The 42,415-nt window shown below is 63.8% G+C and carries 34 protein-coding genes and 2 tRNA genes; 16 read left to right on the forward strand and 20 right to left on the reverse strand.

The annotated features are described in order from the left end of the window. The 7 genes from P9M14_06675 to P9M14_06705 all read right to left on the reverse strand — a co-directional run. The coding region (locus tag P9M14_06675; protein MDP8255414.1) for a methylated-DNA--[protein]-cysteine S-methyltransferase at window positions 1–502 on the reverse strand (502 nt) is incomplete at its 3' end. Further along, window positions 435–719: an FYDLN acid domain-containing protein gene (locus P9M14_06680; GenBank protein MDP8255415.1), complete on the reverse strand. Its 285-nt coding sequence runs from the start codon at window positions 717–719 to the stop codon at window positions 435–437. The genes P9M14_06675 and P9M14_06680, both read right to left, overlap by 68 nt. Window positions 720–802: 83 nt before the next feature. Beyond that, complete coding sequence (locus tag P9M14_06685) at window positions 803–1,687, reverse strand: DUF6268 family outer membrane beta-barrel protein (protein MDP8255416.1); 885 nt, start codon at window positions 1,685–1,687, stop codon at window positions 803–805. 75 nt (window positions 1,688–1,762) lie between these two features. Then, entirely contained in the window at window positions 1,763–2,860 is a 1,098-nt protein-coding gene (locus P9M14_06690) for an SGNH/GDSL hydrolase family protein (protein ID MDP8255417.1), read from the reverse strand. 68 nt (window positions 2,861–2,928) lie between these two features. Then, entirely contained in the window at window positions 2,929–4,077 is a 1,149-nt protein-coding gene (locus tag P9M14_06695; GenBank protein ID MDP8255418.1) for an SPFH domain-containing protein, read from the reverse strand. A 59-nt stretch (window positions 4,078–4,136) separates the two neighbouring features. Then, a complete protein-coding gene (locus tag P9M14_06700; protein MDP8255419.1) occupies window positions 4,137–4,661 on the reverse strand; it encodes a hypothetical protein in 525 nt (174 codons plus the stop codon). A gap of 292 nt (window positions 4,662–4,953) precedes the next feature. Then, complete coding sequence (locus tag P9M14_06705) at window positions 4,954–6,483, reverse strand: hypothetical protein (protein ID MDP8255420.1); 1,530 nt, start codon at window positions 6,481–6,483, stop codon at window positions 4,954–4,956. Between the two features lie 174 nt (window positions 6,484–6,657). On the opposite strand from P9M14_06705, the gene P9M14_06710 reads away from it, so the two are divergent. Next, window positions 6,658–8,172 (forward strand): cellulase family glycosylhydrolase, encoded by a 1,515-nt coding sequence (locus P9M14_06710; protein MDP8255421.1) that lies wholly within the window; start codon window positions 6,658–6,660, stop codon window positions 8,170–8,172. A gap of 49 nt (window positions 8,173–8,221) precedes the next feature. Next, window positions 8,222–10,018 carry a hypothetical protein gene (locus P9M14_06715; GenBank protein ID MDP8255422.1) on the forward strand — a complete coding sequence of 599 codons (1,797 nt, stop codon included), beginning with the start codon at window positions 8,222–8,224 and terminating at the stop codon, window positions 10,016–10,018. Between the two features lie 24 nt (window positions 10,019–10,042). Here the strand turns inward: P9M14_06715 and P9M14_06720 are convergent, their stop codons facing one another. After that, on the reverse strand, window positions 10,043–10,834 hold the full coding sequence (locus P9M14_06720) for a ZIP family metal transporter (protein MDP8255423.1): 792 nt from the start codon (window positions 10,832–10,834) through the stop codon (window positions 10,043–10,045). A 93-nt stretch (window positions 10,835–10,927) separates the two neighbouring features. Beyond that, complete coding sequence (locus P9M14_06725) at window positions 10,928–11,632, reverse strand: CPBP family glutamic-type intramembrane protease (protein ID MDP8255424.1); 705 nt, start codon at window positions 11,630–11,632, stop codon at window positions 10,928–10,930. A gap of 94 nt (window positions 11,633–11,726) precedes the next feature. Here P9M14_06725 and P9M14_06730 point away from each other — a divergent pair, with 94 nt between their 5' ends. The 8 genes from P9M14_06730 to P9M14_06765 all read left to right on the forward strand — a co-directional run bounded on the left by P9M14_06730 (window position 11,727) and on the right by P9M14_06765 (window position 19,868). Next, window positions 11,727–12,902, forward strand: a complete 1,176-nt coding sequence (locus P9M14_06730) for a tetratricopeptide repeat protein (GenBank protein MDP8255425.1) — start codon at window positions 11,727–11,729, stop codon at window positions 12,900–12,902. A 2-nt stretch (window positions 12,903–12,904) separates the two neighbouring features. Next, window positions 12,905–13,138 (forward strand): hypothetical protein, encoded by a 234-nt coding sequence (locus P9M14_06735; GenBank protein MDP8255426.1) that lies wholly within the window; start codon window positions 12,905–12,907, stop codon window positions 13,136–13,138. After that, complete coding sequence (locus P9M14_06740) at window positions 13,128–14,309, forward strand: radical SAM protein (GenBank protein MDP8255427.1); 1,182 nt, start codon at window positions 13,128–13,130, stop codon at window positions 14,307–14,309. Before P9M14_06735 ends, P9M14_06740 begins: the two co-directional genes overlap by 11 nt. 192 nt (window positions 14,310–14,501) lie before the next feature. Further along, window positions 14,502–14,861, forward strand: coding sequence for a zinc ribbon domain-containing protein (locus tag P9M14_06745; protein ID MDP8255428.1), 360 nt, complete (start codon window positions 14,502–14,504; stop codon window positions 14,859–14,861). A gap of 106 nt (window positions 14,862–14,967) precedes the next feature. Then, entirely contained in the window at window positions 14,968–15,357 is a 390-nt protein-coding gene (gcvH, locus tag P9M14_06750) for a glycine cleavage system protein GcvH (GenBank protein ID MDP8255429.1), read from the forward strand. Window positions 15,358–15,389: 32 nt separating this feature from the next. Beyond that, window positions 15,390–16,733 (forward strand): aminomethyl-transferring glycine dehydrogenase subunit GcvPA, encoded by a 1,344-nt coding sequence (gene gcvPA, locus P9M14_06755; GenBank protein ID MDP8255430.1) that lies wholly within the window; start codon window positions 15,390–15,392, stop codon window positions 16,731–16,733. Next, a complete protein-coding gene (gcvPB, locus tag P9M14_06760; protein ID MDP8255431.1) occupies window positions 16,708–18,231 on the forward strand; it encodes an aminomethyl-transferring glycine dehydrogenase subunit GcvPB in 1,524 nt (507 codons plus the stop codon). The genes gcvPA and gcvPB overlap by 26 nt, the downstream gene beginning before the upstream one ends. After that, window positions 18,216–19,868: a hypothetical protein gene (locus P9M14_06765; protein MDP8255432.1), complete on the forward strand. Its 1,653-nt coding sequence runs from the start codon at window positions 18,216–18,218 to the stop codon at window positions 19,866–19,868. Before gcvPB ends, P9M14_06765 begins: the two co-directional genes overlap by 16 nt. 73 nt (window positions 19,869–19,941) lie before the next feature. Here P9M14_06765 and P9M14_06770 read toward each other — a convergent pair whose 3' ends face one another. Continuing rightward, entirely contained in the window at window positions 19,942–23,910 is a 3,969-nt protein-coding gene (locus P9M14_06770; protein ID MDP8255433.1) for a S8 family serine peptidase, read from the reverse strand. 142 nt (window positions 23,911–24,052) lie between these two features. Here P9M14_06770 and P9M14_06775 point away from each other — a divergent pair, with 142 nt between their 5' ends. Next, window positions 24,053–25,714, forward strand: coding sequence for a ChaN family lipoprotein (locus tag P9M14_06775; protein ID MDP8255434.1), 1,662 nt, complete (start codon window positions 24,053–24,055; stop codon window positions 25,712–25,714). 37 nt (window positions 25,715–25,751) lie between these two features. On the opposite strand, the gene lipA is transcribed toward P9M14_06775, so the two are convergent. From lipA to pyrR, 7 genes are read right to left on the reverse strand one after another with little or no spacing between them, the layout of a single operon-like run. Further along, the gene (gene lipA, locus P9M14_06780) at window positions 25,752–26,606 is read right to left on the reverse strand and encodes a lipoyl synthase (GenBank protein ID MDP8255435.1); all 855 of its coding nucleotides are present in this window, start codon (window positions 26,604–26,606) and stop codon (window positions 25,752–25,754) included. Continuing rightward, window positions 26,603–29,044, reverse strand: a complete 2,442-nt coding sequence (recG, locus tag P9M14_06785; protein MDP8255436.1) for an ATP-dependent DNA helicase RecG — start codon at window positions 29,042–29,044, stop codon at window positions 26,603–26,605. Before recG ends, lipA begins: the two co-directional genes overlap by 4 nt. Then, entirely contained in the window at window positions 29,031–29,942 is a 912-nt protein-coding gene (locus P9M14_06790; GenBank protein ID MDP8255437.1) for a radical SAM protein, read from the reverse strand. Before P9M14_06790 ends, recG begins: the two co-directional genes overlap by 14 nt. A gap of 4 nt (window positions 29,943–29,946) precedes the next feature. Beyond that, window positions 29,947–30,564 carry a hypothetical protein gene (locus P9M14_06795; protein MDP8255438.1) on the reverse strand — a complete coding sequence of 206 codons (618 nt, stop codon included), beginning with the start codon at window positions 30,562–30,564 and terminating at the stop codon, window positions 29,947–29,949. A gap of 10 nt (window positions 30,565–30,574) precedes the next feature. Beyond that, on the reverse strand, window positions 30,575–31,861 hold the full coding sequence (locus P9M14_06800) for a dihydroorotase (GenBank protein ID MDP8255439.1): 1,287 nt from the start codon (window positions 31,859–31,861) through the stop codon (window positions 30,575–30,577). After that, window positions 31,845–32,783 (reverse strand): aspartate carbamoyltransferase catalytic subunit, encoded by a 939-nt coding sequence (locus tag P9M14_06805; protein ID MDP8255440.1) that lies wholly within the window; start codon window positions 32,781–32,783, stop codon window positions 31,845–31,847. Before P9M14_06805 ends, P9M14_06800 begins: the two co-directional genes overlap by 17 nt. Continuing rightward, window positions 32,774–33,346 carry a bifunctional pyr operon transcriptional regulator/uracil phosphoribosyltransferase PyrR gene (gene pyrR, locus P9M14_06810; GenBank protein MDP8255441.1) on the reverse strand — a complete coding sequence of 191 codons (573 nt, stop codon included), beginning with the start codon at window positions 33,344–33,346 and terminating at the stop codon, window positions 32,774–32,776. The genes P9M14_06805 and pyrR overlap by 10 nt, the downstream gene beginning before the upstream one ends. Before the next feature lie 148 nt (window positions 33,347–33,494). Between pyrR and P9M14_06815 the strand changes: the two genes are divergently transcribed. Further along, window positions 33,495–35,399, forward strand: a complete 1,905-nt coding sequence (locus P9M14_06815; GenBank protein ID MDP8255442.1) for a transglutaminase domain-containing protein — start codon at window positions 33,495–33,497, stop codon at window positions 35,397–35,399. A 66-nt stretch (window positions 35,400–35,465) separates the two neighbouring features. Beyond that, window positions 35,466–38,345: a hypothetical protein gene (locus tag P9M14_06820; GenBank protein ID MDP8255443.1), complete on the forward strand. Its 2,880-nt coding sequence runs from the start codon at window positions 35,466–35,468 to the stop codon at window positions 38,343–38,345. 44 nt (window positions 38,346–38,389) lie between these two features. Here the strand turns inward: P9M14_06820 and P9M14_06825 are convergent. Both P9M14_06825 and P9M14_06830 read right to left on the reverse strand, forming a co-directional pair. After that, window positions 38,390–38,464 (reverse strand) — tRNA-Arg (locus P9M14_06825). Window positions 38,465–38,468: 4 nt separating this feature from the next. Next, window positions 38,469–38,544: transfer RNA gene (locus tag P9M14_06830), tRNA-Ala, on the reverse strand. Between the two features lie 137 nt (window positions 38,545–38,681). Here P9M14_06830 and P9M14_06835 point away from each other — a divergent pair. Then, window positions 38,682–39,467 carry a hypothetical protein gene (locus P9M14_06835; GenBank protein MDP8255444.1) on the forward strand — a complete coding sequence of 262 codons (786 nt, stop codon included), beginning with the start codon at window positions 38,682–38,684 and terminating at the stop codon, window positions 39,465–39,467. A gap of 44 nt (window positions 39,468–39,511) precedes the next feature. Then, window positions 39,512–40,540, forward strand: coding sequence for an MBL fold metallo-hydrolase (locus P9M14_06840; GenBank protein ID MDP8255445.1), 1,029 nt, complete (start codon window positions 39,512–39,514; stop codon window positions 40,538–40,540). Here the strand turns inward: P9M14_06840 and P9M14_06845 are convergent. Next, window positions 40,534–41,502, reverse strand: a complete 969-nt coding sequence (locus P9M14_06845; GenBank protein MDP8255446.1) for an NAD-dependent epimerase/dehydratase family protein — start codon at window positions 41,500–41,502, stop codon at window positions 40,534–40,536. The two genes, P9M14_06840 and P9M14_06845, sit on opposite strands and share 7 nt — an antisense overlap. Window positions 41,503–41,584: 82 nt before the next feature. Here P9M14_06845 and P9M14_06850 point away from each other — a divergent pair, with 82 nt between their 5' ends. Continuing rightward, window positions 41,585–42,214, forward strand: coding sequence for a hypothetical protein (locus P9M14_06850; protein ID MDP8255447.1), 630 nt, complete (start codon window positions 41,585–41,587; stop codon window positions 42,212–42,214). The last annotated feature ends 201 nt before the right edge of the window (window positions 42,215–42,415 follow it).

Genomic DNA, 42,415 nt, shown 5'->3' on the forward strand with positions numbered 1-42,415 from the left:
ATCCGTCGGCGGCCAGCACGCGATGGCAAGGCACGAGCACCGGCAGCGGGTTGCGCCCCAGTGCGCCGCCCACCGCCCTGGCCGCTTGGGGCCTGCCCAGGTCGCGGGCGATGTCGCCGTAGGTAGTTGTTGCGCCGTAGGGGATCCGCCGCGTGCGTTGCAACACGGCCGCACTGAACTCTCCGAGGCGATTAAGGTCGACCCGATAGTGCGACAGCTCGGGATTGCTCCCGCAAAAATAGGCGACCAAGTCCTCCACGAGCGGATGCCCGTGCTGGTCAAGTTCTACTTTTGGCAGGGCCACCTCCAGCGCGATACGCGCCGCGCGCCTGGTGCGGCAGGGCAGGACGATCCGGATTATCAGTTCGCCGCGCCACGCTGCTGCGGCGAAGCCCAGGGCCGTGGGAAAAACAACGGCCCGGGCGGGTGCGCGATCAATCGGCGTCGTCGTCGTCGAAATCGGCGTCGCTGGCCGAATCCGCAGCGTCGCTATCGTCGTCATCGGAATCGTCGCTCTCGACTTCCGGCAGCGGCTCCTCGGTGAACCTGACTTCCCTGATGCGCGAGGCGAACAATCTCTCTTCGGGGCTCGGCGCTTCGACCTGGTCCGCGACGCACTTCGGGCAGACCTTGTCTGGTCGGCCCAGGTCGTAGAACTTGCAGCCACACTTGTAGCATTCGTGGCGCTCGCCGTACTCGGGATGGACCGGGTGAATCATGCTTTCCTCCAAGATTCCTCTCCTCATAGAGGAGCGGGAAACTACCAAAAAGCGGATCGGCTGTCTATAAGTTACTCAGCCGGTCAGTTCTTTTCCAGGTTGGCCAGATCAAAACGGTAGTAAAGCCCGGCCTGGGCAAACCAGTTGGCCGCACGATCTCCCTTATGAATCCGGCGGTTGTGCTTATCATAGATGTCGAACTCGTTAAAGACGATCGCCCCGGCCTCGATGCCGAAAAACAGGTCGGCAACAATCCGCACGTCGAGAATCGGTCCCAGGCGCAGCTCGCGGCGATGGATGCGCGAGCCATCGAACGGCTGATCCTCGCTGAGCCGAAACGAGTAGCCGCGCAAGCAGCCGCGAATGCCGGGCCAGAAACGGTCGTTGATCGCAAAGCGGAAGTGGAAGCGATCGGGGATCATCAGGCTGAGCTGGACGTCCTTTGTCGGACGCCAATCGAAGCCCAGGATCGGCACCGGGCTGGGCGCCTCGTACTGGTCGGTGTACCCGCCGCCGAACATCAGGCTCAGTTCCTTGCTGTAGCTAAACAGGGCCACGCCGTAGCCGCGGAAGTAGAAGTCCTCGATCGAGATGTCGCGAAAGTCGCTGGCGATCCCCGGGTCGAAGCGCACCAGCAGCTTCCAGCGCTGGTTCAGATCAAGCAGCGTGCCCACCGAGAACATGGTCATCTGCAGCTGGTCCGGAAGCTGATTTCGAGAGATACGCTGGGACTGGTTGTGCCAATCGTAGTCGCGCAGCTCGTAGACCGCGCCCAGTGTGATGAACTTGATCGGCAGGAACAGGAACGCGTCGAGCCCCTGGCTGTGGGCCTCGAGGTCGGTGTCGTAAAACGTGTCGCGGCCCAGCGTGAAGTAGTCGACGTAGACGATGTCCAGCGCCACGGCCGGCATTGCGATCGAAATTAAAAGCGCGGCCGCGATTGCCGCGAACAGCATCTTGTGGTGCACTGCGCCCCTCCCGAATGCTTTTCTACGATGCTGGGGGCGTATTCTACACGGGGCGGCTATCAGCGCCAACCACCGTCAATTTTCAGCGACAGCGGCGTTGATCCGCGGCGAAACAGCGGCCGCCAACTGCTGGGCGACCAGGATATTTCCCATGCGCGAAAGATGGCCGTTTTTCGGGAACAGGTAGGTCTGGTCCATCTCAAAACGGCTAAACTCATCAAAGGTATCGACTAGCTCCACGCCCTGCTCCGCGCACAGTCGCGCGAAATATTCGCGTACCCCGGGCATGTTGGTCTTGCCCGGCAGTAGCACCAGCAACGCAATCTGCTGCTCGCGGCACAGCGCCACCGTGGCCGCGAAGATCTCGGCGTAGCGCTGCTCGTGCTGCTCGCGCTGGGCCAGCTCAAAGTTGAAGTAGCGCGTCATGTGATCATCGCCGCGCTGTTGCTGCGCCTGGCGCGCCTGGCGTACGCGCAGCTCGCGCACCCGGACCCGCACCAGGTCGAGCAGCTCGCGCACGCCGCGATAGAGCGCGGAGCGCGCCAGCAACGCACGGTGCACGCAGCGCGGGCCCAGCGAGCGACCGTCGGGCAAGGGCTTGGCGCAGTACTGGCCGCCGCGGCAAAACCCCTGACGCATGAAGTCGTACATCCCGTATAGATCGTTGGCCAACACCTGGAGCACGACCAGGTCGGGCTTTGACGCGCTGCCGCGCTGGGCGATCAACGAGAACTCGTCGCAGATCGTGTAGCCGGACACCCCGGCGTTGAGCGCCTCGACGATAAGGCGGCCCTCGAGCTGTTTATTGAGCCGGGTCTCGAGCTGTCCGGGAAAGGTGTCGTCGTTGCCCACGTACGGTCCGTAGGTGAACGAGTCGCCCACGCACAGCACGCGGTACACGCCCGTGGGCTTGGGCAGCTCCACATCGGTTGCGCGCCGCAATCCCTGGGAGTTGGTCTGCTCGCGAAACGGGAAGTTGCGGTCCATCAGCGAGATCTCGTCCACGTTGAGCCGCAGGTCGCCCAGCAACGTCACATCGGCCGCGGATCGCTCGGGGCACGGCTCGTAGGGCGAGCTGTAGAGCAACGTGCGGCAGACGATCTCACCCGCGAACACAAACAGCAGCAGCGCGACCAGGGCAAAGGCCAAGCGCCTGGTCAGTGAGATCTTCAATGTTCGTTCGTTATCTTCGGGCGACACCCTCGCTCCGCAACGCTAGCCTGGATCATGAATGATCCAGGCTAAAACTTATGGCCGCAGTTGAAGCAGAACTTGGACCCCTTGTCCAACGGCGCGTTGCAGCTCGGGCAGTTCTCCGGCGGCGCGGTCTCGGCCGGGTCCTGCCCGCTCAAGGGCTTGCCGCAGTTGGGGCAGAACTTGGATCCGCCGGGCACCGGCTGCGAGCACGATGGGCAATTTTCAGTAAGCGGCTTGCCGCAACTGGGGCAGAACTTGGAGTTGGCCGGGGCCTGGCCCTTGCAGTGCGGGCAGATCACCAGCGGTGCGGCCTGACCCTGCGCGCCCTGCTGCATCGCGCCCATCACCATTCCGGGAATCATCATTCCCATTCCAGCTCCCACGCCCAGGCCCATGCCCGCGCCCGCGGTTCCGCCTTCGCCACCCGCGCCGCCGCCCGTACCCTCGGCAGCCTTCTCCATGGCCTTGGCGGCCTTGAACTGCATGAAGCGGCCCATGTCGCCCACCGCGCCCATGCCCGCTCGCTCGTCGATCATCTTTTGCACTTCGGCCGGCGGAGTGATCGCGTTGATGAAGAAGTCGAGCAGCTCCAGTCCGTACTTGCTGAAGTCGTCGCGCAGGCGCGATTTGGAGGCCACGCCCAGCTCGTCGTAGAGCGCGGCGAGGTTGAAGATCGTGTCCACGTTCTCGCCCAAAATATCGTTGAGGCGCGAGACGATCACGTCCTTAAGGTAGTTGTCCACATCCAGGCTCGAGTACGCGCCGCGGGTGCCCACCAGATCGTTGATCAGCAGCAGCGGATCAGCGACGCGCATGGTGTAGGCGCCGAAAGCGCGCAAGCGCACCATGCCCAACTCCGAGTCGCGGAACGGCACCGGCTCCTTGGTGCCCCACTTGAGGTTGGTGTAGACCTTCATGTTGATGAAGTAGATTTCGATGCGGAACGGCGACTTGTTGTCGAACGGCACGCCGATCAGCTTGGCCAGCAGCGGCACGTTGAGCGTGCTCAGGGTGTGGCGTCCCGCTCCCAAGATGTCGAGGGCCTTGCCGTCGCGGAAGAACACAGCGGCCTGATTCTCGCGCACCACCAACTGGCTGCCCACGCGGGTCTCGGCGCTGCCCGACTCGGGAATGCGGTGGACAATTTCCTCTCCGCTCTCGTCGAAGTACTCGATAACGTCAAGCATCTTCATCAGTCAACGTCTCCTTGGAAGAGTGTGCATCGCAGTAGAACCCTCATGAATCATCCAGGCTAGATCTGGTTGAACGAGTCTTTGCGCAAACCCGCGAACTGTTCGAGCCTGTCGATCGATCCGTCGAACTCATGGATCCGATTCTTGATCTCCGGGTCGGGCAGATCGGCCTTGGCCCAGGCGTCGGCCTCGAGCACGAGCTGCTCGACCAAGTCGAGGATCTTGCGGTCGTAATCGTAGAGCGCGGCAAGCTGGGGCTCCTTGATCTTCTGCGGATCAAAGTAGCCCGAATAGCCGTAGGCCGCGAAACGGTGCGTGTCGCGTACGCGATCGAGCTTGCGCGTCAGCTTGTCCAGCAGGTCGAGCATGCTCAGCTTGCCCGACTCGACACGCTCGGATTTGATGCGCTCCAGCGCGTTCTTGACCGCGTTGATGCGGCCCACAGTGTGCTCGCGCAGCAGCTTGTCCGCGTCGCGGAACTTCTCCTTGGCGCGATATCCGCGCAGCACGGGGATCGAGTCGGCCAACTCCTCGAATTTCTCGGCCCAACCCGTGGCCTGCACCGGACCGCTCGCATCGCTCATCGCCGCCTCCAGACTAGCCCGCATTATTCATGAGGCTTCTACTGCGGCGCACAATCTGCTCTCAACAACAGCGTCATCCTCGCCGATCCGTGCTCGACGTACTGCAGGGAGTACGCCTGCGCAGTATCGGCTCGTCTTCCTTGTTCTTGCGGCATCTTGCACGCCTCGCTACGAACCCTCATGAATAATGCGGGCTGATTGTGTATATTCGCCAAGCTACCTGCCCCGCCCCACGTTGGTCAAGGTTCGCGGCGCATAGCCCCTTATCGACAATATGTCCGTGGAGATTAGTTTATTCAACCAATGACAATAATTCTTCACGTGCTTGCGATTGATCGATACGCCACAGCTCGATTGCCAGGCCCGCGTCCTGAAAAACCAGCCGCTGTTCAAAGCGCAGATCGCCCACTGGCAGTCGCTGCTGATACGCGCGAAAGGCCGCGTGGTCCGTGGTGTCAAAGGCCGAGCCGGGCCGCACCTCAATACGGATCACGCTCTTGGCCTCAATGCGGGACGCTGCCGCGGCCAGGGTCGTGTCGCCCTGGAAAAACGCGTCGTCAACAACAATCAATCCTGGATCCAGATCTTGACGCAGGGCGTAAATCCGCAACAGGTCGGGCGACAGCTCGCTGAACGTGCCCGCCGCCAGCACGGGCTGTGGCCCGTCGATCCAGCCCACGGCCTGCTGAGCCGCCACGCGCACGACCTGCCGCGGGCTGTCAAGCTGATGCTCGGCCATCGCCTGGATATAGGTTGTGAAATGCCGCATTGGCGCAACAATCGAGAGCACCAGCAGCAGGGCTATCGTGCATTGCACAACGCGCGCCCTGGAAAGCGAGAACAGCGCAGCCCAGCCCATTGCGGCCAGGGCCGGAACCAGCATCAGGAACGGAAAGGCGAAACGCGGATGATGATAAGGGTGCAGCGTACAGGCGATCAGCCCCACTGCCGCAAAGATTGTTAATTGTCGCGCGCGTCTGTTCCACACGGCCCACACCGCGCCCACCAGCGCCAGCAGGCCGGGCACTATCGAGAACGTATAGAACGAACGCCAGGCGCGGGCGTAGAACAGCAGTCCGCTGCCATCGGCCTCCGACGTGCGGTTGCGCAGAAACTGCGCCGCGCTGATCAGCTTTTCCGGGAACGGATAGGCGAACCAGACGATCGATGCCAGTACGCTTGGCAGCGCCAAAATCAACAGTCCGCGCAATCGACGCTGTCGCAATCGGCCGTCGCACAGCACGCACAACGCTGCGCTGCAAAGGGCGATCAGACCGTAGTTGTACTTGAGCATCAACAGCGCGGCACAGGCCAGGCCCGCGGCCCACAGGTGCGGCTCGCTTTGCCGATCATCAGCATCACCGCTGAGCAACAGCACGATCAGGCATGTCAGCGCCCACGACGGAACCTCGAGCATGGCCCGCAGGCTGTAATCCACGAAGTACGGGCTGCAACAGGCGATCACCACGGCCCAGGCCCCCAGGGCCGCGCTGTTCTTGATACCGCTACGCAGCACGATCATGTAGCTCAGCGCCAGTCCCAGAAGCGCCATGGCGAACGCGCAGAGCCGCGCGCCGCAAATCGGATCGGAGCTAAAAGCGCCGGGCAGCAACAGCAGCGTGGAGAGCGGCGGCCAGGTTTGATAATTCCAGACCACGTCCAGGGCGTGGCCGCATGCGCCGCGTTCGAGCGCATCGCCGATTTCCAACGCCCGATAGATCAGCGTGGCCTCGTCCCAGTCCGGCGCAGGCAACAGATCGAGCAGGGTCAGCGGCGCCAGAGCCGTGGGGATCAGCAGTAAGATAAGGGCTGCAAATCGCAATTGTGCGATCCTATTGAGTGTGAATCAACGTCGAATACACCTGAATGCAGCATATATACGGGACGCGATCCTGACAAGCCGACTGAGGTTGCCGCTGCCGGGGTCGATGACAATCGATCAAGAGAATTGGTAGATTATGATGATCGATCATTCTTCGTTCGCCCCGGAGGTCCGATGTCCAAAGCGTTGCGCCTGTTAACGGTCCTGTTGTGCTTGCTGATCCCGCTGGCGTTGGTCGCCTGCGATCAGGGCGCCGATGACGACGACGACGACCAGACCGCGGATGACGACGACCTTGACGACGACGATTTGGACGACGACGCGGACGACGACGACGATACGCAGGACCCCGACTGGGATTTCATTGTCGACGAACAGGGGCGCGCGCTGATCTTGCACGGCTGCAACTTCGACGGCGGGGCCAAGTGGAACGCGGGCCTGCCGCCCCAAGGGGTCGAGCAGACGCAGAGCCTGTTTGGCGATTGGGGCTTCAACTTCGCGCGCTACTTAATTTTCCGGGCCGAGATCGACCCCGAGCCCGGCGTCTACAACGAGGACTATCTGGGCCAGGTCGAGACGCGGCTGGACTGGCTGGAGCAGGCCGGCATCCGCGTGGTGCTCGACATGCACCAGGACGTCTGGGGACCGGAGTTCCACAGCGGCGGCTCCGACGGCGCGCCGCCCTGGGCCACGATCACCGACGGAGTGCCGCACATCCCCTTTGCCCAGCTCCTCGGCGCCTGGGCCCTGGACTACCTCTCGCCCGCGGTGATGCGCGCCTTTGACAACTTCTGGGACTACGAGCTGCACCCCGAGCTGCAGGACCTCTACGCCGCAATGTGGGTCCACGTGGTGCAGCGCTTCAAGGATCACCCCAGCGTACTGGGCTACGACCTGATCAACGAGCCGTGGGAAGGGACCGGGATCTACAACCAGGGGCGCTTTGACCGCACCAAGTATTTCGAGTTCAACCAGCGGATGATCGACGCGATCCGCAGCGCGGACCAGGAGGGCTGGATCTTCTACGAGCCGCGCGCCTTTGGCCCCAACCAGGGACTGCCATCGCATTTGCCCGCACTGGACGATCCGCGTCCCGGCGCGCAACGCCTGGCCTACTTCCCGCACATGTACTCGATCCTGGTCGAGCTTGAAGGCGGCTACGACCCGCTGCGCGATCCGATCCTCGAGGACTGGCCGCGCAACCGCACGATCGAGAGCGAGCTGCAGCGTGCGCCGCTGCTGGCCGGCGAATGGTCGTTGCTCACCTGGCCCGACCTGGAAAACCGCCTGCTGTTCAACGATGCGGCCCTGCGGATGTTCGAAAGCGCGACCTCGGGCTGGGCCTATTGGGATTGCGGCTCGTTCGAGCGCTCGCCGCTTGAGCTGCAAGAGCTGATCGCCTCGCCCTTTCCTCGCGCCGTGGCCGGTTGGCCCCTGGAGTACGGCTACGACCAAAGCGCGCGCGAGCTGAGCTTGACCTTTGAGGCGCGCGACAATGTCGAGGGACCGACCGAGATCTATCTGCCGCTAAGCCGCTGCTGCCCTGACGGCTACGCAATCGAGGTCAGCGGCGTGGCGGAAGATGGCTGGCACAGCGAGTTTAACGACGATTCCCAACTGCTCAGCATCTGGATCGATGAGACTTTTACCGAGGCCACAATCAGTATTTTTGCCGCACAGCCGCAGTAGCCGCCAGCCCAGGGTTACAACAAGCCGGCTGGTGTTGCCCGCTGCCAGGGTGACAATCGATCGGCAAATCGGGCACACGGTTGAAGCTCGCTTGGGAAAATTGCCTTTTGATTGGCGCAGGCGTAGCCTCAGTTGTATACATATTTCATCAGAGGTGCACGCCGTGAGAAAACGCTTTTTCACGTTTACCGCCCTGGCCTTCTCAGTTATCTGTGTCATCGGCATCGTGGCGTTCTGCTCTTGCGGGACTGATGATGACGACGACGCGGACGACGATGACGACGATCTTGACGACGACGCGGACGACGATGACGACGACGGTTTCCCCTGCGTCTGGGACCAGGTACGAGCAGGACATTGGGTGCATGCGGTGAACTTGCCGTGGGACAACTATGGCACCGACTTCGGAGAAAGCGCCTGGGGCTATCGCGGATTGGCAAACCAGGGGCCTGCCGGATGGCGCTGCAAACACGACGACGACAGCCAAGGGTGTGCGAGTTTGGATTGGAACGACGGGAAGCTCGTGGTGAACTTGAGCTTGAATGCCTCAGATCAGCTCAGATCGAATGCAATAACTTACTATTGTTTTGAGGAATCGGCGGCTTTGCCCTCGGAGGGGACGATCGACCTTCGCGGAAAAACAGTTGCCGCCCAGGCAAGCTTTCCTGCCGGAAGCCAGGGGCCCTCATCCGCTCCCAACGAAGTAGTCCTCTTTCTCCAGGACATCAACTGGAATTGGGGACAGAGCGCGCCGCAGAACATCGTGCCGGGCGACATGACGTTGAGCGTCGTGCCCGACACCCTGCCGGATTTCGATGAGACGCAGGTCCGCTGCATCGGCATCAGCATGACTACCAACGACGAGGCGCCGGATGATTACACTTATGACGGCTCCTTCACCGTCGATTACGTGCAGTCGCCGCCCGAGATAAACTTCCCCTACGACACCGCCCATACGCGCACAGAAGATGAACTGCTGGACATCGCGGGCCTCGGGGCCACGGCGACCCGCGTATGGCTTTTCGCCGACGGCCGATCAGGACTGGCATTCGATCCGGCCAGCGGAGAGGTCAGCGGCCTTAATCAGTTTTTTAAAGATGATTTCGACGAACTGATACGTCTGGCTGATTCAAGCCGGCTATATCTGATCGTCGTGCTGTTTGACTTCCTGATGGGCGGCTCGTCCCCGGTGGAGGAGCCGGGAATCTTCGGCCACGCGGACCTGATCACCGACCCGGCCAAGCGCGATTCCCTGATCGGGAATGCGCTGATCCCGCTCTTTGAGGAGTACGGCGATCGGTGCGAAATATTGTCGTGGGAACTGATGAATGAGCCCGAATGGCTGTTGATCAACGATCCCGACCACGTGACGATCCTCGCGGGAAAGAGGCCGTCCGAGATCGCCACCGGCGGCGCGGCCACCTTCGACCAGATGACCGAGTTTTTCAACGCTGTTCTTGAGGCATACCAGACCGCCGTGCCCGGCGGGCAACAGCTTTTCACCGTGGGAAGCGCCAGCGAACAATGGGCCGATCAGTGGTACGAGGCGCTGAACATGGATCTCGGTCAATTCCATTTCTGGAACGGTCCCGCACAGATCGACGAAGGTCTGAGCTTCGATTTCACGCCGCCGATCGCCGGCGTGCCCAACATCATGGGCGAGTTCAGCTCAGAGGCCGATTGCTGCGAAATACTGGAATCCGCCCTTGAGCTGGATTACTCGGGAGCCTGGCCCTGGGCCTATCGATCCAAGGACGAATCGAGCTTCCGCATGCTGGGCGACGATTGCCGCGAGTGCATGCAGCAGTTTGCAGAGGAACATCCCGAAACGGTTCGCTTCGAATAGCAACTCGTCGCGGACCCTCTGCCGCTACCCCAGGGTCACGTCCAGCACCATCATCACGATGAAGCCGATCATCACGCCGAAGGTCGCCTCTTTCTCAAACCCTTTGCGGTGCGACTCGGGGATAATCTCGTCCGAGACCACGAAGAGCATGGCGCCCGCTGCGAACGCCAGTCCCCAGGGCAAAATCGGCTGAGCCACGCTGACCAGGCCCGCGCCGAACAGTCCACCCACCGGCTCCACCAGCCCGGTGAGCAGCGCGATCCCCAACGCCTGAGCCTTGGTATAGCGCTCGGTGAGCAGCGCCAGGGCCACCACCAAACCCTCGGGCATGTTCTGCAATCCAATGCCGATGGCCAGGCTGGTGCCGTTTTGCACATCGCCCCCGCCAAAGCCCACGCCCACGGCCAGTCCCTCGGGAAAGTTGTGCAGGGTGATGGCGATGATGAACAGCCAGACGCGGCGCAGGTTGCTGCGGTCCGCGCCCTCGGGCCCTTTGATGAAATGTTCGTGGGGTAAAAAGCGGTCGGCCAACCAGAGAAACACCGCGCCCAGGCCCATGCCGCAGGCCACGATCATCGCGCCGGACACGCCCGCGCCGCCGGCCTCGATGGCAGGGATGATCAGCGAGAATGAGGTAGCCGCGAGCATTACGCCCGCGCCGAATCCGAGCATCACGTCCTGGGTTCGCTGGGAAATCCCGCGGGTGAACAGCACGGGCAACGCACCCACGCCCGTGGCCAGACCCGCCAGCAGGCTCGCCATTGCGCCCAAAACCACGATCGGCATGTCGGATAGGCCCGCGATCATCTCCTGCATAATTTCCCCTCTGCAAACCTGTCTATCGTATTAGGCCAATCGATGAAAGACGCGTCCCCGGTTCGACTGAAGAATCCCTATTAATGATCCGCTTCAGCCGCCGAGGATTTGCGGGTTGAACGCCAGCACCACGCTGTTGCACAGCCCGTGGTAGAGGCCCGCGCCGAATACGCTGCCCGTGCGCTTGCGCATCCAGGCGAAGGCCAGTCCGGGCACAAAGGTGGCGACCGTGGCCGGGTTGAACGTGATCGCCAAATGCGCCAGGGCGAACAGCGCGGCGCTGAGCCAGACGTCCGGCCCGATCCGAACCCCGAGCAGCGTCGGCCCGCGATGGCCCCAACGCCGGGTCAGCGGGCTCTGAATCCAGCCGCGAAAAAAAATCTCCTCGGGCACGCCGATCACCAGGATCATCAGCGTCACACCTCGCACGTAACTCCAATCGAGACGCGCGGTCACGTGGTGATCCATGATCAACCCGAACCAGACCACGTAGAGCACAACGAACAGCGGCAGCGTGGCCAGGGCGAACAGCAGCGAGACTTTCAGATCGTCGCGCCAACGATCGAGGCGCAGGCCGAAATCCTCCGGCCGTTGGCGGCAGAGGCGTATCAGCAGCAGCGGCAGATAGATCAGCAGCACGACCTTGCCCACCGCCGCCAAATCCGCGGTGATGCCCGGCAGGCGACGTGCCGCGTTGAGCGCTAAGAAGGCCACAATCAGCGCCGCCAGGCTGGCCAGTAGTTGCCGAATGGACGGCCGTAACGCGGCCTGTTGTTCGATGGAATGCTGTCGGGACATTGGATCGAGTCTAGCTGCTCAAATCGCGGCCAACAAGCGCTGCGTTTGCCGATGCTTGACTATCCCCCGAGCGTCTGACAGCCTCGATCGCGTTGTGAAATCGCTTAAGCCGATCCTAGTCCTGGCCTTGATTGCGACGCTTGTCAGCGTTGCGGCGGCGGCCGATCAGACCGCCGCGGAGCTGCAGCGCGAGGGCGTACGCGCGGCGCGGCAGGGCGATCCGCAGCTCGGCGCACAGCTGCTCGAGCGTTGCGTCGAACTCTACCCGGACTACCGCAACCTGGACTACGTGCTCTACAACCTGGGCGACGTCTACGAGAACGAACTGTTCGATTTCGTGCGCGCATGCGACATCTATAAAGAACTGATCGAGCGCTTCCCCTCCAGCCGTTGGGCGCTGCGCGGCCGCAACCGCCTTGAGCAACTCGAGGAGAACGACCTGTACAGCGATTCCGAGCCGCTGGCCCTGCTCAAATCGATCCGCCGCGACTACCGCGACCTGGGACGCGATCGCGTGGTCGAGCAGTACCTGACCCTGCTGCACGATTTCCCGCTGTTCAGCAAGCGCGACGAGGCGCTGTTCGGCTTGGCCCAGGAATACGAGCTGCGCGCATTGCCCGAGGACGACGAGCGCGAGTACCTCAAGGCCCTCGAGATGTACCGCCGGCTGGTGGAGGAGAAGCCGGGCAGCGATTTGGCGTTTGTCGCGCTCAAGCAATCGGGCGACATCCTGCTCGAGCTCAACCGCTTTGACGAGGCGCGGCAGGAGTATGCGCGGATGGCGTCCTATCGCGGCGAGGACGGCGCGAACGCGGCGCGGTTCCTCTCGCTGGAGGTCGACAAGTACATACGATTGCGCAACCTGTACTTGGTCTGCCTGGGATTAATCGCCGCCCTAAGCGCACTGCTGATCAAGCGCGTGCGTTGGTCGTCCCTTGGCCGCGACCGGGTGCTGCGCGCACTGATCGAGCCGGGCCTGCTGCTGCTGGCTTCCATCGGCGGGGCCTGGTACTTGCTCTATCACGACCGCCCCGTACGCTACCTGTTTTGCATGCTGTTGCTGATGCTCGGCTTCGCTGTCACACTATTTTGTAACGCGCTGTACATCGGCACACGCCGCCTGAGTGCTATGCAGATACTGTTTCAGGCAGTGGTGGTGATGTTACTTGTAACGGCAGTGATCTACGCGGTCTTTTATGGACTGGGACTGATGTCGATTACGATTCAGACTTTGCAGTCGCACTACTACATCATCAGCAGGGGAGGCTGAAAGTGAGCAGCGCCGATCCCTTCCAGATTCCGACTCCCGAGCCGGGCATGCGTGGTCGAATACTCAAAGTCAAGATCGGGGTCAATCCCAACTCGAGTTCCCTGGGAACCGATTTGCAGGTGATCCTCTTCGGCGCTACGGCCCTGGGCCTTCTGACCACCTTCCTCTCTACGGCAATCAGAATCTGGCGCAAGCCCAAAGTGCAGCCGGAAACGGGGAAGCAAGATGGAAAATGAGCGCAAGATCATCCCCTACCGCTTCGAGCACTTCGGCGGCATTTTGCACCTGGAGCATCCCAGCTCGCTGATCTGGGTCGACAAGGACTACATGCGTTCGCTGGGTTTCGAACACTCGCCGCTGTGGGACATCGACCGGCCCTATCTCTGCGCTCCGACCGAGGTTCACCTGAGCGTCACCGGCCGCTGCTCAGCCGGCTGCGTGGGCTGCTACATGGACGCGCGGCCCGACTTCGAGGGCGATCTGGACCTCGAGCAAATGCGCAAGGTGATCGACACCCTGGCCGACATGCGCGTGTTCCATCTGGCAATGGGCGGCGGCGAGAGTTTCGAGTGCGAACACTTCATCGAGCTGGCACGCCACGCGCGCCAACGCGGCATGGTGCCCAACGTCACCACCAACGGCATGCTGATCGACGAACACAACGCCGAACTCTCGCGGGTCTTCGGCCAGATCAACGTCAGCGTCGACGGCGTGGAGCAGGTCTTCACCAGCTGCCGCGGACACGATGGATTCGCCCGCGCCGACCGCGCCATCAACGCGCTGCGCCGCGCCGGCTGCAGGGTGGGCATCAACACCGTGGTCTCGCGCCGCAACTTCGACCACCTGGAACAACTGATCCGCTATGCCCACGACCAGCAGGTGCTCGAGGTCGAGCTGCTGCGCTTCAAGCCCGCGGGCCGCGGCTGCGACGTGTTCAACGACTTCGACCTCACGCCGCAACAGGCGCGGGATTTCTACCCGCTGATCACCTCCCTGGCCCGGCGCCACAACGTCTGGATCAAACTCGACTGCTCGTTCACGCCGCTGGTCTGCTATCACCAGCCCGATCCGGAACGGATGGACTTCTTTGCGGTCAACGGCTGCGAGGCGGGCAACATGCTGATGGGCGTGCGCTCCGACGGCCAGGTCTCGGCTTGCAGCTTCTCCCAAAGCGAGCCGCACGATGTGCTCAAGATGAGCAGCTGGTGGAAAGACGCCGCCTCGTTCAGCGACTTCCGCCTATGGGACAAGGCCGCGGTGCCCGAGCCCTGCGCGAGCTGCCGCTATCTGCGAATCTGCCGCGGCGGTTGCCACCCGGTGGCCCAATTCGTCTACGGCGATTTTTCCATGCCCGACCCGGGATGCCCCACGGTTCAAGAGTATATGGGCAGCCCGATCATCCACTAATTTGGGCAGCTTGGAGCTGCCACAAAACACGCGAGCAAACCAAGATCGTAGCTCAACGACCTTCTCCGCGACGGAAGATGCGGGAGGCTGGTAAAGATCAATATCTTTCTTCTTTACCTCACTATCCCCGCCCATGCCTTGACATTCGGCAATAAAGGGTTATTTTTTCCCCGGTAAGTTTGAGAGGGAACAATGCCGATATACGAATACGAATGCCAACAATGCGGAAAGCTCAGCGAGCACTGGCAGAAGACCACTGACGGCCCGCCGGAAAATTGCCCCCATTGCCAGGGTGGACCTTTGCGTAAAATAGTCAGTCTCTCGACCTTCCATCTCAAGGGAACCGGCTGGTACGTGACCGACTACGCCCGGAAAAACGGTGATGCCAAGAACGACGCGCCTTCGCCCAAGCCAAACGGCGAGCAGTCCTCGAGCGCGGCATCATCGTCCGATGAGAGCAAACCGGCCGAGTCCAAATCCGAGAGCAAGTCCGAGAGCAAGGCTGAGACCAAAGCCGAGTCCAAGCCCAACACGTCGACCACGGACGCTTAACGCTCCCAACACGCTTTACACAAACCCATCCATTCGCTAATTTGTTGCCGCCACCGGCATCCTTCTTATGCGTGGCGACCCAGGTAACTTATCAAGGAGTAATCCAATGGAAGTGCGCGAGGGTCTCAAGTACACCAAAGAGCACGAGTGGACCAATTACGAGGACGGCTCGGTCAGTGTCGGGATCACCGATTTCGCCCAGGATCAATTGGGCGACGTGGTGTTCGTCGAGCTGCCCAAGGTCGGCGACAAGTTCGCGGCCAATGAGGCCTTCGGCGTGGTCGAAAGCGTCAAGGCCGTGTCCGACGTCTACCCGCCGATCGCCGGAGAGATCGTTGAGGTCAACGAGGCGTTGGCCGATGCTCCGGAGACCGTCAACTCCGATCCCTACGGCGAAGGCTGGATGGTCAAGATCAAGCCCGACGACCCGGCCGAGCTCGACGCGCTGATGGACGCTGCGGCCTACGCCAGCTTCTGCGCCGAGGAACAGGGTTGATCCAAGTCATCTAAATTCGAGAGCTGCCCACGATGCGCTACATACCCCATACCGAGCAAGACGTACGGTCGATGCTCGACGCCATCGGCGTCGACGGGATCGAACGACTTTTCGAGGCGATCCCCAAACAGGTCCGCCAGAGCGCCGGGCTGAACCTGCCCGAGCCGCTGGACGAACAGCAACTGGTCGGACTGCTCACCGAGCTGGCCGATCGCAACAGCTCGATGGACGAGCTGAGCTGCTTTTTGGGCGCGGGGGTCTACGACCACCACGTGCCCACGGCCATCGATCAACTGCTGCTGCGCGGGGAGTTCTTCACCGCCTACACGCCCTACCAGCCCGAGGCGGCCCAGGGCACGTTGCAGGCGATCTACGAGTATCAGACCATGGTCTGCGAGCTGACCGGCATGGACGTGGCCAACGCCTCGCTCTACGACGGGGCCAGCGCACTGGCCGAGGGCGTGCTGATGGCGGCGCGCCGCAACCGCAAGACCAAGCGTACGATCATCTCGCGCGCGGTCCATCCGGAATATCGCCAGACGGTTCAGACCTACGCCCAACATCAGGATATCGAGTTTGCGAGCCTACCCTTTGGTCCCGACGGCCGCGCCGACCTGGCGCAGCTCGAGCAGCTGCTCGAGGATCCGGCGGCCGGCGTGGTGATCCAGCAGCCCAACGCCCTGGGCGTAATCGAGCCGCTGGACCGCATCGCGGCGTTGATCAACGGCCGGGCGCGGCTGATCGTCTGCGTGGTCGAACCGCTGAGCCTGGGTCTGCTCGAGGCGCCGGGCAAGCTGGGCGCGGACATCGTGCTCGGCGAAGGCGCGAGCTTCGGCCTCGCCCCTGGGTTCGGCGGACCGCATCTGGGATTCTTCGCCGTGCGCCAATCCGACGTGCGCGCGATGCCCGGTCGGCTGTGCGGCGCCACGTTCGACAGCGAGGGCAACCGTGGCTACGTGCTGACCTTGGCCACGCGCGAGCAGCACATCCGCCGCGAGAAAGCCACGAGCAACATCTGCACCAACCAGGCGCTGTGCGCGCTGGCAATGACGATCTACCTCACGCTGCTGGGGCCCGCTGGCCTGCAGTGCCTGGCGCAGATCAACTACTCCAAAGCCGAGCACGCCAAGTCCGCGCTCTCCGCGGTCAAGGGCTGCTCGCTGCCGTTCGCCGCGCCGACGTTCAACGAGTTCGTGCTGCGCACGCCGCATCCCGCCCAGCGGGTCGAAGCTGCCCTGCGGCAGGAGGGAATTCTCGGAGGGCTGCCGCTCGAGCGCTGGTACCCCGAATTTGAGAACTGCCTGCTGGTGGCCGCAACGGAAAAAGTCAGCGCCGAGGAGATCAGCCGCTATGTCCAAGTCCTCAACCAGTTGTGAGCTTCCGGCCGGGTTTCCCGGCACGGTCGGTCTAAAATTTAACGAGCCGCTGATCTTCGAGCGCTCGGTCCCCGGACGTATCGGCCACAGCCTGCCGGCCCTCGACGTTCCGACCGCCAACCCGGCGCTGTACGTCGAGCCCGAGCTGCTGCGCGGCGAGGCTCCGGCCCTGCCCGAGGTCAGCGAGATTGACGCGGTGCGTCACTTCCACCGCCTCTCGGGCTGGAACTACGCGGTGGACAGCGGGATGTACCCGCTGGGCTCGTGCACGATGAAGTACAACCCGCGCGTCAACGAGGCGACCTCGCGTCTGCCGGGCCTGGCCCGGCTCCACCCGCTGCAACCGGTCCAGACCGCGCAGGGCGCGCTATCGCTGATGCACGAACTTTCGTCGATGTTGGCCGAGATCAGCGGCATGCACGCGGTGACGCTGCAGCCCGCGGCCGGAGCCCACGGCGAATTCAGCGGCCTGTTGATGATCCGCGCCTATCACACCAGCCGCGGCAACCCGCGCAGCAAGGTGTTGATTCCCGATTCGGCCCACGGCACCAATCCGGCCAGCGCCGCGCTGTGCAACTACAAACCGATCGAGCTCAAGTCCGGCCCCGATGGACTGCTCGACCCGTATACCGTGGCCGCTGCGATGGACGAAGAGGTCGCCGCGCTGATGATCACCAACCCCAACACCCTGGGGCTGTTCGAGCGCAACATCCTCGAGATCGCCAAGATCGTCCACGACAAGGGCGGGCTGATCTACTGCGACGGCGCCAACCTCAACGCCTTGATGGGCGCGGCCAAGCCCGCGCACTTCGGCGCGGATGTGCTGCACTTCAACCTGCACAAGACCTTCAGCACGCCCCACGGCGGCGGCGGACCGGGTTCGGGCCCGGTGGGCGTGGTCGAGGCGCTCGAGCCGTTCCTGCCCTCGCCCGTGGTCGTCAAGTCCCAGCGCGACGGTGCGGATTATTACGAGCTGGATTACGACCGGCCGCAGAGCGTCGGACGGGTCAAAGCGTTTTACGGCAACTTCCTGGTGATGGTCCGCGCCTACACTTACATCCGCGAGCTCGGCGGCGAGGGCCTGACCCGCTCGACGCAGATGGCGGTGCTCAACGCCAACTACGTCAAGGAACGGCTCAAGGAAGTTTTTAGCGTGGCGCACGACGCGACCTGCATGCACGAGTGCGTGTTCTCCGAGCAAAGCCTGGTCGAGCACGGCTGCCACACCATGGACCTGGCCAAACGCCTGATCGATTACGGCTATCATCCGCCCACGGTCTATTTCCCCTTGATCGTCAAAGGCGCGATCATGATCGAGCCCACCGAGAGCGAGAGCGTCGAGTCGCTGGAGCAGTTCATCGAGGCGATGCTGGCGATCCAACGCGAGGCGCAGACCGACCCCGAGTTGCTGCACAGTGCACCGCACTGCACGCGACTGGGTCGCCTCGATGAGGTGCGCGCGGTCAAGGATCTCGACGTGCGTTGGACCAAACGCTGACCGGTTTCGTTTTCACGGCCGAGCACTGGGCCTGCGCCTTGAGCGCATTTATCTGGATCAGCGGCACGACCGCGCTGCTCATCACACTGCTTAACAGGACCGACGCGCGCGAACGGCGCTCGGCGTTCTTCGGGCTGCTGCTGATCTGCGCGGCGGCCTACGTCCTGCGCCTGGCCGTGATCCCGCCCTGGATCTACGAGCCCTCCGGCGACGAGGAGCGGATGATCTTCGGCCCGTTCCTCGGCCAATGGCAGGTGTCCGCGCTGCCGCAGTCCAGCGGCCTGGCCGCCGACGTCTGGGCCTGGGCCTTTGGCGCGCCGCTACGGATGATGGGGATCGCTGCCGGCCCGCGCACCCTGCCCTGGATCAACCAGGTCGCCACCCTGCCCGCCCTGCTGCTGCTGGGCCTGGCCTGCCACCTGATGACCGACCGCCGCTCCATGGCCTGGATCTGCACCGCGGCCGCCGCCATCAGCCCGCAGCTGATGTTCTGGTCGACCAGCGCCTACGACCTGGCCCCGGCGATCCCGGCCCTGGCGGCCTGGCTGCTGTGCCTGACCGTGCTGCTCGATCAACGCCGCACCCGGCGGTCGGCGATTCTGGCCGCAATCAGCGCCGCGGGCTGCTGCGTGTGGCTGGTGCTGTGCCGCGTGGAGCTGTGGCTGCCGGTCTGCGCGCTCCCCGCGACCCTGATCCTCGCCGCATTATTCATCCGCGAACAGCGGGCCCGCCGTTTGGCCGCGGCCGCGCTGTGCATCGTCTGTCTGGCGCTGGCCGTGCTGCTGCTCTCCTCAGCCACCGAGGCACGCACCGGGACCAAGGTCTTTGCCCTGGATCAGCTGCTGCTCAATTTCGACGCCAGCCGCTGGCTCAACTCGCCCTTTGGCGGCCTGGTCCCGCTGTTCCTGTCGGCCGCGGGCTATTTGGGCATCCGCAAGCTCGGGCCGTTCCCGGTCCGTTCGGCGCTGATCGCCTCCTCGGTCGCGGGGTTGGCCCTGTGGGCGGTCTGCCTGGCGTACGACGGCTTTGCCTCCAAGTACGCGGTCTGGACCGTGCTGCTGCTCGCGCCGCTGTGGTCCGTGGCCATGTCCTGGCCCGCGCAGATCGCGCAACGCAAGGTCCCGGCCGTCGCGCTGACGCTGCTGATCGTCACCCTTGTGGCCCTGCCGCCGCTGTTGCGCTGGGGTAGCGACGTGCGCGTCACGGCCGACTCGTTCCACGGCCATGTGCATACCAGCGACATGCTCGAAATCCCGCAGGAAGTGTTGCTCAAGCAGCTCGAGGGACAGTTGGTCTTTGCCTCGCCCGGGCTGCACGACCCCCTGCGCGAGGCCGGACTGCTTGCTGACGGGATGCTGTTCGAGGCGATGCAGCTGGTGGGGCCGCGCCGCCTGGAGCCCGAGCGCTTGCTGCGCATCGGCGAAGAGGGGAACGCCCTGCGGCTGGTCGCGCCCTACGATCACAAGCTGACCGCCATCGGCTGGTACGACCGGCTCTACCGCGAGCGCGCACTGTTTAACATGCGGCCCGTGGCCCGCGGCGAGCTGCTGGGGCAGCCGGTGCTGCTCTATCGACTGGAGCTGCGCCCCGGCGCGCGCCGGGCCCTGAGCTACTCGCGGTTTAAAATCGAGATCTAGCCCGGCTTAGAGCCGGCACAAGGCTCGCGCAGAACGATCATCATTGAACAACAATCCACCCCGCGACCCAAACCTAGCCGCAACAACCTGAGTCGTCGTCATCGTCGCCGTCCGAGGCGTCGTCGTCGTCATCGTCGCCGGGTAAATCCGATACCGCGTTGGAGATGCGGCTTAAGTTCCCCTCATCGTCAGCGACACGCAGTGCCACGTGCAGCACGCCGGGGTCGGGCACGATAAAGCTCTCGATTGATCCCGGCGGCTGAGGCGCTGCTCCGAACTCAAAGGCCTCTGCCGCGGCAAACTGTTCGACCTGCTCCAGATCGGCCGCGGGATCGCGCGAGATGCGCACGTCATAGGACTGTGCCTGACCGCAGGTCCAATCATCTCCCGGCGCGGTGAAGGTCAGCTTGAGCCGCCTATCGCCGAGCCGTTCGAGCTGCAAGTCGGTGACGCGCGCGGGCGGCAGCGCGTCCAGGCCGTAGTATCCGCTGTTGTGCGGATCGTGGTGAAAGCGCGGCCAGTCGGCGTTCTGCTCGCCGTCAATGCAGGACGCGGCCCCGGTCTCCCAGGCGTAGAGCCAGCCCTCGTAGGTCGGCAGCAGCACCTCGAGCAGGCCATCGGCGTCGATGTCCGCGATCGCAGCGCTGCCCGTGATCCATTTCTGCGTGTACTTGGGCCAGCCCGGCGGCTGGATGCCGTCCACCGAGAACGCGTGCGCCAGGTAGCCGCTGGTCCCCAGCACCAGCTCGCGCGTGCCGTCCGCGTTGAGGTCGGCCGCGGCCGGGCTGTTGAACATCGGAAGGTCCTCCAGCTCCTCGATCAGCAGCCGCTCGTGGGGCGGGTCAACGTCGTTGGCCGCCAGCTTGGAGTTGATCAGGTTGAACCCCTCCTCGCCGATCTGCAGCACGGACAGCAGCGGGATCGAGTATTGCAGCCAGCCGTCGTTGTACAGCGAGGTGAACGCGCCGTGGGCGATGGAGGTCAGGCTGAGGCCGGTGGGCATGTACATCTCGTGGATCTTTTCGCCCGAGTAGTGCATCACCGCCGGGAACCAGCCCGGCGTGCCCAGGCCGATCCAGGCCTCGCCGTTGCCCAAGGCGATCACCGGCGAGGAGACGCCGCCCGCTGCGAACGGCAGCGGGATCGCATCGCCCAGGGGCGCTGCGGGCGCGGCCGGCCAGTCGGGCAGAAACGTTCCCGCGGGATTGGCCCAGCCGTCGTGGTAGATCGCGTAGGCGCGGGTGGTGGCCAGCAGCCCCTCCTCGCAAATCTCGGTGGTCGCCACCACCACGGACGGATATTCGGACACGTCCGGATTCGCGTTCAGCGGATCGAGCACACCCGCCGCCGGCGTGCTGCAAATCTGAGACGGCAGGCCGCTCCCCTCGCAGATCCGCTCGTCGCGCACGATCCCCTCGTCGCTGCGGCAGAGCACGGGCCAGCCGTAGAGCGGGTCGACCTGGCCGTTACCGTCCTGGTCCAGCGGCTTCCAAGCGTAGGCCTTCTGGTCGTTGGACGCGACCACGATCTCGAGCACGCCGTCGAGGTCGAGGTCAACGAGCACCGGCGAGCCGTAGACGCCGTTACCATGGCCAAAGGCGAGCGAGCTGGAGTTGTCCGGCGCATCGGTCTGCACCGGAAACCCGGGCAGGATCGGCGAGGGCTGGTGCAGGTTGCCGTCAGCGTGAATTGCAAACACCCGGCCCAGGGCCGTGGCGGCCACGATCTCGGGCTCGCCGTCGCCGAACAGATCGCCGATGGCCACCGAGCCGATGATCCCGTCGCTGCGCCATTGGTCGTAGCTCGAGAGGTCCACGGGGAAGCCCGCAAGCTCGGACCAGCCGGAGCCGTCAACGTCGCGGGTCAGAACGTGGACCAGGCCGTCGCCCGTGCCCATCACGATCTCGGGCAGGCCGTCGGCCGCGCCGTCGAGGTCGTAGACAATGGGCGAGAACCCGGGGGAGGCGCCGAAGTAGTACGGGAAGCCGGCGGCCAGGCCGTTCACCGGATCGTCGTCCACGTGGACCGAGATCGACTTGCGCGCCTCGCCGCGCACCTGTTCGTCGATCCCGGCCTCGTACCACGCGCGCACGCGCAGCGAGACCTCGAAATCGTAGCGCGACTGGGGCACTCCGCGCATCTGGTCGGGCGGAAAGAGTTGGGCGATGGGCACCTGGGCAATCAGGCCCTCGATCCGCTCGTCGGACGTGCCCTGGAACACGGTCTGGTACTCATTGTCCAGCGGCTGCTTGCCGCGGGCCAGCTGCACCTCGTAGGAGAACGGATAGACCCGGGCGTCGATCTCGCCCTCGAGCTCGAAGGTCGCGCTCGCCGCGGTATCGAAGGTCTCCCACCAGCGCGGATAGGTGATGCGCACCTCGGGCGGAATGCGCGGCTCGATCCCGCGTTGCTCGTCGCCGAGCATCAGCAGCGCACGCTCGAGGTCCGGCCGGCCGTAGCCGAAGTGCTCGTCCCAGCCGGGCTGGCAGACGTTGAGCAGCGAGGCCACGGATGCGCAGTGGCTCTCGATATCGTCCGCCGACTGGATCAGCAGCTGGAACAGCTCACCCGCGCTGAGCTCGATCCCCTGCTCCAACGCGTAGCTCTTGATCAGGGCCATGGCGCCGGTGGTGGTGCCCGTAGCGTCGGAGGTGCAGGCGGTGTCGGCGGGCACTGCCACGTGGGCGTGGGTGCCGAAGTTGGTGCAATAGGTCTCGACAAAGCCGAACGATCCGAGGTTGAAGATCCCCACCAGGTCCACCGGGATGATCGGGAACAGCGCAGTGACCGCCACCACGTCCTCCATCGCGGCCGGAGCCCAATGGTGCATGCTCATCTCGTCGCCCTGGGGTGCGGCGATCAGCACCCCGGCGTCGTAGGCCTCCATCACCGCCCGATGCGCTTGGTCCGAATAGTTCAGGGCCACGCCGGAATGGTTGATCACGTCCGCGCCCATCGACACCGCGTAACGCACGCCCGCGGCGAACAGGTCGTAGTTGTAGATCACCGCGTCGCCAACCCGCACCTGCATCACGCGGCAGTCGGGGCAGACTCCGGGCCGATTGCCGATGCCGTTGTTGCCGCGCGCCGCGGCCAGCTCGCACATCCCGTGGCCGTGGGCCCCCTCGGGGAAGTCGTCGACCCCGAGCACCTCGTTGGTGTTGCGGAAGAAGTCCCAGCCGCTGATGTCGTCGACCAAGCCGTTTTTATCGTCGTCAACGCCGTCGGAGAACTCGGCCAGTAGATCGCCGACGTTGATCGCGCGGTCCAGCGGCTCCACGCGCGGATCGTCGGCATAGTCGTCCACGTCAAAGCGGCCGTCGCCGTTGCAGTCGTAGTCCGCGCAGACGCCCGACGCGGTCTGCGGCAGGGGCAGCTCGCCGGAGTTGATGAACAGCGCGATGCGCAGGTCCTCGTCCTCGTAATGCTTAAGTCCGTCGTCGACCACCGCCACCAGCACATCGGGGCTGCCGGTGCTGTACTTCCAGGCGCCGGTGACGTTGATCCCCGGAATCATCCACGGCCCCTCGACAGCAGACTCGGGCTCGATCGGGTTGAAGCCCATCAGCACGCTGGTCTCGGTGAACATTGCGAACGGATCGCCCGGATCGTAGATCGGGATCTCGAAGTCGTTGGGGATGTTGCACACGAACAATGCGCCGAAGGGGTACGCGCCGTCGAATGGATCGCCGGACGCGGAGTGCAGAGCGTTGCCCACGTGCAGCTCGATCCGCTCGCCCCAGGGCCAGGCCGCACTCGGCGTGAAGACCACTGTGTCGTTGGCGTGCACAATGCTGCTTAGTACCAGCGAGCCGGCCAGGTGCGCATCATCGCCACCCAGCGCAACGAAGAACGTCGAATCGCCCAGCGTGGCCCCTTCCAGGGAGTCGGAGAAGCGTACTGACAGCGGCGTGTCGCCCTGAACCAGCTTGCTCTGGAAGGTCGGAAACTGATCGACAATCGACAGCGCCGCGGCGCCCGAGGCGGCCAGCGCGATCGAACACAGCGCGACGAAAAGAACGGCAATCGTACGTGACGTCATCGTGAGCACTCCGGTCGTAATGTGGCAGGCGAGCCTATCCAAGCGGCATTTAGCCTGGATTATTTATCAAGTTTCGTCAAATATTGCGGTAGCTGAATTTGACCGCTGAACAAATCGGGAATCCACGATATGATTTAAGATCATGAGCCCCAAACTATCACCACGCGAGGAGCTGATTCGGATTCAGCGCATGCTGGTCGAGCGCTACCGCGACGACATCGAGCGCACCCTCGAGGACAGCTCGGGCCTGCTCAAGGTCTATCAGCAGGAGCACGACGCCGAGGTCGAGAGCTACGAGCGGATCTCGGGCAAGGCCGAGCTGATCTCCGAGGTGATCAACGCCGGATTGGTCTACGTCGGCGACTTTCACAGCCTGCGCGCCAGCCAAACCACGTTCCTCAAGTTGATCCGGGAAACCGTGCGCATCCGGCCGAAAATCTGCCTGGCGCTCGAGGCGTTCAACGCCTCGGACCAGCACCACCTCGACGCCTATCTCAAACGCCGGATCAAATTTACGACACTGTTGCGGCGCGTGGACTTCGACCGCACCTGGGGCTTCGGCGCGGACGTCTACGAGTCGATCCTCGGCCTGGCGCGCGAACGCGGACTGCCCGTGGTCGGCATCAACCACAAGGTCGGCGGCAGGCACGCGCTGGTTAAACGCGACGAGGGCGCGGCGCGAATAATCGCACGGCTGAGCAGTGAGCATCCGGAGCACATCGTCTTCGTGCTCGACGGCGAACTGCACGTGGCCGACTGCCATTTGCCCTCCAGGGTGCGCGCGCTGCTCGCGTCCCAGGGGATCGAACGCCGACGGCTGATCCTCTATCAGAACCCGGAGCAGATCTACTGGCTGATCGCCGAGCGCAAACTCGAACAGGTTGCCGACGTGGTGCGGCTCGCTGATTACCGCTACGCGCTTTTAAGCTCCACGCCGCTGGTGATGTACCAAAGCTACCTCAACTGGCTCTACGACCAACAGGAGCTGGTGCAAGGCACGCATCCGGGCTGGACCGACGGAGACAGCGTGGACTACAACTCGCAGGTTCACGATCTGGTGCAGATCATCGCCGAGTTCCTGGGAATCACCGAGGTCGCGTTGGACAACTTCAGCGTCTACTGCGTTTCGGACCTCGACTTCCTTGAGAGCATGATCAGCGAGGGATTCAACCGTGAGCAGATCGCGCAGATCAAGCAACAGATCCTCAAACGCGAGAGCTATTTCATCGTCGGCCGCAACATCATCTACCTCGCCTCGCTGAGCGTTGACCACGCGGCCGAGGAGTCCACGCACTACATCAACGCGCGTTGCGCCGGGCTCGATCAACGCGAACACAGCGCGCGCGAGGACTTCTACCAGCGCGTGATGCGCGAGGCCCTGGGATTTTTCGGCAGCATGGTGATCAATCCCAAACGCCAGTTTTACGACATCGACGACTTCACCGAGATGCTCAGCACGCGCGCCGAACCGACCGAGGAGCGCAACCGCGAGCTGTACCGCATCAGCCGCTACGTGCTGTTGCACAAGGAGTACGAGCGCGAATATTTGGCGGGCAGACGCCGTGCCACCAAGCGCTACAGCGCAATCTGGTCCCAGCCGTTCGACATCCACCTGGGCACGGCCCACGGCCTGGGCTACATGCTCGGGGAGCGAATGTTCCAATCCGTGGGCTGGGGGATCATCGAGCGTTCCGAGGTCAAGCGACTGTTCTTTGACGATTTCAAACGCCGCGGCAGCGCCCAACGCGCGTACATGGACCTGGTGGCGCGCCTGATCGACGCACCCTCCGCCCGCACGTTTTAAAGCGTCGGGATGTGAGCCGGTCGGGCAGGTCTCACCTTCAGTCGCTCAGCGGGCGGGCGTGATAAGAGCTTCTGACCAGCGGCGCGCAGAACGCTTGTTTGAACCCCTTGGACAGGGCGAGCTGTTGCAATTCGTCGAACTCCGCGGGCTCCCAATAGCGCTCCACCGCCAGGTTGCCCAAGCGCGGCCGCAAATACTGCCCCACGGTGATCATGTCGCAATCCACGTTACGTAGATCGTCGAGCACTGCCTCAATTTCCTCGCGCGTCTCGCCCAGCCCGACCATCAGCCCGCTTTTAGTCGCCAGCTCCGGCCGCGCCTGTTTGGCCAGCCGCAGCACTTGCAGCGAACGCGCGTAGTCGGCCTGGGGGCGCACCCGGCCATAGAGCCGCGGCAAGGTCTCCAGGTTGTGGTTGAAGACCTCGATCGGTCCGTTGGCCACCAGCGCCACCGCCTCCTCATTACCAAGCATGTCCGGCACCAGCACCTCGATCGTGGCCTGCGGCAGCCGCCCGCGGATCGCGCGGCACACGGCCAGGAAATGCGCGGCGCCGCCGTCGTGCAAATCGTCGCGAGTAACAGAAGTCACCACTACGTGCGTCAGCCCCATCTCAGCCGCCACCAGTGCCAGCTGCTCGGGCTCGTGTTGATCCAGGGGCAGCGGAGCGCCGTGTTCGATTGCGCAAAAGGCGCAGTTGCGCGTACAGCGATCGCCCATAATTAAAAAGGTGGCCGTGGGCTGAGCAAAGCACTCGCTGATGTTCGGACAACGCGCAGACTCGCAGACCGTGTGCAGACCGTGACTACGTAGGATCGAGCGCAGCCGATGGACCTGCGCGCCGCGGGCCGGCGGCCGTCTGAGCCATTGCGGTTTGCGTTGCTGATCGCTCATCCGATGCTCCCCAGGCCCAGCCCCTCGCCCCAGCGTTGTTTAACCAATCGCGCCAGGGGCCGGTTCTCCGCAGCCGCGAGTTGCGGGTCCTCGCGCACCAGGCGCAGCGCCTCGTCGCGTGCCAAAGAGAGCAGCTTCACGTCGCGGGCCAGGTTGGCCACACGCAGGTCGGGCAGCCCGGATTGGCGCGTGCCCAGGAACTGTCCCGGACCGCGCAACGCCAGGTCCTCCTCACTGATGCGGAAGCCGTCGGTTGTCTCGACCATCACCCGCAATCGTTGTTCCGCGTTCTCCCCCGGAGCGCCCCCCACAACCAGCAGGCAGCTCGAGGGCTGTTCGCCGCGCCCCACCCTGCCCCGCAGTTGGTGCAGTTGGGTCAGGCCGAAGCGCTCGGCGTGCTCGATCACGATCAGCGTGGCATTGGGCACGTCGATGCCGACCTCGATCACCGTGGTGCTGACCAGCACGTCGACTTTGCCCGCGACAAAGGAGCGCATCACCGACTCTTTTTTCGCGGGCTTCATCCGGCCGTGGAGCAGGCCCAGGCGCAAGCCTTTAAGCTCTTTGCGCTCCAACTGCTCGCAGGAGGCCGTGGCGTCGGCCAGGTCGGAGTCCTCGGCCGCCTCGACCAGCGGGTAGACCAAGTAGACCTGGTGACCGGCCTTAACCTCGGCGCGGATCCGGCGGTAGAGCTTGGCGCGGCCACGCTTCGTCACCAGCTCGGTCTTGATCGGCGTGCGCCCCGGCGGCATCTCGTCGAGCAGCGAGATGTCCAGGTCGCCGTAGAGCGTCAGCGCCAGGGTGCGCGGGATCGGCGTGGCGGTCATGATCAGCACGTCGGGCAGCGTCCCCTTGCCCGAGAGCGCCGCGCGCTGGCCCACGCCGAAGCGGTGCTGCTCGTCGACGATCACCAGGCCCAGCCGTTTGAACTCCACGCCCTGGCTGATCAGCGCGTGGGTGCCGATCAACAGGTGGATCAGTCCGCCGCGCAGCTCGGAGAGGATCCGCTTGCGTTCGGGTCCGCGCACCGACCCGGTGAGCAGGGCCGCGCGCAGGCCGAGTTGGGCCAGTTGGGCGCTCAGTCGCTTGGCGTGCTGCTCGGCCAGCAGCTCGGTGGGGGCCATCAGCGCGGCCTGATACCCGTTGTCGATCACGCTTAGGGCCGCAAGCGCGGCGAGGATCGTCTTGCCGCTGCCCACGTCGCCCTGGATCAGTCGATTCATCGGCACGGGCTTGCGTAGGTCACCTTGGATCTCCTCGAGTACCCGGCGTTGGGCCGCGGTAAGCACAAAGGGCTGCTGCTCGAGCAGCCTGGACGGGCTCGGGGTTTTAATTTTGAACGCGATACCCGGCCGACGCTGCAGATCGCGCTTAGACAAGGCCAGGCCCAGTCCCAGCGAGAACAGCTCATCGAAGATCAGCCGACGGTAGGCTGCGGTGGCCATGCGCCGCAGTTTCTCCGGGTCCTCGTCCTCGGGCGGAAAGTGCGCCTGCTCGATGGCCAATCCCAGATCGAGCAGCCCCAGCCGCTCGCGCAGGCGCAACGGCAGCGGGTCGGGGACCTTGCCGCGGACCTTATCCAGGGCGCTGTCGAGGATCCGGCGCAGCCGTTTCTTGGACAGGCCCTCGATCTCGGAGTAGATCGGCACGATCCGCCCATAATGCAGGCTCGGGCCAACCTCGGTCTGCTCGTCGATGGGCTCGATGTCCGGATGGTGTATCTCCAGGCCGCCGCGGAACTGCGTGGCCTCGCCGGTGACCACCAGCCGGATGCCTGGCCGCACCACCTGCGGAATATAGGCCGGCACGTTGAACCAGGCCAGGGTCAGCTCGCCGCTGTCATCACCGGCGCGCACCTTGTACATCGGCCGGCCGCGGGCGCGCATCTTGGGCATCGCCTCGAGCACGTTAAGCACCAGAGTCGCGCGTTCGCCGGGCTCGAGCTGCTCCACCGCGGTGATCAATCGACGGTCGTCAAATGCGCGCGGCAGCAGCATCAGCATTTGGCCCACGGTCTCGATCCCGCGTCGCGCGAGCAGCTGCGCCACCTTGGGCCCGACTCCCTTGACGAACTGGATCGACTCGTCCAGCGCAGCGGCGGATTGCGGCGCAGGTTTGGGCTGCGGCTTGACCAACACCGGCTCGGGCGCGGCCTGTATCGCCGGTGCCGATGGAGAGAGCCGATCGAGAATCCGTAGCGCCCGGCGCAGGCGCAGCATCCGCTCGTCCTGATCGAGTTTCTCCAATCCGACCAGCGACGAGGTCAGCTCGTTAAGCGCCAGTTGCACTTCGGGGTCGACCCCGCGCCTACGCAGCTCGCGCGCCTGGCGGGCGATCAGCACGTCGAGGTTGCGCACGCGCTGCGCTGCCTGGGGCGAGCTTGCCGCGTACTCCAGCGGTCGGCGGATCGCCTCGAGTGCCTTGCTAATATCGCTCATCGTCCTGAATCCAGCCGTTGCTCAGACCCGCGGCGAAGAATTCCTCGCGAGCGTGCGCCAGCTCCTGGCGCGTGCACGGCCTGTCGACCCCCAGTGTACGCAGGGCGAGGTGCGCTGGAAAGTATTGGCTCATCAGCGAAACATAGATCGCCGGATCGAGCTGCGCCAGGAACTCGAAGCAGCCGCGCTCGCCGCTAAGTCCGCCCGGCAGTACCAGATGGCGCACCAGCAGGCCACGTTGCGCAATGCCCTGCCGATCGATCTCGAGCCGCCCTACCTGTTGCTGCATCAGTTCCAGGGCGCGGCGGTTGACCTGCACGTAGTCGACCGCGCCGCTGAGACGCAGCGCCGTTTGCGCATCGTCGTACTTGATGTCCGGCATGTAGATATCGACAATCCCGTCGAGCAGCTCCAGGGCCAACGGCGAATCAAAGCCCGAGGTGTTATAGACCAGCGGCAAGCCGAGACCCTGCTCAGCCGCAATACTCAGCGCCTCGAGGATCGCCGCAAGCTGGTGCGTCGGAGTCACCAGGTTGATGTTGTGACAGCCCTTGGATTGCAGCCCGAGCATCTTTTGCGCGAGCTGATCCGCGCTTTGCGCGTTGCCCGTGGCGTTGTGGCTGATCGGCCAGTTCTGGCAGAACACGCAGCCCAGCGAGCAGCCGCTGAAAAAGATCGTGCCCGAGCCGTGGATCCCGCTGATCGGCGGCTCCTCGCCGCTGTGCGGCATGGCGCTGGCGATTTTCGCATCCGGTCCCGTGGCGCAACGTCCCAGCTCACCGGCCAGGCGGTCGACCCCGCAGTTATGGCCGCACAGCCCGCAGGCGCTCAACGCCTGCCGCGCCCGTTGGGCCCTGCGCTCCAGCTCTGCGGCGGGCAGCGTCAGGTAGCTGGGCACTCGTCTATTTGTAGAAGTAGAGCACATCCACGTGCTTGTAGCGGTCGCTCTGCAACCGCTTCTGGGCAAGTTCGGACAGCAGGTTCTCTTTGGCCTGACGTTCGAGCTTGCGATGGGCTCTGGCCCGGTTGCGGATATATCGGTTGGCGCGCATCGGGTGGAAGATCAACGCCTCGGACAAATAGTAGCACTCGCCCACCGGAATCACGCGGCCCTGGAAGATCTCCTTGCGCGCGAACCCGCGCGGCTTGGGATCGATCACGCAGAGCTTGATGCGCTCCAGCAGGTCGCACAGCGCCACGCCCTCCGCGCCGGACTTTAGCACCTGGAACAGGCTGCGCCGCGTCTTGGTGAAACCCTCGAGCACCAATCGCTGTTCCTCGTCCTCGCCGGATCCGTACTGCTCAAAGAACAGCTCGGCCGGAGTCCGGCCGCTGTCGTTAAGCTTGCGTTCGAAAACGTACCAGTCCAGGAAGTTGGTCAGGTGTTGCTCAAACCCGGTCTCGGATTCGGAGACTCGTCCGATCGTTGCAAAATAGCGGATGCGGGCCTCGATGATCTCGGTTCCGAACTGCTCGCTGGAGAACTGCAACAGTCGCTCGTAATACGGGGCGATCTCCACGGTCGGCGTGTTATCCCGAATGTACGATCCGGCCGTTGACGATCGTGGCCTTGATTACGCCGGGCAGGCTCCAGCCGTCGAACGGCGTGTTGTGGCTGCGCGAGCGCAGGCACATCGCGTCGACGGTCCACTCCTGTTCCGGGTCAAAAACCACCACGTCGGCCGGTTGATCCACGGCGAGCGATCCGCCGGGCAGGCCCATAATGCGGGCCGGGGCGGTGGACATGCGCTGGATCAGTGTGGGCAGATCCAGCTGCCCCTGCCTCACCAGGCGCAGCATTAAGCCCAGTGCGGTCTCCAGGCCGATTACGCCGTTGGCCGCCTTGTCGAACTCGACGATCTTCAGCCGGTCGTCGTGGGGCGCGTGGTCGGTGGCCACCGCGTCGATCGTGCCGTCGGCCAGGCCGGTGAGCACGGCGATGCGATCCTGCTCCGAGCGCAGCGGCGGCGACATCTTGCACTGGGTGTTGTAGCCGCGCACCGCCTTTTCGGTCAGCGTCAGGTGGTGCGGCGTGGCCTCGGCCGTGACCCTGACATCGCGCGCCTTGGCCCAGCGGATCAGGTCGACCGAGCCCGCGGTGCTCACGTGGGCGATGTGGATCGGCGCGCCGGTCATCTCGGCGAGGATCAGGTTGCGCGCGACCATCGACTCCTCGGCCGCGTTGGGGATTCCGGGCAGACCCAGCTCGGTGCTGACGAACCCCTCGTTGACCTGCCCGCCCTGGCTCAGATACATGTCCTCGCAGTGTAAGATCACCGGCATATCGAACATCGAGGCGTACTCGAGCACCAGCCGCGCGACCTGGGAATTCCTGATCTCGTTGCCGTCGTCGGAGAGCGCTACGGCACCGGCAGTCTTGAGCTCGCCGATCTCGGTCGCCGCCTCTCCGTTCTGTCCGACAGTGGCCGCGGCGATCGGGTAAACGCGCACGCCGTTGGCCTTCTGCGCCTGGGCGATGATCATCAGCGTGATCGCCTGGTTGTCGTTGACCGGATTGGTGTTGGCCATACAGCACACCGAGGTAAAGCCGCCGGCCGCCGCAGCGGCGCAGCCGGACTCGATGGTTTCCTTGTGCTCGAAACCCGGCTCGCGGAAGTGCACGTGCATATCGATCAGGCCCGGCGCGACGATGCAACCCGTAGCGTCGATTGTCTTAACCTTGTCCATCGCGGGACGCACGCGGCTCGCCGGTTGAATCAGCGAGGCGATCCGGCCCTTCTCGATCAAGACGTCCAGCGGTTTGTCGATCCCCTGTGCGGGGTCGATTACGCGTCCGCCCTTAATCAGCAGTTTCATCGCCCGCGCCTCCGGTCAGCAGGTAGAGCAGCGCCATGCGTACCGCCACGCCGTTGGTCACCTGGTTGAGAATCATCGATCGCTGGCAGTCGGCGACCTCGGAGCTGATCTCGACCCCGCGGTTGATCGGCCCGGGGTGCAAAATCGTGGCGTCGGGTTTGGCGGCCTTGATTATTTCGGGGGTCAGGCCGAAGTGCCGCGCGTACTCGCGCAGGCTGGGCAACAACGCCCCGGCCTGACGCTCAAGCTGAATGCGCAGCATCATGATTACGTCCACGCCGCTGATCGCCTTACGCACGTCGTGGAAGACCTCGACTCCCATGCGCTCGATCTGGGCCGGGATCATCGTCTTGGGCCCGCAGACCCTCACCCGCGCGCCCATCCGGGTCAGGCCGTAGATGTTCGAGCGCGCCACCCGGCTGTGGCTGATGTCGCCGATGATCGCCACGGTCAGGCCGTTGATCCGGCCCTTGACGTCGCGAATCATCAGCATGTCCAGCAGCGCCTGGGACGGGTGCTCGTGCGCCCCGTCGCCGGCGTTGATCACGCCGCATTCGACCATCCGCGCCAGCATGTGCGGCGCGCCGGCCGAACCGTGGCGCACCACGATCAGGTCCGGCTGCATCGCCTCGATGTTCTTCATCGTGTCGATCAAGGTCTCGCCCTTGCCCACCGAACTCTGGCTGGCCGAGAAGTTGACCACGTCGGCGCTCAGTCGCTTGCCCGCGATCTCGAAGCTGGTGCGCGTGCGCGTGCTGGGCTCGTAGAACAGGTTGACCACGGTCTTACCGCGCAGGGCCGGGACCTTTTTAATTATCCGCGAGCCGAACTCCTTGAACGAATCGGCCGTGTCGAGGATCAGCTTGATCTCATCGACGGCGATGTCCTCGAGGCCGAGCAAGTCCTTGCGGTTCAGTCGCACTTGGGCCTCCCGCCGACGTTCAGGGCATGGGGAACGAGCAGCGCGCAGTCCGGCTCTCCGGGGCAGCCGATCTTGCAAAGCACTTTATCGTCGTAATCGGTCTCAAACGCGCGGCCCACGTAGTCCGCGTGGATCGGCAGTTCGCGGTGTCCGCGGTCGATCAGCACCGCAAGCTGAATCGCGGCCGGACGCCCCAGGTCCATCAGCGCGTCCATTGCCGAGCGCACGGTGCGGCCGGTGAACAACACGTCGTCGACCAGCACCGCAATGCGGCCATCGAGGTTGAAGCCGATCTCCGTGCGAAACAGTTGCGGACGGTCGTGGCGGTCCAGGTCGTCGCGGTACAGTCCGATGTCCAGGGTGCCGAAGGGAATTTCGACTCCCTCGATCGCCCGCAGCTTGGTCGAGAGCAGGCGCATTACCGGCTCGCCGCCGCGCAGCACGCCGACCAGCGCCAGGCGGCCGGAGCCGCGGTTGCGCTCGAGGATCTCGTGGGCGATGCGCGTGACGATGCGGTCGATCCGCTCCGCGTCCAGCAGTTGACGCTGATCTGCTTTATCCATCAATTTCCCCAAGCCTGAGTCGGGCGTAGGATATCCTTGCCCGTCAACGGCCGTCAAGCTTTCGCGCTCTGGCCTATTGTAGATCGTCTGCTATGATATCCCCACATCGATATCAGCGGATAAACGTGTAGATGCAAAGGAGCTTCCGATGTTGGCGTTTCGCGAAAAGCACCTGTGGCTGCTGCTGCTGGCGGCGTTGTCGTTATTGGCCCTGGTCGCGGCCGGCTGTTCGGTCGGCGACGACGACGACGACGATGACGACGATGACGACGATGATTTCGAGCTTGACGGCAATATCGTCGCGCCGCAGATCGACCCCACGGACTGCCTGACCGACGACGCCAAAGAGGCGGTCGAACTGGCGCCGGCCTGGCTGCGCACCGAGATGATCCTCAACCTGTGCGCTTTAGCGGACGATAAGCAGGACCTGGCCGCCGAGCTGGTGCTGGGCTATACCGACCCCAAATACATCGACGAGCTGGCGTTTTTAGCGGCCCACGTGGGCAAGACCGACTGGAACTACCCTTCCCTGGACATCGACCTGTTCTACGACAACGTCGTGTCGGTCTACGCCGCGGACGAGCAGCTGGACTACGTGACCCTGATCGACGAGGGCGATCCGCTGACCGACGACGACTTCTTCACCACGGCCGAATACAGTTCCTTTGACAGCTCGGGCAAGGCCCAGACCGTGCGCGTGGATCCCTATTACTACTACTGGTTCGTGGTCCATCCGCGGCTGGAGGACGAGGGCCCGCGCTACATCGACCCCGAAACCGGCGGCAGCGCCGATCCGCCCGACGGCGTGTTCTGGCGCGACTACCTGCTCAACCACTCCGACGATCTGTGCCCGGGCACAATCGACAATCAGACCGATTTCGAGGATCCGGAAAAGACTACCTGGGTGAGCTGCTCGGTGCTCGCCGATCTGCTCGCGGGCGTGGACACGGTCTGGGAGGGAACTGACGAAACAATCGACAATGGTGCCATTGGCTTAATCAGCTACTGGATCGACGAGGCGATGTGGTTCTTCAGCTATACTCGCCGGCCGGTGCAGCCCGTGGCGATCTACTCGGGCCATGTGGGGCGTTGCGGCGAGCACGCCGACCTGACCTCCGCCGCCACGCGCGCGGCGCTGATCCCCGCGGCCAACATCGCCTCCTATGCCAACGACCACACCTGGAACGAGTTCTACGACTTCCTCTGGGTGCAGTACGAGCCGGTCAACGACATGGTTAACGCACCCAACGCCTACGACACCTGGGGCAACGGCACCAAGGGCGCGTACCGCACGCGCGGCGACGGCTTCGCCGAGAACGCCACGTCGCTGTACACCACAACCGGCACCCTCGAGATCACCGTGGTCGACTCCGCAGGCAACCCGGTGGACGAAGCGGTGGTGATCGCCAGCGGCAAATATGGCGGAAGGCAGATGGACCACACCATGAGCGTCACCGACCAGAGCGGCTTCACCAGCTTCGAGGTCGGCGACGAGAACTACGTCTACCTCGAGGTCCGCTCGCCGCTGGCCAATTTCCCCGCCGAGCAGGTGATCAAGAAGCGCATCAATGCCGGCCAAACCTATGAGGGCCAAATCGAGCTTGATGCCGAGCTTAAGACCCTGGACATCGCGCAGCCCGAGGACTACCAGGGCGCGGGCGTGGTCACGCTCGAGGTCGGCCTGATCGACGCGGTGCGTTACGTGCGCAACCAGGGGATCGTCGGCACCAATATCTTCACTCAGTCCTACGACGACGTGCTGCTGCCGCTGTACATGGTCGACGCGCAGAACTACGCCCTCTACCAGGACGGCGAGCAGTTCGTTGCCCACGCCCTGACCTTTGATGCCAACGGCGAGGCGCAGTTCGACCTGCCCCACGGCGGCGACTGGATGCTGTTCGTGAGCAACTACTCGGGCGTGAGCAACTACATCACCGGCGCGTTGGCAGTGCAGATCGTCAACGCCGCCACCGACGAGGTATTCGACTCGGCGCAGGTCGAGCTGTTCCTCGAGCCGGGCGATCTGGCGCTGTTTGAATTAAACGGATTGTAGCGCCAAGGTTATCCTCTTTCTTGAGCGCCTCGCTGACGAACCCTCATGATTAATCCAGGCTAGTCGATGCATCGTATCGCCTGCTCCTTGTTACTGATCGTGCTGCTCGTGCTCGGGCTGTGCCTGCCCTCTCTGGCCTACGACTCGCGCCTTGTTTGGCGCACGTTGGAGACCGAACACTTCTACGTACACTTCCACGATGGCGAGCGCGAGCTGGCGCTGCGTGCCGCAATCCTCGCCGAACAGGTCTTCGACATGCTCTCCGAGCAGCTTGATTGGCAGCCTTGGGGCAAGGTCCAGCTGGTAATCGCCGACGACTCGGACCGCGCCAACGGCTGGGCGAGCACCATTCCCTACAACACCGTGCGGCTCTATGCCACGGCCCCGACCTCGGATCAGCGCATCGACGAATACGGGGATTGGTTCCACGGCCTGCTGATGCACGAGATGACCCACGTGCTGCACATCGACCAGGCGCGCGGATTCAACCGGCTGTTCCGCGCGATCTTCGGCCGGGTCTACGCGGTCAACGGCATCCACCCGATTTTGCAGATCGAGGGGCTGGCCGTGCTCAAGGAGACCAGCAACACCGAGCACGGCCGCGGTCGCTCGAGCCTGACCCAGATGTATCTGCGCGCAGCGATTCTCGAGGACCGCTTCCCGAGCATCGATCAGTCCACCACGTTCTTTCTGCGCTGGCCGGGCTCGGCCGTGCCCTACCTGTTCGGCGGCGCGTTCCACGTCTACGTGGCGGACAACTACGGTGAGAATTGCTGGACGCAGATCTCGAAACGCCACTCGCGCCAAGTCTGGCCGTTTCTCTACAACAGCAACGCCGAGCGCGTAATCGGCAAGAGCCTGGTCACCCTTTGGCGCGAATGGCAGACCGTGCTGCGCTCGCGCTTTGAGCGCCAGGCCGCACAGATTCGCTCCCAGGGCCTGTACCGGGGCGAGCGCGTGACGTTCAGCGGCTACCAGACGCGCAAACCGACATTCGCCGGGCCGCGCAGCCTCTACTTTCAGCAGCGCACACCGCGCCGTAAGAACCGGATCATGCTGCTCGACCTTCAGACCAGTCGTACGAGCAAGGTGGCCCTGATCGATGGCCCGGGGGGCATGGACGCCCTGGGCAACGATCTGCTGGTCTATTCCGACGACCGCGTGTATCAGATCGACTACCTGTTCAAGGACCTGTTCCTGATCGACCGACGGCCGCGTAGCGAACGGATCACCAGCGGCAAACGCCAACGGCTGACGCGCGGCGCGCGCCTGCTCGACCCGGCGTTCTTCAGCGACGGCAAACGCGTGCTGGCCGTGCAGAACCGCCTGCAGTCCAAAGACCTGGTGATCTACGACCTGGAGACGCGGAGCATCGAACGCGTTAGCGACCTAAGCCCCGAGCTGGTGCAGTTCGATCGGCCCGACGTGCACACCGATGGCCGCCGCGCGGCAGTGGCCGCGTGGCACGAGCGCGGCGAACGCGACATCTATCTCTACGACTTAGAGGACCACGTTTTCACGCGACTGACATCGCATCCGGCTAAGGAGATCGACCCGCAGTTCACGCCCGACGGCGAGTTGCTGTTGTTCAGCTCGGACCGCAGCGGCGTGTACAACATCTACGCCCTGGACCTGCCTAAGCAACGGCTGTTTCAATTGACCAACGTGCTCGGCGGCGCGTTCTGGCCCAGCGTCAGCTCGGATGGCGAGCTGCTGGCCTACACCGGCTACACTGCCGACGGGTTCGACGTGTTCGTGCTCGAGCTCGACAAAGCCTGGTGGCGCGAGGTGCCCTACGAGCCGCCCGCGCCCAGCGGGCCGCCGCGCAACGGCAACCCTATCGATCTCCAGGCCGCGGCCGAGCAGTTCCCCGAGCATAAATACAGCCCGTGGCGCACGATCTGGCCGCGCTATTGGCTGCCCGAGCTTGGCACCACGGCCGATGAAACACTGTTCGGCATCACCACCTCGGGCCGCGACGTGCTGCAGTACCACTCCTATTCGGCCACCGCGCTCTACGGGCCGCAGAGCGAATTCCTCAGCTACTGGCTGAGCTACGCCAACCGCCAGCTGTGGCCGACGATCAGGCTCAACCAGGCGGCCTTCGCCGACTCCTACGGCAAGCTGATCCGGCTGCCCGACGGGCGCCGCCGCCAGTACTTCGAGCGCCGGATAACCGGCAGCGTAGGGGCCTACGCGCCGATCGTCGAGCACCTCGTGGCGGGCGCGAGCTATCGCATTCAACAGCGCGACAACATCACACGCATCCCCTCCGACGCGATCAACCCACCCAATACCGGGCTGTTCTCCGGCCTGGCGCTGAGCCTGAGTTTCAACAACACGCAGAGCTACGGCCGCTCGATCAGCCCCGAGCGCGGCGTGGATTTGGGACTGGGCTTCAACTGGTGGGCCGATTGGCTGGGCTCGGATTACGACCTGCGAATCATCAGCGCCTCGGCCCGCGCCTACCAGGGGCTGTGGCTCAATCACGCCTTGGCCCTGCGATTGGTCGGCGGACTGGCCCAAGGCGACGTGCTGCGCCAACGCACTTTCCGCCTCGGCGGGTTCGGCGGCAGCGGCGCATTTGCCGTGCCTTCCGAGGGCAGCTACTTTATGCGCGGGTTCGGCGCATCGCAGTTCAAGGGTCAGCGCATCGTCGCGGGTTCGGTTGAATACCGGCTGCCGATCTGGTGGATCGACCGCGGCATCAGCACCTGGCCGATCTACTTCAAGGTCTTGCACGCCAACCTGTTCTACGACACCGGCCAAAGCTTTGATCGCCTGGACTTCAAGCCGCGCGACCTGCACCAAGGCCTGGGCGCGGAAATCAAGCTCGATACGCGCTTGGCCTACGGCATGGCGGTCAACTTCCGTTTCGCCCTGGCACAGGGATTGGGCGATGAGGGCGACCTGCGCTACATGTACTACCTGGGCGGCCTTTTCTAGGGTCGATTGGCGCCGGATGATGTTGGAGACTAAAGATGATTGGATGGTGCCCCAGGGAGGGATCGAACCTCCGCACCCGGCTCCGGAGGCCGATGCTCTATCCACTGAGCTACTGGGGCATGATGGTGGACGGTAGCGGACTCGAACCGCCGGCCTCTGCCTTGCGAAAGCAGCGCTCTTCCAACTGAGCTAACCGCCCACTTCCGTTTCCGAGCGACCTTCCGGCCGCACGGAGGCATCTGACTAACATTTTTACCCGGTGCGGTCAATTGGAATAGACCGTGATAAACAGAGTATCATCTTGCTCGCACTGTCCTGCGCAGACGGAGGAGCCCGATGCGACGACCGGTGATCGTTTTAGCTTGCCTATTGCTGCTGCCGCTGATTCTCGGGGCCAGGCCGCTGCCCGACGCGGGCGGCGTCGAATTCTGGGCGTTTGAAACCGGGGACAAGACCGTGGCGCTGATCGGCTGCCGCGTGCCGGGCAAGGGCCTGCTCGAATCCCAGGACTGCTCCGCACTGATTAAACCCGGCAGCGTGGTCAAGCTGCATCTGCCGGACTTCATCTGGCGCGACTTCCGCATCGAACGGCTGGTCGAGCACGAGCAGAGTTCGGGCAACAGTTTCTTCAGCGGAACCTACGTGGGAGAGGCGCGTCCGGCCGGTAATTTCAAGGTGTTGCAACCGCACAACCCGACCTACGAGAAGATCGCCTTGGAATGGGCGCGCAATCAGGGAGGCGTGGCCGACACGGTTAAAATCACGCGATTGCTGCGCTTGGACCTGGACTCCGACGGCACGGATGAAGTGCTGCTCGCCTTTGACGGCCCACAGTTCGATTACTTTTCAGAAACGCCGCAACAGTTCAGCGCGATCTTGTTGCGCAAGATCGTCGGCCCGGGCGTGCAGCAGATTGCGCTGGTGCAAAGATTCCGCGCGGCTATTCAACGCGGCGATCTGATGTACCGCTTCGAGCTGCTCAACCTGATCGACGTGGACGGCGACGGAGTGCTCGATCCGCTGATCAGCCTAAACTACTATGAGGGACGCTCGCTGTACTTCCTGCCCGTGGCCGGTCCCAACGAGGGCAAACGCGTGTGCGGATTCTTCGAGGGAGCATAGCCTTAATTGCCTAATCCCGGCCGACCCTGAAAGAGCAACTGCGAATGAACGACGTAGAAATAAAAGTAGAGTTCCCGCGCCGCGACCTGGCGCTGATCAAGGTGCCGACCCCCTTTGGCGTGGGGCGCGCCAACTGCATTTTGATCAAGCGCGATCCGCTGACCGTGGTCGACTGCGGCACCAACACCGATCGCAGTTACTCGGCGCTGGTCCGCGGCCTGGCCCAGGCCGGTGTCGAGCCGCGCGACTTGCAACGGATCGTGATCACCCATCTGCACCTGGACCACAGCGGATTGGTGCAACGCCTGGTCGACGCCTCGGGCGCGCAGGTGCTGTGCCATCCGCGACTGATCGATCAATTCGCCGAGCTGTATGAGCACTGGAAGATCGACAACAGCCATATCGAGGCGCTTTCGCCCTACTTGGGATTGTCGCCGGAACCGGCGCGGATGCAGCGGCGGATCGCCGAAATGATCCGCAATCTGGGCTGCGAGTACGCCGACGCCCTGCCGTTGAATCCCGGGGAGTCGCTCGAGTTCGACGGCGCAAGCTGGCAGGTGCTGCACACGCCGGGCCACACCCCTTACTGTCTGAGCCTCTATGACCGCGCGGGCCGCACACTGATCAGCGGCGATTTTTTACTGGAAAAGATCACGCCCAATCCGCTGCTGCACCGTCCGTCGGAACCCGGCGCGCTGGGATTGGACGCCCTGGTGATGATGCTCGACTCGCTGGCGAAGATCCGATCGTTGAAGATCGACAGCGTGCTGCCCGGACACGGCTCGGCCTTCGGCGATCCGCGATTGCTGATCCAAAGCCAGTTGCAACACCGTCGTCAACGCCACGGGCAACTGCTCGACGCCCTCGAGCCCGGGCCGTTGAACGCCCACGAGTTGATCGCCTGCCTGTTTCCCAATCTGCCGCCCACGGAAATCTTCCTCGGACTCTCCGAGGTGATGGCCCACGTGGGCCTGGCCCTGCATAACAACGAGCTTTGTTGCGAGGTACGCGACGGATTGATGCTCTTCAGCCGCTCAAAGGTTGCGCCCGGGTCGTCGTTGGTTTTTCAGTAGATCTTGTTCTCGCGGTACCACTGGTCCGCCCGTGCCACGCTTTGCTCGAACGGACGGCAGTCATAGCCCAGCTCCTCGCGAGCCTTGTCGCAGCAGTAATACATCTCATGGGCCACGATCCGCATCTCGTCGATGCTTAAAACCGGCGAGCGGCCCAGCAGCGAAAGCACGCGCGATCCGGTAAGCAGGGCGCGGGCCGAAATCATCTTCTCGGGTGCCGTGCCGCCCACGGTGTCGGCGATGCGTCGCATAGCGTCGATAAAGCCGATGTTCTCGCCGCCGAGAATGTAGCTCTCGCCCTTACGCCCGCTTTGCATGGCCGAGACGATCCCGGCCGCGACGTCGGCCACGTCGGCGAAGCACGATCCGCCCGGCACCCCGTAGGTCAGTTTGCTGTTGCGGATCTCGCTGATCAGGCGGCCGGTGGTCAGCTTGCTGTCGTAAGGGCCGATCATCGCCGCCGGGTTGACGATCACCGCATCGAGCCCCGCCTCCATTGCCCCGCGCACCTCGAGCTCGGCCATGTGCTTGGTGCGGAAGTAGACGATCGAGTCCAGCCACTTTGGCCGCGGTGTGCCCTCGCAGGCCGGATGGTCGATCGTGCCCGGCCCGATGGTGCAGATCGTGCTCACGTGCACCATCCGCTGAACCCGGGCGCGACGGCAGGCCTGAAGCACGTTGTACGTGCCGTCGCGAGCCACGCTCATCACCCTGCTCGTGTGATGGCCGCTTCGCGGCACCTCGGCCGCGGCGTGGATCACTGCCTGCGCGCCCTCAAACGCCCGCTGCAGCGAATCAACGTCGAATAGATCAATGGTGCGCAATTCGATCGGCAGGCCGTAGATGAATTGATTGTCCGATGTTTCGCGTTGCAGCGCGCGGACCTCGTGGCCGCGCTCCAACAATTCTCGTACAAGGCTGGCGCCGAGAAAGCCGGTTGCTCCAGTGAGTGCAACGATCATCTTTATTATTTTTTCACGAATCGGCTGCGATGCAAAATGGAAAAACAGTTGACAGCCGGTCGGTCCGGCCCAGGATAGGCTAATGGATGAGCAGTTTCCCTACAGCAGGCTCCGGCAAGGGACTGAGGAGAGCAGCGATCCGCAAAGCCGATCAATGCGTGAACGCCTGCATCGAAAGCGCCGTAGCGGGCTTTACGAGCGCTACGGATTGATCTTCGAGCATTGCGGCGAGTTGCACGGCCGTAGCGTGTTGATCTGCGGCCGCGCCCTCGAGGGCTATCTGCCCGCGTTGCTCAAATCCGGCGTGCAAAGCGTGTGCGCAATGGTCGACGACCCGGGCGAGGCCCAGCGGCTGCGCTCGACATTTGGGGGGTCGGACTGCGAGGTGCTGCTGGGCAACGTGCTCGAGCATGGGTTCGGCACGCGGCGCTTCGACGTGGTGTTGGCCGTGGGCGCGTTCTACGAGCTGCACGATCCGCGAATGCAGTTGGCGCGGCTGTTCTCGCTGTGCTCGGGCCGAATGCTGGCCGACTTCGCCCTGCGCACGATCTGGGGCTCACCGCTGATCAAGCGGCGGCTGGACCTGCGCGGCCGCGACCCGCTGCTGATCGACAAACGCGAGTTGGGGCTAATCGCCTGCTCATTGGAGCCGCGCCGCCTGCGCCTGATCCAGGGGCGATCGGGCCTACTGCTGCTGATTGCGGATAAGTAGTAGAAACAACGACCCACCCCGCATCGGAAAATGGGGGGTGGATAATAATGTTGAATAACATTATTGGGTAGGCGCTCGGCAGAAATCAGGTTGAGATTTTTTCGGATTGCCGGTCCGAAATACGCTGAGGTAGTTGTCTGGTTCGCACGGGGGCTTGCTCAGCGGGTTCTCAAAGGCGCCCAGTTAATCGAGACAGGTTAA

The organism is Candidatus Alcyoniella australis (assembly GCA_030765605.1).
Lineage (GTDB): Bacteria > Lernaellota > Lernaellaia > JAVCCG01 > Alcyoniellaceae > Alcyoniella > Alcyoniella australis.

Excerpts from the sequence above, each read along its gene's own strand:
- gcvPB (MDP8255431.1), top strand. The coding sequence starts at position 16,708 with ATGTCCAAGTCCTCAACCAGTTGTGAGCTTCCGGCCGGGTTTCCCGGC.
- pyrR (MDP8255441.1), bottom strand. The coding sequence starts at position 33,346 with ATGGATAAAGCAGATCAGCGTCAACTGCTGGACGCGGAGCGGATCGAC.
- P9M14_06835 (MDP8255444.1), top strand. The coding sequence starts at position 38,682 with ATGCGACGACCGGTGATCGTTTTAGCTTGCCTATTGCTGCTGCCGCTG.
- P9M14_06800 (MDP8255439.1), bottom strand. The coding sequence starts at position 31,861 with ATGAAACTGCTGATTAAGGGCGGACGCGTAATCGACCCCGCACAGGGG.
- P9M14_06725 (MDP8255424.1), bottom strand. The coding sequence starts at position 11,632 with ATGTCCCGACAGCATTCCATCGAACAACAGGCCGCGTTACGGCCGTCC.
- P9M14_06745 (MDP8255428.1), top strand. The coding sequence starts at position 14,502 with ATGCCGATATACGAATACGAATGCCAACAATGCGGAAAGCTCAGCGAG.
- P9M14_06710 (MDP8255421.1), top strand. The coding sequence starts at position 6,658 with ATGTCCAAAGCGTTGCGCCTGTTAACGGTCCTGTTGTGCTTGCTGATC.
- P9M14_06840 (MDP8255445.1), top strand. The coding sequence starts at position 39,512 with ATGAACGACGTAGAAATAAAAGTAGAGTTCCCGCGCCGCGACCTGGCG.
- P9M14_06740 (MDP8255427.1), top strand. The coding sequence starts at position 13,128 with ATGGAAAATGAGCGCAAGATCATCCCCTACCGCTTCGAGCACTTCGGC.
- P9M14_06850 (MDP8255447.1), top strand. The coding sequence starts at position 41,585 with ATGGATGAGCAGTTTCCCTACAGCAGGCTCCGGCAAGGGACTGAGGAG.
- P9M14_06775 (MDP8255434.1), top strand. The coding sequence starts at position 24,053 with ATGAGCCCCAAACTATCACCACGCGAGGAGCTGATTCGGATTCAGCGC.
- gcvH (MDP8255429.1), top strand. The coding sequence starts at position 14,968 with ATGGAAGTGCGCGAGGGTCTCAAGTACACCAAAGAGCACGAGTGGACC.
- P9M14_06820 (MDP8255443.1), top strand. The coding sequence starts at position 35,466 with ATGCATCGTATCGCCTGCTCCTTGTTACTGATCGTGCTGCTCGTGCTC.
- gcvPA (MDP8255430.1), top strand. The coding sequence starts at position 15,390 with ATGCGCTACATACCCCATACCGAGCAAGACGTACGGTCGATGCTCGAC.
- P9M14_06720 (MDP8255423.1), bottom strand. The coding sequence starts at position 10,834 with ATGCAGGAGATGATCGCGGGCCTATCCGACATGCCGATCGTGGTTTTG.
- lipA (MDP8255435.1), bottom strand. The coding sequence starts at position 26,606 with ATGAGCGATCAGCAACGCAAACCGCAATGGCTCAGACGGCCGCCGGCC.
- P9M14_06815 (MDP8255442.1), top strand. The coding sequence starts at position 33,495 with ATGTTGGCGTTTCGCGAAAAGCACCTGTGGCTGCTGCTGCTGGCGGCG.
- recG (MDP8255436.1), bottom strand. The coding sequence starts at position 29,044 with ATGAGCGATATTAGCAAGGCACTCGAGGCGATCCGCCGACCGCTGGAG.
- P9M14_06680 (MDP8255415.1), bottom strand. The coding sequence starts at position 719 with ATGATTCACCCGGTCCATCCCGAGTACGGCGAGCGCCACGAATGCTAC.
- P9M14_06700 (MDP8255419.1), bottom strand. The coding sequence starts at position 4,661 with ATGAGCGATGCGAGCGGTCCGGTGCAGGCCACGGGTTGGGCCGAGAAA.
- P9M14_06845 (MDP8255446.1), bottom strand. The coding sequence starts at position 41,502 with ATGATCGTTGCACTCACTGGAGCAACCGGCTTTCTCGGCGCCAGCCTT.
- P9M14_06770 (MDP8255433.1), bottom strand. The coding sequence starts at position 23,910 with ATGACGTCACGTACGATTGCCGTTCTTTTCGTCGCGCTGTGTTCGATC.
- P9M14_06695 (MDP8255418.1), bottom strand. The coding sequence starts at position 4,077 with ATGAAGATGCTTGACGTTATCGAGTACTTCGACGAGAGCGGAGAGGAA.